A 56,982-nucleotide genomic window follows, 5' to 3' on the forward strand; every position below is an offset into this window, starting at 1 on the left:
AAAAGGTTCGCCATTTTATGAAAACAGCCAGTCCATTCCCGGGTGGCCGACATGGTCTCGCAAAAGTGTAGCGGTATTAGGAACAGCTATTTAGCAGTAATTTAATGCACGTAATGTTCGCATTGACGGTTTTAACAATTGCCGACTTCCACTTCTCGCTTCCCCAACAAACCGCCTCCCCTACCAAGGGAAGGCGGCCATGAAACCTAAAACATCAATGAACCAAATTCAAAGCCCCGCCGGGAATCATCGCCAACCCACCATCCAATGAGTGAACAAACCTTGGCGCTTTTAAATCTTCGGCCAGCACAACGATCAGCTCATACAGTAGCCCGGTAATCTGCTGCCTTTGCTCCGGGGATTCTTGTTGATTCAGCAGGACGATGGTTAGCGCCACGCAGTACTCGCGGAGCGGTTCGGAGTCTGTTGCCATCGGGTTGTAGCAGATGCTGGCTTCACTCTCTTTGAGCGTCAGCTTCTCTATCAGGTAGTCCGGCAGCGGGGCTTTGAGCACGCTTTTCAGAACTTCCAGCCCGGCGAGCTGGCGACCACAGAGCGCCATGCGTTCCGTTTGATTTTTGTTTTCAAGCAAATGCTCGGCGTATTGCTCACAGATATCGAGCACCTGGAAGAGATCCATCGCTGCGCCCTGCGGCTTTTCTAACAAGGTTGCGATATCGCCCGCAAATGCCGGGTCGTGGGGGGTGATTTCAGGGCGAGCCTGTGTGGTACTATCTTCGTTAGCCATGCTGTTACTCCTATTAACGGTTTTGGTCAGCCCCCGTCTGGTGTTCCACCACCCTTCGGGGGCGCTTCTTTCTCCGGCTTTGACCGGGTTTATCTCTTGCTCATCCCTCCGATCATACTGGATGGCTGCACAGTAACCCAGATGAAAAATCAGACAGATTGGCAAACTTCGAGGCGGCTCGCAGGAATAATGAAACGCTATAGAAAATTACAGCCTGGAGACTTATCAGGGAGAAAGCCGCCGGGAAATGAACCTCTCCAGCAGCTAAAAATCATGCTGGCCGAACAAACGCCCGGCCAGAAAGAAGGTTAATGCCTGTCACGCTTGTCCGCGCGTTTGGCGAGATAGTCGCCCAACATTTGCACGATTTGCACCAGCACAATCAGCGCCACAACCGTGACCACCATGACCTGGGTTTCGTAGCGGTAATAGCCGAAGCGGATCGCGAGGTCACCCACGCCGCCGCCGCCGACAATCCCCGCCATCGCCGAGTAGCCGATCAGGCTGACCAGGGTTATGGTTAACCCGCGCAGCAAACCGGCGCTGGCTTCCGGCAGCAGCACGGTGCAGATGATGCGCATCGGGCTGGCACCAAAGGCTTCTGCCGCTTCAATAATGCCTTTGTCCACTTCCCGCAGCGCGCCGTCCACCAGGCGGGCGTAAAACGCAATCGCCGCCACCGACAGCGGTACAGACGCCGCAATCGGCCCGATCGTGTTGCCGAGCAGGAACTGCGTCAGCGGCAACAAGAGCACCAGCAGAATGACGAACGGCACCGAGCGCACGATATTCACCAGCACCGAGCTGATGATGTTCAGCGAGCGGTTCTGCCAGAACAGGTTGCGGTCGGTCACGAAGATCAAAAAGCCCAGCGGCAGGCCGCCGATGATCGCCAGCAGCGTGGAAATGCCCAGCATCTGGAAGGTTTCGCCAAAGGCAATCGTCAGGTCCGCGACTAAATCATCCATTCAGCACCTCCACACAGGCCGTATGTTTCCGAATATGGTCGATGGCATCCCCCACCGCCGCCGGGTTGCCGGGCGCGGTGATCGCCACCACCAGAATGCCCAGCGCGCGGTCGCTGATGTACTCAATTTTGCCGTGCAGAATGTTCACCGCCACGCCGTATTTCACCGCCGCGAAGGAGAGCACCGGCTGTTCGGCCGAGTCGCCGACGAACATGATTTTCAGCAGCGCGCCGCGCATGTTGTCGAGCAGGCGCACCGGCAGCGTCAGGTTCAGCGTGTGGGACACCAGCTGGCGGGTAAATTCATGCTGCGGATGCGCGAAGATGTCGAACACCTCGCCGGACTCCACCACTTCCCCGCCGGACATCACCGCCACGCGGTCGCAAATCGTCTTGATCACGTTCATCTCGTGGGTGATCAGCACGATGGTGATCCCCAGTTGCTGGTTGACCTTCTTCAGCAGCGCCAGAATGGTGGCCGACGTTTCCAGATCCAGCGCGGAAGTCGGTTCATCACAGAGCAAAACATCCGGGTGGTTAGCGATGGCGCGCGCAATGCCCACCCGCTGTTTCTGCCCGCCGCTCAGCTGCACCGGGTAGCGGTTCGCTTTGTCGGCCAGGCCCACCAGCTCAAGAATTTCGGCCACACGCGGGCCGATTTTACTGCGTTCCCAGCCCGCGGCTTTGAGGCTGAACGCCACGTTCTGCCTGACCGTCCGGGTGTGCATCAAATTGAAGTGCTGGAAAATCATGCCGATGCGCTGGCGCGCTTTGCGCAGTTCGGCCCCCTGTAGCGCGGTGATCTCAGTCCCACCTATTTTTACGCTTCCCTCACTCGGGCGCTGGAGCGCGTTCAGGGTGCGCAATAAAGTGCTTTTCCCGGCTCCGCTGGTGCCGACAATGCCAAAAATCTCCCCCGCACCAATGTGCAGCGAAACATCGTTCACCGCCCGGCTGGTCTGGCTCCGGCCCGTGGGGAAGTCCACGCAGACCTTTTCAATCTCAATCATGACAACCTCAAATCAGCGACAAAAGGCAGGCATCCCGCCTGCCCGCTTTGCTCTATTACTTTTTATCTGCGGCAACCATCCAGTCCGGTTTCTGGAAGGCGTTGAAAATATTCTGCGGATCGTCGATCGCTTTTTCGTAGGCCGGGGATTTCACGGTCTCCACGATGTCTTTGGCGAACGGTTTATCCGCATCTTCGGCACGCACCGCAATGATATTTTTGAGGTTCTCGTCCAGGTGTTCCTGTTTGAGCGCGGAAGAGAGTTTTAGCCCGGCGGCAATGGCAAAGTTACCGTTGACCAGCGCGGCGCTGGCGCTGTCCAGCGTGCGCGGCAGCTGTGCGGCTTCCAGCGATTTAAACACCAGGCCTTTCGGGTTGGTGGCGATATCGCGCTCGGAGGCTTTGGTCGGGTCAATGTTCTCTTTGATGGTGATAAGCTCCATCGACTGCAGGAAGCGCAGCCCACGGGCGAGGTTGGTCGGGTCGTTAGACAGGGTGACAATATCGCCCTTCTTCAGCTCGTCCAGGCTTTTGACTTTATGGGAATAAATGCCCATCCCGGCGGTTGGCACGGTGATCAGTTTCGCCAGCTTGAGGTTTTTGTCGGCGGTGAATTTGTCGAAGTACAGCGAGTGCTGGAACAGATTGGCGTCGATGCTGCCGTTGGCCAGCGCCATGTTGGGCTGCACGTAGTCGCTGAACTCGCGCACCACGACTTTATAGCCTTTCTCTTTTAGCGACGGGGCGATGGCCTGTTTGACCATATCGCCGTATGGCCCCGGCGCTACGCCGAAGACGATGGTGTGCGGGTCGCTGTTGGCCTGCGCAAACTGCAGGCCGCTGGCCAGAAGTAAAGCGCCGGTCGCCACGCGCCAGCCGAAATGATTTCCCATGGGTATTCTCCCTTACAGAATGATGTGTGGTGTCCTGAGGCGAGCCTCTTTCACGGGCCGCTTACTAAGTCGTTGATCCAACTGGACAGAATAAGATGGCACATTCCGTTAACAGGGTTAATTGAAAATATTTCATCTTGCTCGCGGGAGAAGGCGCGGCGGGCATGAGCCAAGCTTTTGCGAATAACGACAATGCAAAGCGGAAAACCCGCTTTGCATTAGGATGAGCTTAATCAGCGCAGGATGCCGCCCGTTTGCGCTTAACGTTTGTTTTGACATTGAACAGCAAATAACTCGCCAGCGACAAACAGCCCACGCCCACAGCGCCGTAGGCCAGCACGCCGGAAAAACCGTTATTCAGCGCCTGAATAATCATGTCGCTGCTGAGCGTGGCTCTGGTGCCGCCAGCTATTTGTTCTGCCAGGGCATATCTTTCGCTCACGCTGTCGATATGGCTCTGTAAGCTTTCGGCTATCCCCGCCACCAGCAGGCTCCCCATTAACGCAATATTGATGGCAAGCGTAATTAAGCGCGAACTGATATCAATCCCGGAAGCCATGCCCACGCGGTTAGCGCCCACGGAGCCGGTGGTGGTGTTGGTAACCGGGGTATTGATTAACCCCAGCGCCATGCCTGAGAGTACTGCGCCGGGCAGCAAACTGACTTGATAGATGACGCCCAGCCTCATCAGCACAAATCCCAGGCCAATAGCAAACAGCCCCAGCGGGATGATGCGTGCGGCCCCATAGCGCAGCACGAGCTTTTCGCCGACCGGCGGCATTAATAGCGTGGGCAAGGTGTAGGCCAGCAGCGCCATGCCGGTCTCCATAATGCTGTAGCCCTTCCCTATCTGGTAATAAACCGGCAGATAAATCATCAGCGGCCAGAAGCTGAAATTCATCCCCATAGATCCCATCAGCGCGCCGGAGAAAGGCCTGATCCGAAAGACGGAGAAATCAAACATCGGATGCGGGTGGCGCAGCTCAATAATGACGAACAGCGCCAGGCTGATAAACGTGCCCAGCAGGATGAGCTGGGCTTCATGGCTGGTCCAGCCGATGTTCCCGCCCTGGGTGATGAGCCAGGTCGCCCCCACCACGCCCACGCTCAACGTCATCAGGCCAGCGACATCCAGCGGTTTCGTGGTGTTTTCCCGCGACTCGACGACGTTTTTCAGCGTCAGGGCGAGGGTGAGGAGCGCAATAACGCCGTGGATCAGAAATACCCATTGCCAGCTAAACCACGCCTCCAGCACGCCGCCGATGACGGGGCCAAAGCCCAGTCCAAAACCAAATGTGATCCCCCAGGCGGAAAACGCCCGGCTGCGCGCTTTTCCTGCCGGAAACTGAACCGACAGGATGGCAATCAGGCTGGTTAACATCGCCCCGCCGCTCAGTCCCTGCAAAAAGCGCCCCACAATAAGCCATTCCGGCGTCCGGGACAGACCACAGAGGATCGACGTCAGGCCAAACCCAACAATGCTGATAATAAAAATACGCTTGCGGCCATATTTATCCGCCAGCGTCCCCGTGGCCATCAGCACCGCCGTGCAGGAGAGCGTGTAAGCATTCATGATCCACTGCAGTTCACGGAAATTGGCCTGCATCTGCTTTTCCAGCACCGGCAGGATGACCGGGACGCTGGATATTTCCAGGCCCGACATCAACGCGGCTAAACAAACCGCCATCAGCGCTAAGAGATTTTTCATACTGATTTCCTGCAAAACGTTAAGAAGGTGCCAGCATGAAAGATTCCGGGTGGAGTAGAAATCGACGCTCCGGTCAGATATCGTCAAGATCGTGCCATTTTAGAGACTAGACGACCATGCCAGGCATCTCTCCAGATCAAGACCGTACTTTTAGACCGAAAAATCGACGGCTGGTTGTGCTGGCCTACCAGTGCCTCTGCACTTTTGAGTTCGGGATTGCCGTCGAAGCTTTTGGCCGCGTGGATGAAGTGCTCGGCCAGCCTCTCTATGACTTGCGCGTCGCATCGTTAGAAAAGGGCGTTTTTGACGCTCAGGGCGGCGTGCGTTTAGTGGTGGATGGCGGACTGGAGCTGCTGGAAGACGCCGGGACAATTGTCATCCCCGGCTGGCGAAATGTTTTTGAACCGGCCCCTGAGCCGCTGATTGCCGCCTTACAACGCGCCCATAAAACCGGTTCCCGCATAGTGTCGATTTGCGCCGGCAGTTTTATTCTCTGCGAAACAGGATTACTGGACGGCAAGCGAGCCACCGCCCACTGGAACAGCACCGAGATCCTCGCGAGCAGGTTCCCTGCGGTGCAGGTGGAGCACAGCATGATCTACGTCGATGAAGGCAGCCTGATCACTTCCGCAGGCGGCGCTGCTGGAGTCGATCTCTGCCTGCATCTTATTCGTCGTGATTACGGGATTGAAATCGCCAACCGGACTGCACAGCGCATGATTACGCCCCCTTTACGGGAAGGCAGCCAGGCACAGTGGGTCCAACAGCCCGTTCCTAAACGCAGCACCAAAAGTCTGGCGCCGTTGCTGGACGACTTGCGCCACCATCTCAATGCGCCCCTGGTGATTGAACAGTTAGCCAGGCAAGCGGGCATGAGTCGCCGCACCTTCATCCGCCGGTTCAAAGATGCCACCGGCACCACGCCGGGCGAGTGGATGCTCAGCCTCCGGCTGGAAAAGGCTTGTGCGCTGCTGGAAAGCGAGAAACTCAGCATTGACCAGGTGGCAGAACAGTCTGGATTCGGCTCTGCGGAAACACTCCGGCATCATTTCAGGCTGCGTTTTAAAACCACGCCCACACAGTGGCGCAAAGCCTTCAAGGCCCGAACATGCTTACCCGTTTCTGAATAGATAAAAAATAAGGCAGGAAACGCTGAATGAGGCGGGCAGCAAGGCTGCCACCCGCCAGAGGCACGATTAGAAATCGTAGCGCAGACGAACCAGGTTCATGTCGCCCAGGTTGTCGGTGCTGGAGGTGAAGACGTGCTCGTAGTCCACCTGGAAGCCGTAATCCAGCTTGAAGCTCACGCCCACACCGTTGTCGATGCGCTGGTAGCTGCGGCCGGTCACGTACTGCAGACGGTCACCCATGAAGTATGGCTGTACGGATTTCACCGCGTACTGGCCAACCGGGATGGTGTAACCCGCGAAGTACTCGATGCCCCACGCGTCGCCGGAGAAGTAGTTGTTCACGTCTTTCAGCTTGGTGGTCAGGAAGTTCTGATACCAGCCGCCGCCGAAGCTGAACGTCCAGTTGTCCGGTTTCCAGCTCAGCGCCGTACCGTAGATGTTCTGGTTGTAAGACTTGCTGTCGCCGTCGTTCGGGTTACGCATGTCGGCACGGGTGTAGTTCCATGCGGTACCCCAGGTCAGGTCTTTGGTGATGTGGTAATCCACGCCCAGAGAGCCGCCGCCTTTACGCTTGTAGCGCATGCCGTTGGTGGCACGGATGTCGTGATCTTCAAACAGGTAAGAAGCGTACACGTCCGCATCGCCGAAGGTGTTTTTGTACTTCAGCATGTTGCGGGAACGGTAAGAACCGTCGTAGTCGCCGTTCATGCCGTTACCTGGAGCCTGACCGATCATGTCGTAGTCCCAGATATCGGTTTTCGCGCCAACCACATCATAGTAGATGCTGTTTTGCTGGCCGTAGGTCAGCTGACCCCAGGTTTTGCTTTTCAGGCCGGTGTACAGCATACGGCGAGTGGTATTGTTCGCGCCTTCTGCATAGTGGTTATCCCACTCGAAGACTGCCGGAATATTCACGCCCAGCTCGTAATAGCTGATCCAGCTAATATCATCGAACAGATAATAATCAGCTGCGAAGCGGAAACGGGTGCCGCCATCAAAGCCATTACGTTTGTAAGAGCCTTTATCGCCGTCGCCGGACATCATATTAAACTGTGGACGAATACTGCCGCCCACGGTGAAATTGAGGCGGCTGAGCGGGTTACCGGCCTGCGGATCTTGCTTCAGGACGGTGATTTCTGCGTTAGCAGCGAAAGATGCCATACCTGCAAGCAGGCCAGCCCCAATCAGTAATGGTAAAGCGCGCAAATTTGCTTTCATGTGGATCCCTAGTAACCATATTTATTATAAGCGGGGGCATATTAACGCTTATTAAGTCCGATTTCTGAAGGATTTTTATTAATTCGTGCGGTTATCTATCAGTATTTTCTTAATAGATATTAAAAAAACATCAATAAATGCAGAAAATATGTCCTAACGCAATAAATAGCGAAATATAACAAAGTTTATAGCGATAGCCGGGCATCCCTGCCCGACCTCCTCAGACGACAAACTGGCGGAACAGCGCCTTCCCTTTCAGTAACCGAACGCCCAGCCAGCCGCCGCAAAGCGACAGCAATACCGCCCCGGTGACCGGCAGCACGATCCACAGGCGCAAATCCGGCTCCCACGGGAAATCGAACACGCGTGTTTGCAGTACGCCAAGCGCCGTTTCCGCGCCGATGGCCGCCACCAGGCCGGACACCAGCCCCAGCACGGCAAACTCGCACCACAGCGTGGTTCTGAGCAGCTTTTTACCTGCGCCCAGCGTGCGGTAAACCACCAGTTCCTGATGGCGCTGCCGCATACCCACCTGCACCTGAGCCAGCAACAGCAGCAGGCCACAGGCAGTCACCAGCACCACCATCACCTCAAGCGCGCGGCTGACCTGCTCCAGCACCTGGCCGATTTGTTTCAGGATGGCCCCAATATCCAGCAAGCTGACGGTCGGGAACTCACGGTTAAGCTGGGTCAGCAGGCCGTTATTCCCCTCCCAGCGGAAGCTGGTGAGCCAGCTCTGCGGCTGCCCGTCCAGCGCGCCCGGCGGGAAGATAAAGTAGAAGTTTGGCCGCAGGCTTTCCCAGTCCACTTTGCGCAGGCTGGTGACCTTCGCGGTAAAGTCCTGGGTATCGCCCATAAAGGTCACGCTGTCGCCGAGTTTAATGTTCAGGCGTTTCGCCACGCCGTCGTCCATCGACACTTCCCCGGCCTTCGGCGGCCAGCTTCCCGCCAGGATAGGGTTATGATCCGGCTTCTGGCTCTGCCAGGTCAGGTTCAGCTCGCGGTTCAACGCCTCATCCGGGTTGCCCTCGGTGGACTGGCCGTTAATCGCCGTCATGCGCGCCCGCACAATGGGATAGAACGACTCCGGGATCACCTGATGGTCGGCAAGGAAGGTTTTCACCGGCTGAACCTGCTCCGGCGCAATGTTCACCAGGAAGTAGTTCGGGCTTTCCGGCGGCAACTGCTGCTGCCATCTGTCCAGTAAATCGCCCCGCAGCACTAACAGCAATGCCAACAGCATAAACGACAGCGAGAACGCCGCCAGTTGGCTGAGCGTCGCCCACGGCTGGCGCAGCAGGCGGTTAACCGCCAGACGCAGGGCCAGGTTTTTCAGCGTCAGCTTTTTCAGCAGCTTCAGGACGCCCCAGCCGACAAGGCCACACAGCGCCGCGAGCACCAGCGTGCCCGCCAGCACCGCCCACAGCAGCGAACTACCCCCCATTAGCAACGCCAGCAGCAACACCACCACCACGCTGATAACTGGCAAATAAATTTTCAGCGGCCAGACGTTGGCCACGGCGTCACGGCGCAGGACGCGCAATGGCTGAGTGGCCAGCAGTAACCGATACGGACGCAGCCCCACCAGCACGGAGATTGTCACCATCGCGCCAATAGCCCACACCCACGGCCACAGGCTCGCTGGCGGCAGCGCGGCAGGCAGCACCGGCTTCAATAGTTGCATCAGCGCGGCTTCGAACAGCAGCCCAACGGCACCTCCGGCAATGGCCGAGAGCACCAGCACCATCAGCCACTGGCCGATAATCAGTTTACGCATCGCCGCCCTGCCCGCGCCCAGCGTTTTCAGGATCGCCACCAGGTCATAGCGGCTGCGGCAGTAATGGCTCATCGCCACGGCAATCGCGGCCACGGCCAGCAGCAATGTCAGCAGGGCGGAAAGCAGCAGGAACTGCTGAGAACGCTCCAGGGATTTGCCCAGCGCACCTTCGTCCTGCTCCATGCCGATCCAGCGCTGCTCCGGCTTCAGCTTCGGCAGCAGGTAGTTTTCATACTGCAGCAGTTGCTGAGGGTTGCCGCCAAACTTGTAGCGCCAGCTAATGCGGCTGCCCGGCTGCACCGCCCCGGTTTTCTCAACGTCAGCCAGGTTCATCATCAGACGCGGCGCAATCTGGAACGGGTTAAACCCGGCGTCCGGCTCCTGAATCACCTGCCCGACAATACGCAGCGTGGCGTCGCCCACGTCAATGTTGTCGCCCACTTTCAGGTTGAGCAACGCCAGCAGGCGCGGCGCAAGCAGCGCGGTGCCCGGCTCAGGCTTCAGGCCCGGCGGGTTGGTTTCCAGCTCGCCGTACATCGGGTACACGCCGTCGACCGCTTTCACATCAGCCAACTGAGGCGTATCCCCGGCAAAAGTCATGGTGGCGAAGCTCAGCTGTTTGCCGACCTTTAAGCCATCACTTTGGGCCTGAGTCAGCCATTCGTCCGGAACGGCGCGGGCGCTGCGCAACGTCCGGTCGCCCGCCATATACTCGCGGCTTTGCTGGCTGAGGCCTTTTTCCATTCTGTCGCTGATGCTGCCAAGCGCCAGCACGCAGGCCACCGCCAGGCTAAGCGCCAGCCAGACAATCAGCAGCGAGGGAGAGCGCCACTCGCGCCAGAACCAGCGGGCTATCATGCTTCCTCCCACAGTTTGCCTTCGCGCAGCCGCAGCCGACGGTCGCAGCGTGCCGCCAGCTGTTCATCGTGAGTGACGAGGATCAGCGTGGTGGCGAAATCACGGTTGAGGGAAAACAGCAGGTCGGCAATGCGGTCGCCGGTTTGCCTGTCGAGGTTACCGGTGGGTTCATCGGCAAACAGCACGCCCGGCTTACCGTTAAACGCGCGAGCCAGCGCCACGCGTTGCTGCTCGCCCCCGGAGAGTTGGGCTGGCAGGTGATCGAGGCGTTTACCTAAGCCCAGTTGTTCCAGCAGCGCTTTGGCCTGCACCCGGCTGGCCGAGCTGTTTTCACCTCGCAGCAGCGAAGGAAGCTCCACGTTTTCCAGAGCATTAAGGGTGGGCACCAGCATAAAGGACTGAAACACAAAGCCGACGTTCTTTGCACGCAGTGCCGCCCGGGCCTCTTCATCCATGCTGTGCAGCGGCTGCCCGCAAAGGTGGACCTCGCCGTCCGTGCCGTCATCAAGCCCGGCCAGAATCGCCAGCAACGTGGACTTGCCCGATCCTGACTCGCCAATCAGGGCGATGGTTTCGGCCGGTTTGACAACCAGCTCAACTCCGGTAAGGATGGAAAGCTCGTGTTCACCCTGACCCACGGACTTACTAAGATGATGAACTTCAACAATGTTTTCCGCTGGCATTTGCCCTTCCTGTTTCTGGCTTTGATGACTTTCCGCGCCGCTGCGGCGGACACGTTATTGATTTTAGGCGATAGCCTGAGCGCCGGTTACCGTATGGCGGCCACCAGCGCCTGGCCCGCTCTGCTGGATGCCAAATGGCAACCGCAGGGTACAAAAGTTGTGAATGCGAGCATCAGCGGCGATACCGCAGCGCAGGGTCTGGCTCGCCTGCCGGCGCTGTTAAAACAGCACCAGCCCCGCTGGGTTTTAGTGGAGCTTGGCGGTAACGACGGCCTGCGCGGATTCCAGCCTCAGGATGTTGAAAAAACCCTTAACCAGGTTATCACCGACGTGAAAGCCGCCAATGCCCAACCGCTGCTGATGCAAATTCGCCTGCCCGCCAACTACGGACGCCGCTATAATGAGGCGTTTAGCGCTATTTATCCGCAGCTTGCCAAAGCGTTTGATATCCCTTTGCTCCCGTTCTTTATGGAGGAGGTGTATCTGAAACCGCAATGGATGCAGGATGACGGCATTCACCCTAATCGGGATGCTCAGCCGTTTATCGCCGACTGGATGGCGACGCGGCTGACTCCGTTACTCTCTAAATAACCGGCGCTGCCGCGTCAGACATGACGAGATAGTTAAACACGACTGACCAATAATCGGGGCGCCCTTCGGGTAAAGTTATGCAAAAATCGGTTTTAATTACAGGTTGCTCCAGCGGGATTGGCTTAGCCAGCGCGCAGGAGTTACAGAAGCTTGGCTATAACATTCTCGCCGCCTGCCGCAAACCGGCCGATGTAGAGCGCATGAATCAGCTTGGGTTTACCGGCATTGAACTCGATCTTGATGATGCGGAAAGCGTCCAACGCGCCGCCGCCGAAGTGATTGCCATCACCGGCAACCGCCTGTACGGGCTGTTTAATAACGGAGGTTACGGCGTGTATGGCCCGCTGAACGCCATTTCCCGCGAACAGCTTGAACAGCAATTCTCCACCAACTTCTTCGGCACGCACCAGCTCACCATGCTGCTGCTGCCGGCCATGCAGCCTCATCAGGAAGGCCGCATCGTGATGACCAGCTCGGTGATGGGGCTGATTTCCACGCCGGGGCGCGGGGCTTATGCCGCCAGTAAATACGCGCTGGAAGCCTGGTCCGACGCGCTGCGCATGGAGCTTCGCCACAGCGGGATTAAAGTCAGCCTGATTGAACCGGGGCCAATCCGCACCCCTTTTACCGATAACGTCAATCAAACCCAAAGCGACAAGCCGGTAGAGAATCCGGGGATTGCCGCACGGTTTACCCTCGGCCCGGAAGCGGTGGTAGCGAAAGTACGCCATGCTTTTGAAAGCCCAAGGCCGAAGCTACGCTACCCGGTGACCGTGGTGACTCACGTGATTACCGTGCTGCGCCGCCTGCTGCCAGCGTGCGCAATGGACAAAATTTTACGGAGCTGAGTTGAAGTCCCGGCCTCAGCCCCCATGTAAAAAAACAAATGCTTAACAGAGAATCGCCCATGTCCGCAGAAAACATTATCAACATTACCGAAGCGAACCTGCACCAGACGCTGGAACAGTCCATGGCTAAACCCGTGCTGTTTTATTTCTGGTCTGCCCGCAGCCAGCATTGCGAGCAGCTCACGCCGGTGCTGGACAAGCTCGCAGCCCAATACAACGGCCAGTTTATTCTCGCTAAAGTTGACTGCGACGCCGAGCAAATGGTGGCTTCGCAGTTTGGCCTGCGCTCTATTCCTACCGTCTATCTGTTCCAGAATGGTCAGCCGGTGGACGGTTTCCAGGGGCCGCAGCCGGAAGAAGCGATTCGCGCCCTGCTCGACAAAGTGCTGCCGCGTGAAGAAGAGCTGAAAGCCCAGCAGGCCGTAGAGCTGATGCAGGAAGGCAAGCACGCCGAAGCCCTGCCGCTGCTGAAAGATGCGTGGCAGCTGTCCGGTCAGAACAGCGAAATTGGCCTGCTGCTGGCGGAAGTGCAGATTGCCCTGAACCGCAGCGAAGACGCCGAAGCGGTGTTGAAAACCGTGCCTCTGCAGGACCAGGACACCCGCTATCAGGCGCTGGTTTCCCAGATTGAACTACTGAAACAAGCCGCCGACACGCCGGAAATTCAACAGTTGCAGCAGCAGGTGCAAAACGAGCCGGACAACGCCCAGCTTGCCAGCCAGCTCGCGCTGCAGCTGCATCAGGTTGGCCGGAACGAAGAAGCACTGGAGCTGCTTTATACCCACCTGAAAAAAGACCTGGGTGCCGCCGACGGCCAGGCACGCAAAATGATGATGGAGATTCTGGCCGCACTGGGCACCGGCGACGCGCTGGCGTCTAAATACCGCCGTCAGATTTATGCATTGATGTATTAATCAGTGAGAACGAAAAAGGCCGGATATTCCGGCCTTTTGTTTATCGGTAAACGCGGATCCCGCCGTCCACTCCATTCGGGCTCAGCAGCACCTGCCAAAGCTGAATATTCCTCGCGCGAAATGCGCCCGCGCAGGCGTTCAAATAATAACTAAACATCCGCTTAAACCGCTCGTCATAATTACGCGAAATATTAGGCCAGCAGCGGAGGAAATTATCGTACCAGGCCATCAGCGTTCTGTCGTAATCCGCCCCGATATTGTGCCAGTCTTCCATAATGAAATGTTTTTCACTGGCGCTGGCAATGTGGCGCACCGAGGGCAAACAGCCGTTAGGGAAGATGTATTTGTTGATCCAAGGCTCGACGTTTAAATCCGTTTCATTCGAACCAATGGTATGCAGCAAAAACAGGCCATCAGGTTTTAAATTGCGGGCAGCAACTTCAAAATAGGTATTGTAGTTTTTAGGCCCAACGTGCTCGAACATACCCACGGAAACAATGCGATCAAATTTGCTGTTGAGGTCGCGATAATCCTGCAGCAGGATCTCCACGTCCAGGCCCCGGCAGCGATCCTGAGCCATTTTTTGCTGTTCGGCCGAAATAGTCACACCGACGACGGAAACCCCATATTCCTGCGCCGCATACTGTGCCAGCCCGCCCCAGCCGCAGCCGATATCCAGCAGCTTCATGCCCGCTTTGAGCTGCAGTTTTTCGCAGATCATATGCAGCTTGTTACGCTGAGCTTCTTCCAGATTGCCCGCGTCTTTCCAGTAGCCGCAGGAATATTGCATATACGGATCGAGCATCGCCGCAAACAGATCGTTACCGATATCGTAATGCTCTTTGCCAACTATCCAGGCGCGTTTGCGAGACTGCAAATTAAAAACTCTGGCCCCGGCAATACGCAGCAGGTCGGAAAAGTGTTTTGGCATTTTGCTGTCCAGGCCGTGGCGCAAAATATGGGTAAATAAAATGTCCAGCCGGTCGCAGTCCCACCAGCCGTCCATATAGCTTTCTCCAAGGCCGAGAGAACCTTCCTGTAATATTCGCTTGAAGAAGTCTGGATTGTTCACCCGAATATCTGCCGGGCCGTTGCCGTCAATATCAATCGCCATGGGTGAAATTAATTCTTCCACGATTTTCTGCCAGCGGTTGTTATTCGCCTGATGCTGCTCAGCTATTATTGTTCCCATTGCTTCCTCACCGGGATAAGTGTTCTTGCCGAATACCGCCCGCCCGATAGCGCGAGCTGCCGAAGCATCCGATACTACGCCTGCTGGCACCATGCGTGAAATGAACTTAATCCATGAAAATCATTCCATTAAGGAATAATAAAAGGGAAAGCAGCAATTAATTCTCATCGGGCACGGGGATGTTGCTGAATGTTTCAGGTTAAGCGGTTAGACTGAATGCAAAACAAACAGGAGGTTTTTTAATGCTTATCGTGATCCCCGTATTAATTCTCGTGGCGCTGGTGATTGTGGCGGCCGGGGTAAAAATCGTGCCCCAGGGCTTCCAATGGACCGTTGAACGCTTTGGCCGCTACACCAACACCCTGATGCCGGGCCTGAATCTTGTGGTGCCGTTTATGGATCGCGTGGGCCGCAAAATCAATATGATGGAACAGGTGCTCGACATCCCTTCTCAGGAAGTCATTTCCAAAGACAACGCCAACGTCGCCATTGACGCCGTGTGCTTTATTCAGGTGGTTGACGCCCCTCGCGCTGCCTATGAAGTCAGCAACCTTGAGCTGGCGATCATCAACCTGACGATGACCAACATCCGTACCGTGCTCGGCTCGATGGAGCTGGATGAAATGTTGTCCCAGCGCGACAACATCAATACCCGCCTGCTGCACATCGTCGACGAAGCCACCAACCCGTGGGGCATTAAAATCACCCGTATCGAAATCCGTGACGTGCGCCCACCGGCTGAGCTGATTGATGCGATGAACGCCCAGATGAAAGCCGAGCGTACCAAGCGCGCCTATATTCTTGAGGCCGAAGGGATCCGCCAGGCGGAAATCGTCAAAGCCGAAGGTGAGAAGCAGTCGAAGATCCTGAAAGCTGAGGGTGAGCGTCAGTCTGCGTTCCTTGAGGCGGAAGCCCGCGAGCGTAGCGCCGAAGCAGAAGCACGCGCCACGCAGATGGTGTCCGAAGCTATCGCCAAAGGGGATATTCAGGCGGTGAATTACTTCGTGGCCCAGAAATACACCGACGCGCTGCAGCAAATTGGGTCGGCCAACAACAGTAAAGTGGTGCTGATGCCGCTGGATGCCTCCAGCCTGATGGGCTCCATCGCCGGGATCAGCGAACTTATCGCCCAGAGCGGCACCGAGCGTAAAAAATGATCGACAGCATTCTCGCGCATCCACACGTCTTCTGGCTTGCGCTTGGCGGACTGCTGCTGGCGGCGGAGATGCTAGGTGCCAGCGGCTATCTGCTGTGGAGCGGCGTGGCGGCAGTGATCACCGGCCTGCTGGTCTGGCTGCTGCCGCTTGGCTGGGAAACACAGGGCGTTTGCTTTGCCCTGCTGACGCTGGTCGCCGCCTTTCTCTGGTGGCGCTGGCTGTCCAGCCGCAAGCAACAAATTCCGGGTGAAGTGCTGAATCAGCGCGGGCAGCAGCTGGTTGGCCGCCGCTTCCGCCTGGAAACCGCTCTGGTCAACGGCCGGGGGCATGTTCGCGTGGCCGACAGCAGCTGGCCTGTGACCGCCGATGAAGATCTCCCGGCGGGCTGTGAGGTAGTGGTACTGGCCGTGGAAGGCATTACGCTCAAAATTAAAGCGGTTTAGTTTATCTCGTGGCGATGGCAGCAGCCGGAAAGATTGTCGATGATCGGGCAATCGGCGCTGTCATCGCCCGGGCAAGCCTCTGCCAGCGTCAGCAAATGCTGGCGCATATTCTGCAGCTCAATAATGTGCCGCTCGATATCCGCGACCTTCTGCAAGGTGCGGGCTTTTACGTCCGCGCTGTGCCGGGCCGGATCGTTAAACAGGCTTACCAGCTCTTTGCACTCTTCCAGATTAAATCCGACCTGACGGGCCTGGCGCAGCAGCGTCAGCTCATCCAGATGCTTTTGCGTATAGCTGCGGTAGCCGTTGTCGGCGCGAAACGGCGGCGTGACCAGCCCTTTCTCTTCGTAAAAACGAATCGCCTTGCTGGTTAGCCCGGTTTTTTTCGCCACATCGCTAATATTCATTTTTGCTCCTTGACCTTCCCCTTGATGGAAGGTTTAACCTCTTTCATAGTTAACCGAATCATCCTTTCGGTCAATATTTCACCTCACCATCATACAGGAGTCTTGCGATGTCACACATTGTGGATCTGAATCTGGATGGCCTGACCTGCGGCCATTGTGTTAAACGCGTCAAAGAGAGCCTCGAACAGCGTGCGGACGTTGAGCAGGCTGAAGTCACCCAAACCCACGCCCGCGTCACCGGCAGCGCCACGCCGGAAGCGTTAGTGGAAACTGTCCAACAAGCGGGATACGGCGCAGAAGTCGCCAGCCACCCAAAGGCTGAACCGCTGGCAGAGTCATCAACTCCGTCGGAAGCACTGACAGCGGTCGCCCCTTCGCTTCCGGCAGCGTCTACCGACGATGACAGCCAGCAGCTGTTGATCAACGGTATGAGCTGCGCCAGCTGCGTCTCCCGGGTGCAAAATGCCTTACAAAATGTACCGGGCGTCAGCCAGGCACGGGTTAACCTTGCGGAGCGCAGTGCGCTGGTGATGGGCACCGCCTCCGCAGAATCGCTGGTCAAAGCCGTGGAAAGTGCCGGTTACGGTGCCGAAGCGATCGAAGACGATCAGAAACGCCGCGAGCGCCAGCAAGAAACGGCGAACGCCGCCATGAAGCGCTTCCGCTGGCAGGCGATTGTCGCCCTCGCCGTCGGGATCCCGGTGATGGTCTGGGGCATGATCGGCGACAACATGATGGTCACCGAGAGCAACCGCTCCCTGTGGCTCACCATCGGTATTATTACCCTTGCGGTGATGGTCTTTGCCGGCGGTCATTTTTACCGTAGCGCCTGGCGTAGCCTGATGAACCGTGCAGCTACCATGGACACGCTCGTCGCTCTCGGCACCGGCGCGGCCTGGCTCTATTCGATTACCGTGAATATCTGGCCACAGCACTTCCCGATGGAAGCCCGCCACCTCTACTACGAGGCCAGCGCGATGATCATCGGCCTGATAAACCTCGGCCATATGCTGGAACAACGCGCCCGTCAGCGCTCTTCTAAAGCCCTTGAACGCCTGCTGGACTTAACGCCGCCGACCGCGCGAGTGGTGACGGAAGAAGGCGAAAAAACGCTGCCGCTGGCGGAAGTCACCGCCGGAATGACGCTGCGCCTGACTACCGGCGACCGGGTGCCGGTTGACGGTGAAATTACCCAGGGTGAAGCCTGGTTCGACGAAGCGATGCTGACCGGCGAACCGGTGCCGATGCAAAAATCAAACGGCGATGGCATTCACGCCGGTACCGTAGTGCAGGACGGCAGCGTGCTGTTCACCGCCACCGCCACCGGCAGCCACACCACACTGTCGCGTATTATCCGCATGGTTCGCCAGGCGCAGAGCAGCAAGCCGGAAATCGGCCAGCTTGCCGATAAAATTTCTGCCGTATTTGTGCCGGTCGTCGTCGCTATCGCGCTGATCAGCGCCGCCATCTGGTACTTCGTCGGCCCTGCACCGCAAATTGTTTATACCCTGGTCATTGCCACCACGGTGCTGATTATTGCCTGCCCTTGCGCCCTGGGCCTTGCCACGCCGATGTCGATTATTTCAGGCGTGGGCCGTGCCGCCGAGTTTGGCGTTCTGGTTCGTGATGCCGATGCCCTGCAGCGCGCCAGCACGCTGGATACCGTGGTCTTTGACAAAACGGGCACGCTGACCGAAGGCAAACCGCAGGTGGTGGCCGTGGAAACCCGTTCCGGCGTGGATGAGGTACAAGCGATACGCCTTGCAGCCGCGCTTGAGCAGGGTTCAAGCCACCCGCTGGCTCGCGCCATTATTGAAAAAGCAGGCAGTTCATCGCTGCCGGAAGTGGCGTCGTTCCGTACTTTGCGCGGGCTTGGCGTCAGCGGTGATGTGGACGGGCACAAACTGCTGCTGGGCAACAAAGCGTTGCTCGACGAGCAGGGTGTGGACACTCAGCCGCTTGCCGACAGCATTGATGCTCAGGCTCGCCTGGGCGCAACCCCGGTGCTGCTGGCGGTAGACGGCCAGCTCATGGCGCTGTTAGCCATACGCGACCCGCTTCGCAGCGACAGCGTCAGTGCGCTCCAGCGCCTGCACCGCAACGGCTACCGCCTGGTTATGCTCACCGGCGATAACCCGGTGACCGCCAATGCGATTGCCAAAGAAGTTGGCATTGATGAGGTGATTGCGGGCGTGCTGCCGGACGGTAAGGCTGATGCTATCAAGCAGCTGCAGCAGCAGGGCCGCCAGGTGGCGATGGTAGGTGACGGCATTAACGATGCCCCGGCGCTGGCTCAGGCCGAGGTGGGGATTGCGATGGGCGGCGGCAGCGACGTCGCCATTGAAACCGCTGCCATAACCCTGATGCGCCACAGCCTGGTGGGCGTTGCCGATGCGCTGGCCATTTCCAAAGCCACGCTGCGGAACATGAAGCAAAACCTGATGGGAGCCTTCGTGTATAACTCGCTTGGCATTCCGATTGCCGCGGGCGTGCTCTACCCGCTGACCGGCACGCTGCTCAACCCGGTGGTTGCCGGTGCCGCAATGGCGCTGTCTTCCATCACCGTGGTCAGCAACGCCAACCGCCTGTTGCGCTTTAAACCGAAAGACTAGTCTCTCTGCGGCCTTCCCTTCTCCTTTTGAGCGGAAGGCCGACTTTTTCCTTTCCCCTTCCAGCCCAGGACGTTAGCATGGCTTTTTAGCCAGGGAATCGCGATATGGGTTTGTTCCAACGTCTTAGCGCACTGCTTTCCAGCCTGGCAGCCTCTACTTATCCCTGGCCTGCCCTTGATATCACGCTCCCCGGCAAGCGCTATTTGCACCTCGTGGGCAGCATTCATATGGGCACCCGGGACATGGCTCCGCTTTCCGCCCGCCTGGTGGACAAACTTCGCGCTGCAGATGCGCTGATCGTCGAGGCGGATATCCGCTCCGGCGATTCGCCGTTCAGCGAAATAGCGGAGGACATCGAACTGGAGGCGCGTCTGGCTCCCGACGATTACCAGCAGGTGCTGAGCCTGTGCAGCGAATTAGGTATTTCACTGAGCAGTATTGAGCGCCAGCCCGCCTGGCAGGTGGCGTTGATTTTACAGGCGCATCAGGCCCAGCGCCTTGGCCTTCGCCCTGACTACGGTATCGACTATCAGTTGCTGGAAGCCGCGCAGCGCTACGGCGTGCCAGTCACCGAGCTTGAAGGCGCACAAAGCCAGATAGAGTTATTGAAGGGGTTACCTGAGGGCGGGCTGCCGCTGCTGAACGACACGCTGGAACACTGGCACACCAACGCGCGGCTGCTACAGATCATGATTGGCTGGTGGCTGGAAACGCCGCCGCAGCAGGGCAATATTGCGCTGCCGAACACCTTTGGCGATGCGCTATATGACGTGTTGATGCATCAGCGAAACCGCCAGTGGCAGACGTTTCTACAACAGCTGCCCGCCGGGCGCTATGTGGTTGCGGTGGGGGCATTGCACCTTTACGGCGAAGGTAACCTGCCAGAAATGCTGAAAAAAGGGTAAAAAAATGGCCAATATTTCTATTGGCCCGTCAAAGAGGAATTTCATTTATTATTCTGTTTATCCCGGCTGCCGAAGCAACCGAAGCTGAATTGTCGCTCAATGTGATGGTTTACGCCATCACTATTGTGTAGCGCTATATTACTCGTCAAGTATATCACTATGATTACTATTTTGTGCGTTTTCAAAACAACGAATAAAGAAGGAAACCATGACTCCCGCGGTAAAACTCCTCGAAAAAAACAAAATCAGCTTTCAAATTCATGCCTATGAGCACGATCCGCTGGAAACCAACTTTGGCGACGAAGTGGTCCGTAAGCTGGGGCTGAATGCCGACCAGGTATATAAAACGCTGCTGGTGGCGCTGAATGGCGACATGAAACACCTGGCCGTGGCGGTGACGCCGGTTGCCGGGCAGCTTGACCTGAAAAAGGTCGCTAAGGCGCTGGGCGTGAAGAAAGTTGAAATGGCGGACCCGATGGTCGCCCAGCGGATCACCGGTTATCTGGTGGGCGGCATCAGCCCGCTGGGGCAGAAAAAACGCCTGCCGACGGTGATTGATGCCCCGGCACAAGAGTTTGCCAGCATCTACATTTCCGGCGGCAAGCGCGGGCTGGATATCGAGCTCGCGGCAAGCGATCTGGCGAAGCTGCTGGATGCCAGCTTCGCCGATATCGCCCGCCGCGATTAACGCTTAGTTCCAGCTTACCTCGCCCTTAGGTTGGTAAGCATTTACGTCGAGCGGGGAGTTCTGTTCGATGTACTGTTTCAGGACTTCCGCATCGACAAACCCGGTGTTGACGTAGCCCGGCTTTTTATCGATTTCCGGGTAACCGTCGCCGCCGGTGCCGTTGAAACTCAGCGTCGCCATGCGGTAGGTTTTGGCCGGATCAATCGGCTGGTCTTTGATTTTCAGGTTGCTCAGCTTGCCGCCGGTAGAGGTGAAGCTGACGTTAGAGAACTGCGGGTAAGCCCCGGAGTCCGGCGTTTTCTGCGCCACCGCCGTCAGGTATTCCTCAACGTCTTTACCGTTCATATCGATATAAACCACGGTGTTGCCGAACGGCTGCACCTTGAGCACATCTTTATAGGTAATATTCCCGGCTTCGATAGAATCACGCACGCCACCGCCGCTCATCACCGCAAAGTCCGCGCTGGTGCGCGCCATCTGTGCCGCCAGCAATACACGCGCCAGGTTGGTCTGCACAAAGCGCACTTTGCTGCGGTCCCCTTCCAGATGCCCGTTTACGCTGCCCACTTTCACCTTCAGCGCGGCCTGGCCTTTGTTCTGGAACGGCGTCAGCAGGGAAAGCATCTGCTGATTTTCGGCGATTTCTGGCGTGTAAAGTACGCGCTCACTTTGCCCGTTATCGTAGGTGATTTTCTTTTTCAGATTGATGGGGATCAGCTGATAGTGCACCAGCTTCATCTCGCCGTTACGGAACTCAAAATCTGCCCGCCCGACGTATTTCCCCCACTCATGCGCCTGCACAATCCAGGTGCCATTTTGTCTGTCCGGCGCGCACGGCGTACCCGGCACATAATCTTTCTGCTTCTGGTTTTCCTGCGCCATGCAGACCGGATCCTGTGAGTGACCACCCACAATCATCGTCAACGCGCCTTCCGGCAGACTTCTTGCCATTTCAACATCGCCCGGCGCATTTGAGCCGTGGTTGCCGTTATCGTAATGGCCCATGTGGGTCGCGGCGATAATCACGTCCGGTTTTTCGGTGCCCTGCAGCTCCTGGATCACCAGTTTGGCTTCCTCTGCAGGTTTGCGGAATTCGATGTCGGTGAAGTATTCCGGGTTGCCGATTTTAGCCGTATCGTCGGTGGTCAGGCCGATAACCGCCACTTTAATGCCCTGAGGTTTAAAAATCGCGTAGGGCTTAAACAGGCGCTCACCGGTGCTTTTTTGATAAATGTTGGCGGACAGCAGCGGGAACTTCGCCCACTTTTCCTGCTGGCGCAGCACGGACAGCGGATTGTCGAATTCGTGGTTGCCGACGGCCATGGCGTCATAGCCAATCAGGCTCATACCGCGAAAGTCTGGTTCAGCATCCTGCAGGTCTGATTCCGGCACGCCGGTGTTGATATCGCCGCCGGATAACAACAGCACGCTGCCGCCTTCTGCCGCGACTTCTTTACGCACGCTGTCTACCAGCGTTTTTTGCGCAGCCAGGCCGTACTCAGAGTACTCATTGCGCCAGAAATGACCGTGATGATCGTTAGTATGAAGAATGGTAATTTTATAGGTCTTGTCTTTTTCCCAGGCCAGCGCTGAAGCGCTGGTTAAACTCAATGCCACAAGCAGCGCCGTGGTTATTGTTTTAGCAGCAAACCGCATTGCAAATCTCCATGTCAAAATGTAACTGCGCAGAAATAACAGATAGCTATCAGGATAGACAGCTATCTTTTCCGAAATGCGACTTTCTTCAAATCCCCTGCGCGAGTATGTTAGCAGGGTAAGAATTTCTTCCGGGCGATTTCCTGCGTCGCCCGCTCTAAAAACAATAACCGTTCGTACAGGTAATTATGGCAAGCTCTCAAACCCTCACGCAGCCGGGTACGCCCCCGGAGCAAAAAAAAGCGCGCACCGCATTTGGGATCCTCGGCGCTATAAGCCTCTCCCATCTGCTTAACGACATGATTCAGTCGCTGATTCTGGCTATCTATCCGCTACTTCAGGCCGAATTCTCCCTCAGCTTTATGCAGATCGGGATGATCACCCTGACTTTCCAGCTCTCTTCATCGCTGCTGCAGCCGCTGGTGGGCTACTACACCGATAAATACCCGATGCCGTGGTCGCTGCCGATTGGCATGTGCTTTACCCTCTGCGGCCTGGTGCTGCTGGCGCTGGCGGGCAGTTTCCCGGCCGTTCTGGTCGCCGCCGCGCTGGTGGGAACCGGTTCGTCGGTATTCCACCCTGAGTCCTCACGCGTGGCGCGTATGGCATCCGGTGGCCGTCACGGGCTTGCGCAGTCGCTGTTCCAGGTGGGCGGTAACTTCGGCAGCTCTCTGGGGCCATTGCTGGCAGCTATTATTATCGCGCCTTACGGCAAAGGGAACGTGGCGTGGTTCGTGCTCGCCGCTCTGCTGGCTATCGTGGTTCTGCTGCAAATTAGCCGTTGGTACGCCGCTCAGCATAAAATCGCCAAAAGCCGCCCTGCCGTGCCGGTGGTCAACCCGCTGCCACGCAACAAAGTGATTCTGGCGGTCTCGATTTTATTACTGCTGATCTTCTCTAAGTACTTTTATATGGCGAGCATCAGCAGCTACTTCACCTTCTACCTGATGCAAAAATTCGGATTATCGGTACAAAACGCACAGATCCACCTGTTCGCTTTCCTGTTTGCCGTCGCGGCAGGCACGGTGATCGGTGGCCCCGTGGGGGATAAAATTGGCAGAAAATACGTGATTTGGGGCTCGATCCTCGGTGTCGCGCCATTTACCCTTGTTTTACCCTATGCATCACTTTACTGGACGGGCGTCCTGACGGTGATCATTGGTTTTATTTTAGCCTCCGCGTTCTCCGCCATTCTGGTGTATGCCCAGGAGCTACTCCCTGGCCGTATCGGTATGGTTTCCGGGCTGTTTTTCGGATTTGCCTTTGGGATGGGTGGCCTGGGTGCAGCCGTACTCGGATTAATTGCTGACCACACCAGCATCGAGTTGGTCTACAAAATATGTGCCTTCCTGCCGCTACTCGGCATTATGACAATATTCCTGCCCGATAATCGCCACAAAGCGTAGATTTTAGCGGCCAAAGTATTGCTTTGGCCACCTCCTGTCACCACACCCCTCTGGTAATCGCCCCACATAACTGAGTTAAATGCTACTCAGGGCCTTTTTTTTATCGAAATGCGCTTTTTATTCAAAATTCAACAATTATTCATAAACGCCGATAAAGAATTTGTCATAAACTGTGTAACAGAACGTTTTGGAACATCGGCCAACCAAAGGAGACGGAATGCATCACGCCACACCGCTTATCACCACCATTGTTGGTGGTCTCGTGCTCGCTTTTTTACTGGGTATGCTGGCTAACAAGCTGCGCATATCTCCGCTGGTGGGCTATTTATTAGCTGGCGTGCTGGCTGGACCTTTTACTCCAGGTTTTGTTGCTGATACCAAACTTGCCCCTGAATTGGCGGAATTAGGCGTGATTCTGCTGATGTTCGGCGTCGGGCTGCATTTTTCATTGAAGGATTTGATGGCGGTAAAGGCCATCGCCATCCCCGGCGCAATCGCGCAAATTGGCGTCGCGACGCTGCTGGGCATGGCGCTCTCCTGGCTGATGGGCTGGTCATTGATGACCGGTATCGTCTTCGGGCTGTGTTTGTCAACGGCAAGTACCGTCGTGCTGTTGCGTGCGCTTGAAGAGAGGCAGTTGATTGACACCCAGCGAGGGCAAATTGCCATCGGCTGGCTGATTGTTGAAGACCTCGTGATGGTGCTGACGCTGGTGCTGCTGCCAGCCGTCGCTGGCATGATGGAAAAAGGCAACGTTGGGCTGGTTTCTCTGAGCCTGGATATGGCGATCACCATTGGGAAGGTCGCTGCCTTTATTGCCCTGATGATGCTGGTAGGCCGCCGCCTTGTGCCGTGGATTCTGGCTCGCAGCGCAGCAACAGGCTCCCGCGAGCTGTTTACCCTTTCCGTACTGGCGCTGGCGCTGGGCATCGCATTCGGCGCGGTTGAGCTGTTTGATGTCTCCTTTGCGCTGGGTGCTTTCTTTGCCGGTATGGTGCTGAATGAGTCCGAGCTAAGTCACCGCGCGGCACACGACACCCTGCCGCTGCGCGATGCGTTTGCGGTGCTGTTCTTTGTTTCCGTCGGCATGCTGTTTGATCCACTGATTCTGATTCAGGAACCACTGGCGGTGCTGGGCACGCTGGCCATCATCATCTTCGGTAAATCCCTGGCCGCGTTCCTGCTGGTGCGCATGTTTGGCCACTCTCAACGAACCGCGCTGACCATCGCCACCAGCCTCGCGCAGATCGGTGAGTTTGCCTTTATCCTGGCCGGTCTCGGCATGGCGCTGAACCTGCTGCCACAAACGGGGCAGAATTTGGTGCTGGCGGGCGCAATTCTGTCGATCATGCTGAACCCGATTCTGTTCGCCATTCTTGAGCGCTACCTCGAGAAAACCGAAACGCTGGACGAGCAAACTCTGGAAGAGGCCATCGAGGAAGAAAAACAAATCCCGGTGGATATCTGCAACCACGCGCTGCTGGTCGGCTATGGCCGAGTCGGCAGCCTGCTGGGCGAGAAGCTGCTGGCCGAAGGCGTACCGCTGGTAGTGATTGAAACCTCCCGTAGCCGCGTGGATGAGCTTCGCGAGCGAGGCATCCGTGCCGTGCTGGGCAATGCCGCAAACGAAGAGATCATGAATCTGGCGCATCTGGACTGCGCCCGCTGGCTGCTGCTGACTATCCCTAACGGCTACGAAGCCGGTGAAATCGTCGCGACGGCCAGAGAAAAATGCCCGGATATCGAAATCATCGCCCGCGCGCATTACGACGACGAAGTGGATTACATCACCGAGCGTGGCGCTAATCAGGTGGTGATGGGAGAAAGGGAGATTGCCAATACCATGCTGGGGCTGCTGGTGCCGCCGGTGGCGCAAGAGGCGGTGACGGGTTAATGGTTTTTTGGGCAGGTCTTGCACCTGCCCGTTTCAACAAAAGCTGAGCGTTATGGCTCAGTGCTTCAACTTAACGTTCCCAGTAAGACTCTTCGAGGCTGTCTTCCCGCTCAGGCAGGCCGCGTGTCAGGCGTGGCGAATGCTGATTCAGGACCTGATAGCTCACGCGGTTGGCGTATTTGCATACCTGGGCCAGCGAGGAATATGTCAGCCAGGTAAGCTTATGTTTGCTGGAATTCGGCACGTTACTGCGGTGGTAATTGTTCGCGGTGATGTCGTGCAGTAGCGCCGCAAGCGCGCCGTCGCCTGCGCCATTGGTGTTCATGATCTTCTCCGGGCCGCCCATGTATGGCGCGATGTGGGAGTAGATTCGCAGCGGCTCAGCGCAGTCTTTCAGGCGCATCGCGCGGCTAAATTCAAACTGGTTAAATTCGGCAATCGCGCCAGGCAGAAGTGGATGCTGAGTTTTGCGCTTCGCAGTTTCTTCGGTGTAGCCAGCCATATAAAGGCCAACCGGCCCGGCGGTGCAAAGCACCAGATCCACCCAATCCAGCGCCTTGTCGGCGGCCAACAGCGGATCGCTTTCACCGGTTAGCGCTTCGCCTTCTTCTTCGTTCATTGCCAGGATCGAAACGTGCTCGCTCAGGAAGGCCTGCCACCAGGCCGGGTTCTCGGCAATCACGTATTTGGTGCCCAGGGTCAGCACCACCGGCACGTTGTGTTTCTTCGCCCAGGCAATGGCCTGCATGGTGGCGTCCGGCATCGGCTCGCCTGGCTTGCAGCGCACCAGATAAGAGGTCAGCACCAGCGCGGATGCCCCGGCAATCACCTCTTCCGGGATGCTTTCCGCGCGAAGCTGGTTCATATGGCCCGGGCTGATGGCAAAAGTACGCTCGCCCTGGTCGCCAATCAGCGTAAAGCAGCGGCCAATCGGGCCATCAACGCCCTGCAGATAGTTAAGGTCGGTCCGGCTGGAGGTATTGCAGAGGTAGCGATAGGCGTAGCTGCCAATCTCGACATTTCGGCACATCACGCCGAGCAACACCGAGCGGTCATCGGCCAACACCGAGTAGTTGTGCATGGTATTGCCGATGGTGCCCCCGGCAAACTGGTGGGTAATCAGGTTGCTATCCACCAGCTCTTTGTAGAGCGCGTCGGCCACATCATCCTCAATCACCAAAGAATGGCCAAAACTCAGCCCGTAGCGCTGCACAAATTCATCGTCTACTTTGGCTTCAATGTCGACCAGCGTCTGGTCGATACCGACCACCCAGGAAGAGCCGCTTTCGGCCTCAGGCTGAGTTTGCTGTAAGAGCGGGTCGCGGGCGCTGACGGGGAAGTAGTGTTTGGATTTGCGTTTACCGGGAAATTTCATGGTGTCGTTACGGGGCTGAATAATAAGGCGGAGAATAGTAACATTCCCCGCCTCAGGATTCTATTTGCGATACCGATCCACCAGATTCATCATCATCGCGATATGGGCCGGATCGTCGTTCAGCGCCGGAATGTACTCATATTTCGTGCCGCCTGCCTCGATAAACACTTCCCGGTTCTGGACCGCCATCTCTTCCAGCGTTTCCAGGCAGTCAGCGGAGAAGCCCGGGCACATTACCTGAATATGCTTCACGCCCTTTTCGGCCAGCATTTTCAATGTTTCATCGGTATACGGCATCAGCCATGGCTCGCGGCCAAAGCGGGACTGGTAGGTCATCATCACTTTTTCCGGCGGCAGCTCGAGGGCGCTTAGCAGTTCACGCGTGGTGTCGCGGCAGCGCTGCGGGTAGTCATCTCCTTCGTTGGCATAGCGCTGCGGAATACCGTGATAGGAAAGCAGCAGCACATCCGGCTCACCGTGTTCGGCAAAAGAGCGCTTGACCGAGGCCGTCAGTGCGTTGATGTACGCCGGCTCTGTCGCGTAGTCGCGAATCAGAGAAATAGAAGGCAGGCTGCGGTAATTGGCAAAGATTCGCCCCAACTCGTCCCATACCGCCGCCACGGTTGAGCAGGAAAACTGAGGATAAAGCGGCAGCACTACAATGTGCGTCACGTTCTGCGCCAGGAGGTCGTCCACGGCGCTTTTGAGCGACGGTTCGCCATAGCTCATCCCCAGCGCAACCGGCGTATCCGGCAGCTGTTGTGCCAGCGCTTTCTCCTGTCGACGGCTGTATACCATCAAAGGAGAGCCCTCTTCCATCCAGATGGACTGGTAGAGCTTAGCGACACGCGGTGAACGGATCGGCAGAATGACGCCGCGCAGCAGTGGCCACCAAAGCAGGCGGGGCGTATCCACCACGCGCTTATCGCTCAGGAACTGACGAAGATAGCGGTTGACCGCCGCCGGCGTCGGGGCGCTCGGCGTACCAAGGTTAGCCAGTAAGATGCCAATTTTTTCCTGATTCATTCCCACCCCTTATCTATAAATTGCCGTCAATTGTAACGTAAAAGAGCGAAACGAGAACCGATTACAGTGAAAGGGGAAAATAGGGGCAAAAAAATACCAGGGCATGCCCTGGTATCGATTGTCGCAACGGGAAATTATCCGAGGATTTTTTCCAGCTCAGCGCGCACGTCAGCCACGGCCTGGGTGCCGTCAACTTTAGCGTATTGGGTGTTACCCGCCTGCGCTTCTTTAGAGTAGTAGCCGATCAGCGGCGCGGTCATCTGATGGTATTCCACCAGGCGCTTACGCACGGTCTCTTCCTGATCGTCTTTACGGGTGGTCAGCTCTTCGCCGGTCACGTCGTCTTTACCTTCAACCTTAGGCGGGTTGAATTTGATGTGGTAAACGCGGCCGGAAGCAGCGTGCACGCGGCGACCCACGATGCGGTCAACGATCAACTCGTCCGGTACATCGAACTCCAGCACGAAATCAACCTTGATGCCCGCTTCTTTCATGGCGTCTGCCTGCGGGATAGTGCGTGGGAAACCGTCCAGCAGGAAACCGTTACGGCAGTCTTCCTGCGCAATGCGCTCTTTAACCAGGGCGATAACCAGCTCATCGGTCACCAGTTTGCCAGCATCCATGATGTCTTTGGCCTGTTTACCCAGTTCTGAACCAGATTTAACCGCAGCACGCAGCATATCACCGGTGGAGATTTGCGGAATACCGTATTTCTCCATGATGAACTGAGCCTGAGTCCCTTTACCTGCGCCCGGCGCGCCGAGCAGAATGATACGCATTGCGTAATTCCCCATACATTTAATTATTCAATCGAATTTGAGGCGAAAACCATACCACTAAAGGCGGTATCATCACAAGGAAGGGAGGCGGCTGGAGCGGCTTTAACGGAAATTTCCCGGGCTGAATCGAGCCATTTATCCGGCCCTTGTCCAAAGAAAAACCGATCGTCCCCTCCCCGTTTTCAGCGGAGGGAAGCGATCGGTAAAAGGCTTAAGAAACCAGCAGCTGGTTCATGCGGCGGATGAACTGGTTAGGATCTTCCAGCTGACCACGCTCGGCTAACAGCGCCTGGTCAAGCAGCAGCTCAACCCACTCGCCGAACTGCGCGTCATCCTGCGTATCCGCAGCGCGTTTGACCAGCGCATGCTCCGGGTTAAGCTCGAAGATGTACTTCACTTCCGGCACTTCCTGGCCCGCAGCGGCAAACAGTTTCGCCATCTGGGTGCTCATGTCGTTGCTGTCGGTGGTCACGATCGCCGGAGTATCGGTCAGACGATGAGTCAGACGCACTTCCTTGACGCGCTCGCCCAGCAGGGTTTTCACGCGGTCCACGAACGGCTCCAGCGCCTTCTCGGCTTCTTTCGCTTCTTCGGTCTCTTCGTCCGTCAGCTTATCCAGCGATTCGTCGGTCTTGCTGACTGACTGGAATGCCTTCCCGTCGAATTCGGTCAGGTAACTCATCATCCACTCGTCGATGCGATCGGAAAGCAGCAGAACTTCGATGCCTTTCTTACGCAGCAGTTCCAGATGCGGGCTGCTCTTCGCCGCCGCGTAGCTGTCTGCGGTGATGTAGTAAATCTTCTCCTGACCTTCTTTCATGCGGGAGACATACTCTTCCAGCGACACGGTCTGTGCGGAGGAGTCGTTGTGCGTAGTCGCGAAACGCAGCAGTTTAGCGATAGCTTCCTGGTTCGCGTTATCTTCCGCCGGGCCTTCTTTCAGCACGAGGCCAAAGTTTTTCCAGAAGGTCTGGTATTTCTCGGCATCGTCTTTCGCCAGTTTGTCCAACATCTGCAGCACACGCTTGGTCAGCGCGCTGCGCAGGTTCTGGGTTACGCGGCTGTCCTGCAGGATTTCACGGGAAACGTTCAGCGGCAGATCGTTAGAATCTATCAGGCCACGCACGAAGCGCAGGTAGTTCGGCATGAACTGCTCGGCATCGTCCATGATAAACACGCGCTGTACGTAGAGTTTCAACCCGTGTTTGTGGTCACGGTTCCACATATCCCACGGCGCCTGCGCAGGGATGTACAGCAGGCTGGTGTACTCCTGCTTACCTTCCACGCGGTTGTGGCTCCAGGCGAGCGGGTCGGTAAAGTCGTGGGCGATGTGCTTGTAGAACTCTTTGTATTCGTCATCGCTGACTTCGGACTTGCTACGGGTCCACAGCGCCTGAGCTTTGTTGATTTTTTCCCAGCTAACGATGGTTTCACCGTCTTTTTCTTCCTGCTGTTCAATCTCAACCGGCAGAGCGATATGGTCGGAATATTTGCTGATGATGGAGCGAACGCGCCAGTCGTCCAGGAACTCATCTTCGCCTTCACGCAGATGCAGCGTGATTTCGGTCCCGCGATCGGCTTTCTCAATGTCGGCCACGGTGTATTCACCCGCGCCTTCAGACTCCCAGAACACGCCCTGCTCCGCGCTGGCGCCGGCGGCGCGAGTGCGAACGGTGACTTTGTCCGCCACGATAAACGCAGAATAGAAGCCTACCCCGAACTGGCCGATAAGCTGGCTGTCTTTCGCCTGGTCAGAGCCCATAGACTCGAGGAAAGCTTTGGTGCCGGATTTAGCAATGGTACCCAGATGATCAATGACTTCATCGCGGGTCATACCGATGCCGTTATCAGCGATGGTCAGGGTGCGGTTGTCTTTGTTAAAAGAGACACGAACGCGCAGTTCACCGTCACCTTCGTAGAGGTTGGCGTCAGACAGAGCGCGGAAGCGCAGCTTGTCTGCCGCATCGGAGGCGTTGGAGATCAGCTCACGCAGGAAGATTTCTTTGTTTGAATAGAGAGAGTGGATCATCAGGTGCAGAAGCTGTTTTACCTCTGACTGAAAACCGCGGGTCTCTTGTCCTTTCATGGTCATTGATACCTCAACAAAATCATACGGGATGAAGAAAACGTTGAGAGGGATATGGTAGCGATTTGTGCCTTTTCAAGCGGGAGGAGGCAAAAACCTCCCCCAACCGATTAAAAATTAATCTTATGACGACCAATCAGCGAGTGCGAGAGCGTGGTGCCGTCTACCATTTCCAGCTCGCCGCCCACCGGCACACCGTGGGCGATCCGGCTGGCTTCAACGCCGTACTGCGCACACAGCTCGGCAATGTAGTTTGCCGTCGCCTCGCCTTCCACCGTCGGGTTGGTGGCAAGAATAACTTCTTTCATCGGCTCGCTGGCAAGGCGCTGCTCAAGGCGATCCAGCCCAATGTCGTTCGGGCCAATGCCGTCCAGCGGCGAGAGATGCCCCATTAAGACAAAATAGCGGCCTGAAAACTGGCCGGTTTGCTCGATGGCGTGAATATCCGCCGGGCTTTCCACCACGCAAATCTGGCCGTTTTCCTGGCGGCGCGGGTTGGAGCAAATGGAGCAAACTTCCTGCTCGGTAAAGGTACGGCAATCCGCACAGTGGCCAATCTCGGACATCGCACGGGTCAGCGCCTGAGCCAGACGCATGCCGCCGCTGCGGTCGCGCTGTAACAGGGCAAACGCCATACGCTGGGCGGATTTCGGGCCAACGCCGGGCAGGCAGCGCAGGGATTCCATAAGGGCTGAGAGTAAAGGACTGGTTTGCATCGCTCGGGCTTGTGAGAAAAAAGTGGGCTATAGCCTAACATTAGCCCCGCAGATGGGTATAGGAAAAGATATCCCCCGTACGATGGCTCGCCGGGGGAAAAATTTACGCGATGTCTTTGCCGAAACGGCCCTGATTAAAATCATCGATGGCCTGATGAATTTCCTCTTTGGTGTTCATCACGAACGGGCCATAACCCACCACCGGCTCATTCAGAGGCTCACCGCTGAGCAGCAGAACCACCGCGTCATTATTGGCTTCAAGGGTCACGCTTTCGCCTTTGGCATCCAGCACCACCAGCTGCGCTTCGCGCGCCACCTCTTCGCCGTTGACCAGCACCGTGCCTTTCAGCACCACCAGCGCCGTGTTCCAGCCGTCTTTCACCGCCAACTGCGTGACGCCTTGCGGGTTAAGACGCAAATCCCAAATGCTGATCGGCGAGAAGGTTCTGGCCGGGCCTTTGGTTCCGTCAAACTCACCGGCAATCACGCGAACCTTACCGGCATTGTCCGGCAAATCGACCACCGGAATATCGCCGTCGGTAATCGGCTGATAGCCAGGCGCGGTCATTTTGTCTTTTGCAGGCAGGTTAACCCACAGCTGCACCATTTCCAGGCTGCCGCCCGCTTCGCTAAATGCCGGAGAATGATATTCCTCGTGCAGGATCCCACTCCCGGCGGTCATCCACTGCACGTCACCCGGGCCAATCACGCCGCCGTTACCCGCGTTATCGCGGTGCGCCACTTCGCCTTTGTAGACGATAGTCACGGTTTCAAAGCCGCGATGCGGGTGCTGATCCACGCCGCGCTGGCCTTTATTGCTCGGCTTAAATTCCGCCGGGCCAGCGTAGTCCAGCAGCAGGAACGGGCTAAGCTGCTCGGCAAATTTTGAGTACGAAAACAGCGAACGAACCGGGAAACCGTCCCCCACCCAGTGGGAAGCTGGTGCGGTATAAACGCCAAGAATTGATTTCATGATTCTCTCCACAAGGGTTGTTTCTGATGGGATAAAGCTTACCCGTCAGACGCTCAGCTCGGTAGAGTGCTAAAATGGACTCAGTGTTCCATTAACAGGACAATAGAAATGCAGGACTTAAACGACCTGTGGTACTTCGTGCAGGTGGTGGACAATGGCGGTTTTTCCCCCGCCAGCCGGGTTATCGGCATTCCGAAATCCCGCCTCAGCCGACGCATTGCGCTGCTGGAAGAGCGGCTTGAAACCCGCCTGCTGCAGCGCTCGACGCGTAGTTTCACCGTCACGGAAGCCGGGCAGACCTTCTACCGCCACTGCAAGGCGATGATGATCGAAGCCGAAGCGGCGCAGGAGGCCATCGACACGCTAAAGTCAGAGCCGAGAGGGTTAATCCGTCTCACCTGTCCGATAGCACTGCTGCATGTCCATGTCGGCGAAATGCTGGCGCGCTTTATGCGCCTGTATCCGCAGGTTGTGATTCAGCTTGAGGAAACCAACCGCCGCGTGGACGTACTGAACGAAAACGTTGATTTAGCGATTCGCGTGCGCCCTTTACCGCTGGAAGACAGTGATCTGGTGATGCGCAAGCTGGCCACCCGCAGCATGTGCCTGGTGGCCAGCCCGGAGCTGGTTACTCGCCTGGGTATGCCTGCGGCACCTACAGATCTCGCGCACTGGCCAAGCCTGGCGCTGGACAGGCCGCAGCAGACTTATCGCTGGTGCCTGTTTGGGCCCGAACAGCAGGAGGTGATTGTTCACCACAAGCCCCGCTTTGTGACGACAGATATGATCGCGCTACGTACCGCAGCACTGAACGGGATTGGCGTCGTGCAGCTCCCGAAGCTGATGCTTAACGATGCGCTGGCGCAGGGCAAGCTGGTTCACGTGTTGCCAGAATGGCGCGCAAGAATGGAGATCGTGCATGCGGTCTTCCCTTCCCGTCGAGGGCAGTTACCAGCGGTGCGGGCATTGATTGATTTTCTGGCAGAGAGCTATCAGGTGCTGAACGAGGAGTAAGAAAACAGCCTTCTCCCGGGCGGGAGAAGGCGGAAAAGCATCAGAATGGCATTTTGAAGCCCGGTGGCAACTGCATGCCGTTGGAAACCCCAGCCATTTTTTCTTTCTGCGCTTCGCCGATACGACGAGCGGCATCGTTGAAGGCTGCGGCAACCAGGTCTTCAACCATCTCTTTGTCATCTTCCATCAGGCTTGGGTCGATTTCGACACGGCGGCAGTTGTGCGCCCCGTTGATGGTCACTTTCACCAGGCCCGCGCCGGACTCGCCGGTGACTTCCATGTTGGCGATTTCTTCCTGAGCCTGGGCCATTTTTTCCTGCATCTGCTGGGCCTGCTTCATCAGGTTACCCAGACCGCCTTTTCCAAACATAATCTTCTCTCTTTCATCGGGCCAGCCCTCGCAGAATGCGAGAGTGGCTATCAGGGTTTCACACTATGCCGCGTCAAACGAGGCATATCAAACAGGGCGAATACTATCTTCATCCAGCTCTGCATCAAAGAACCTTTGCAGAGTCTGAATATTGCTGTCGTTACTCATCGCCTCGCGCGCCTGCGCCAGCTTCTCTTCGTAGATAGCCTGACGCCACTCCAGCGGCGTGCGGCGAGCCAGATTCTCATCTTCAATAATAGTCAGTTCTATCGCTTCGCCATGGTGCGAACTCAGGGCATCTGAGAGCGTTTTTTGCGCCGATGGCGAATTCAAATGCCGCTGGCCAGGACGCAAATGCAGGCAAACCCGGTTGCCGTCCACCTCTTTCCAGGCGTTAAGCGCCAGCTGCTGCACCAGCTTTGGCAGCACCAGCTGATTGATTTCCGCCGCCCATTCGTCCCGCTCGATAGCCTCTTCGGCCAGTTTCTGCGAAAGCTCAGGCGTTTTTTCATGCTCAAGCGCTTTTTTCAGCGCCTTGGGCGTAGCGACCGGCTCAGGGGCAACTTCTATCGGGTTTTGTGCCTTCCAGCGATAGGCTTCTGGCTTCGCTGGTTTTTCCAGCGCCGTCGGCGCAGGGCGCGCCTGAACGCGTTCGGTCACCGAAGCCAAACGTTCCAGCGCGGAGCTTTTTGCCGGCCGCGCTAGTCGTTGCGCTGCCGGCTCATTCTTTTTTGCTTTATCAGCCTCCTGCTGGCGCATCAGTTGGCTGCGCGCCTGGAGGATCTGGCTGGTGGCATCCGGCAGCGGAGGGGCATCCCTGTCTGGCGGCGGCGCCGCCTGCTGCTGTCTTGCCGCTGGCTGATGCGACACCGGATTCACTACCGGAATGCTTGCCGCCTGGCGCGGTACTTCCGGCTCAGGCAGCGGCTTGCGCGGATGGAAAGCCAGCGCGCGCAGCAGCGTCATTTCTACGCCCATGCGGCGATCCGGCGCCCAAGGCAGCTCTTTGCGGCCAATCAGCAATGTCTGGTAATAAAGCTGCACGTCGGCAGGTGGAACAACACGGGCAAGCTCGCGCATACGCTGTTCGATGGCCGCCATATCGCTGCCAAGAGCAGACGGAGAAAGCTGAACCATGGCCACGCGGTGCAGCAACGCGGACATTTCTACCAGCAGCGCTTCCCACTCCACGCCGCGCGCGGCAGCGTCGTTCAGCAACGCCATTACGCGCTGCCCGTCAGCCTGGACGACAGCTTCAATCAGCGACAGCGCCTGGTCATCATCAAGGGTGCCGAGCATGGCACTGACGGCGGCAGTGGTAACCTGCCCGTCGCCGCTGGCAATCGCCTGGTCGGTGAGGCTCAGTGCATCACGCAGGCTGCCGTCCGCCGCACGGGCTAACAGCTGCAGCGCACGGGGTTCACTCACCACCTTCTCTTCACCAAGAATGTGCTCCAACTGATGGCGGATTTGTTCGACGTCCAGCGCTTTCAGGTGGAATTGCAGACAGCGGGAAAGAATGGTCACCGGCAGCTTTTGCGGATCGGTAGTGGCCAGCAGGAATTTTACGTGCGGAGGCGGCTCTTCCAGCGTCTTAAGCAGCGCGTTAAAGCTGTGGCGCGAGAGCATGTGCACTTCGTCAATAAGGTAGACTTTAAAGCGGCCACGCGCGGGGGCGTACTGCACGTTATCCAGCAGATCGCGGGTGTCTTCTACTTTGGTGCGCGAGGCGGCGTCTATCTCAATCAGGTCGACAAAGCGGCCCTGTTCTATTTCACGGCAGTTATCGCAGACGCCACAAGGGGTCGCGGTAATACCGGTTTCACAATTCAACCCTTTCGCCAGCAGACGGGCGATTGAGGTTTTCCCCACCCCACGAGTGCCGGAAAAAAGATACGCATGATGGATGCGGCCCAGCGACAAACCATTAGCCAGCGCGGTCAGTACGTGTTGCTGGCCGACAACATCAGCAAAAGTTTGGGGGCGCCATTTGCGGGCTAAGACCTGGTAGCTCATCTGGAGTTAGGCTCTGGTTCGCGGGAAAGGTGAATCGAGGGGGTAATGCTAACATAAGCCCCGCCCGATGGGCGAGCGAGGCTTGTCACTGTATGGCAATACGGTGAACTTAGTGACCAGGGAAAGGCACCAGGCAGAAGCTTTTCACGCCCATGTTTTCCAGACGCTGCTCGCCGCCGAGGTCAAACAGGTTGATAACGAAAGCAGCGTCGGTCACTTCCCCGCCGAGGCGACGAATCAGTTTTACGGTCGCTTCAATGGTGCCGCCGGTGGCCAGCAGATCGTCCACCACCAGCACTTTATCGCCTGGTTTGATGGCATCTACGTGGATTTCAAGGCTGTCGGTGCCGTATTCCAGCTCGTAGCTTTCGGCGATGGTTTCACGCGGCAGCTTACGAGGCTTGCGCACAGGAATGAACCCCACGCCCAGCTCCAGCGCAACTGGAGCACCAAACAGGAAGCCACGCGCTTCAGTACCGACCACTTTGGTGATACCGGCGTCTTTAAAACGAGAAACTAACAGCGCAATGCTGGTGGCATATGCTTTCGGATCTTCCAGCAAGCTGGTCACGTCACGGAACAGAATTCCTGGTTTTGGGTAATCAGGAACGCTTTTAATGCTGTTTTTGAGATATTCAAGCTGCTGCGCAGTCGCGGTCATCGGTTTATGCCTGCTAAAAACATGATACTAAACAGAGTACCTGTGGGTTCAAATGTGAACCACTGGTTAACGGTTAACCAGCTGTACCCGTGCTCGAAAACGCTCGAATTTACTGGCTGGGCGCGACAATTGCAACAGCTTCTGCTGCGGTTTATCGCTTTTGTTGTGCTTCATCAACCACCGGAATGCGCCACATAAAAGCAAGCAGCGCACAAAGTATCACCAACAGCAAAATTCTAACCCACACTATCTTCACCAGCCATAACGAAAGCGCGAAGGTAACGAGAATAAACAAAATAGCTTTTGGCTTAGAACCGCGGGGCATTGCGCGGTGCGTTTGCCAGTGCCGCAGATAGCTACCAAACCACGAACGGTATAGCAGCCAGTGGTGAAAACGCGGCGACGAGCGGGCAAAACACCAAGCGGCCAGCAGCAAAAATGGCGTGGTCGGCAACAGCGGTAATATCACGCCCAGCGTCGCAAGCACTACCGCCAGCCAGCCGATGATGAGTAGAATAAGACGCTTCATGCTGTAACCTCTGACAATCCCTGGAGAGCCATTCTGTGAAAACCGCTTCGCTGTTACAAGCCCTGGAAACCCGGGTCGCCGAGCTGGCCGCCGCCGTTGAGCCGGTCGCCCTGCTTCGGGCAAGCCAGGCGCGCTTCGACCGCAAGCTGTTCCATACCCACAGCACGCAGTTGAAAGATTATCTCCAGGAAGCTCAGGCTAATCTCGCCCAGCTTCAGCTCAGCGTCAGCCACGGTAAAACGGACCAGGTGGCGTTTATCGCCGAAAAGCTGGTAGCGCAGATTGCCGCGCTGCAGCGGGAATTGGCCACCGCGCATTTGCGAAAAAGTGAACCGCCGCAGAAGGTGCAGGAAAATCTGTACGAAAAACTGGCCACCCATCAGGATTACGAACGCAGGCTGCTGGCGATGGTGAGCGATAGAGAAAGCCAGCTTACCCTTCAAACCACGCTTGCTGGCCAGCAAAAGCTTCAGCGAGAACTGGCCGCGCTGGAAGGCCGCCTGCAGCGCTGCCGTCAGGCGCTAAGCCGCATAGAAAAAGCCATTGAAAGACGCGAGCGCGGACTAAGTTAACCCCCAATAAGGAGCAAGAATGTCGCTGGATAACGCCCCGGACGAGGTCAAACTGGCCGTCGATTTAATCATGCTGCTGGAGCAGCACCAGATCCCAACGGACACCGCCCTCGCGGCGCTGGAGATCGTTCGTGAAGATTTTCTCCGTAAGCAGCGGGAAGAAAAAGCTTCCCGCTGATTTTCACGCTTAGAGAGACGGCGGCAGCAGACCGCCGTTTTTGCCCAAATCTCGCTTCACTTCCGTCAGTTCATCGCCCTTTTCATTGTGCAGATGCACTTCAAGCTGGTTGAAGGCGATGTTGATATTGTTTTCACGGCACAGTCTGTCAATGGCGCGGTTCAGCTCATCCACAGTGATACTACGGTCGCGCAATTCACGAACATACAGGCGCAGTTCATGGTCAAGCGTGCTGGCACCAAATGTCGTGAAATACACCGCCGGTTCCGGGTCGTGCATCACCCGTGGGTGTTCCATCGCGGCTTTCAGCAGGATCTCTTTCACTTTATCGAGATCGGATCCATACGCCACGCCGAGCTTGATCACTACGCGGGTGATCGTGTCGGTCAGCGACCAGTTGATCAGTCGTTCGGTCACAAACGCCTTGTTCGGGATGATCACTTCTTTACGGTCAAAGTCGGTGATTGTCGTCGCACGGATACGGATCTTGCTGACGCTGCCTGAGAATGTCCCGATGGTGACGGTATCGCCGATGCGCACCGGGCGTTCGAACAGAATGATCAGGCCGGAAACGAAGTTACCGAAGATCTCCTGCAAACCAAAGCCCAGGCCCACCGACAGCGCCGCCGCCAGCCACTGCAGTTTGTCCCACGACACGCCCAGAGAACCAAACACCGTCATCGCCCCAATCACGATAATGGCGTAGTTAAGGATGGTGGTAATGGCGTAGGACGCCCCCTGACGCATCTTCAACCGCGACAAAACCAGCACTTCCAGCAGGCCCGGCAAGTTTCGAATCAGCGCCCAGGCGACCATCGTCGCCACTATCGCGAACAAGATGCTGCCCATCGTAACGTTTTTCATCACCGTGGCGCCGGCTTCGCTGCCGGTGTAGTGCCACAGCACGATGCTGTCGAGATAGGCAAAGACGGTAATTAAATCCGACCAGATGGCGTAAAACACCACGCCGAACAGGGCGAACATCAGCAGCATGGTTAAACGCATGGTCTGCTGGTTGATCTGATCCAGCGCCAGCGGCGGCTCTTCGACCGGCTCTGCGCCCTCCGCCCCCTCTTTAACCATATTCTGGCGGCGAGCCAGCGCGCGGCGGTAAGCAATACGGCGTGCCGCAACGCTCAGGCCACGGATCACCGTCTGGTGAATCAGGTTCCAGATAATTACCAGATAAACAGTGTCTATCCAGCGGTTAGCAAGGCGCAGCGTAGTATAGAAATAGCCGGTCGCGGTCAGCACCAGCAGCGCGACCGGGACAATAGAGAGCACGGTGATGGTCAATAGACGCATCGGATGAGATTCTTTGTCCCGCCAGTTGTCGCGGCACATCGGGATAACCAGCGCGGTAATCAGCAGCAGGTTAAGGAAGATCATAAACTGCCCGAGCACATCGTCCATCAGGTTCAGCGGTGACAGCTCACCGACCACCGACCAGAACAGCAGTGGCAACAAGGCAAAGCTGATACGTACAATCTGACGGCGATAATGGCGTGTCAGGTGCTCCGGCATGTTAAACCAGATCACGGCCAGCCCGCGGCTGCTTAGAATGCGCCAGGCCATGCCAAACACCAGCCAGAACAGCGCCAGCTCTTTGGCAAACGCCCACAGTAGTCCGCTGATGTTGAGCTGCATAAACAGCAATACCAGCCCCACCGAGAGAATGGCCATCGTCAGCGGCAGCACTTTCAGGAAGTTAAGCAAAATCGCTTTCGGGGTGTTGAGCTGGGTGTCCGTGCGCAACTGCCCGACTTCCGACGCCAGCTTAGCCAACTGCTTGTCGATCCACTTGTAGCGCCAGCGAAGCAGCCCAGCCAGCAGCATCAACGGCAGCGCGGTGAACAACGACATAAACAGCCCGTCCAGCACTTTATTCCAGCTGATATCCAGCTTCATGCCTTTGATTTGGTCATGCAGCGCGCGTGGGAAGGATTTGATCCACTCCCAGTTCATCGGCTTGTTACTGTTCACCCAAAAGATTTGCTGGGTCAGCATTTTCTGCAGGCTGGTGCTGACACTCATCAGCTGCTGTTGGTTAATTTGCAGGTTAATCGCCATCATCAGCTGATTACCCAACTGCTTGTTGAGCTGATCCAGCAGCTCGCGGCGCATGTCCACGACCTGCATCAGCGCATCATGAACTTCGTCATTAACCTCGTTTTTATGCCCTTCGACAATCTTGTCGACGTAGCTGTCACTTTGGAACAGCGCATCGCGCTGCTGGTTGATGTCAAACTGCTCCAGGCGCAGGTCAGCAATGCGGTTGGTGAGGTCTTCCAGATCGTCGGCAGACGGCAGCGTTTGCTGCTGCTGATAAAGAATGCGCGACAGCAAAAGGCTGCCCTTCAGTACCGAGATTTGTTCTTTCAGATTACGCTCGGACTGCAACGCGCGATCCAGCCAGTTTTTGACGCGGATATTCCGCTGAACCAGCTCATTCCCGCTTTGAGTGGCGTTGATCAGCCTCTGGCTGAGCTGGTGGTTCACATCCAGCTCCTGGCGCACCAGTGGGTTATTCTGCACCGCGCTGGCGTCAGCGTCGTCCGGCGTAACGGCTTCCTGAGCGGTCTTTTCCGTCAGCGTTAAGCGTTTGCTGTTCACCGCTTCCTGCAGCAGCTGAAGCGTATGCTCAAGCTGCCCGATATTGGCGTTGGTGTAATCACGCTGTTTTTGCAGCGCATCTTGCAAGACGGTGTTGCCTTCCAGACTTTTCCGCTGCTGCTCAATTTGGGTATTCAACAGCGCCTGCTGCACCAGCAGCAAGTTTTGTTGGCTTGGACGTAAAGCGGCTTCCCCTGGCGTGGTGCCGTTCAGCCTGTTACGCACCTGCAGAAGCTGCTGGGAGGCACTGTACATAGCGTTCTGCACGCGCTCGGGTTGCGTTTGCAGAGAAACCAACTGACTGTTCAGGGTTGATAAATCGTTGTTGGCCGACTGCAGTTGATCCAGCACGCTGGTCAGCCGGGTTTCTAACTGTCGAAGGGAAAGCGAGCCGAGCGTTTTACGCGTCGCTTCGTCATCGGCAGGCGTACTCAGCGAATTCAACGCGTCAGTCGCCTGCTTCAGTTTGTCCGGGGCCTGGGCAACCGTGGTTTTAAGCTGCGCCGTCTCCTGCTTCACGCGGTCGAGTTTGTCCAGCATCTCAAGCGTTTCGGTGAGATCTTTCTGGGTAAGCTTATCGTCAGGGGTCAGCGTTTTTTGCTTGTTCAGCGTGTCCAGCTGCGACTGCACCTCCGCTCTGGTCGGCAGATCGCCATTACTTTGCGCCGCCTGAGCCGCGGAAAAAGGCAGCAGGATGGAAACAAACAAAAACAGGAATAAAATGAATGCGGAACGGGAAGTCCGCGACAGAGCGTTGTGCTGCGTAGTCATGGTTGAGTCATTACGGTGCTGCGCATGTGGGTGCCAGCTAAAAGTAAAAGGCCACGGAAGATGCGCAGAATAGCACGGCTTCAGGGCGCAGAATAGCAATCGCCCTCGGAGGAATCTCAAATCATTTTCAGGGTGAAAGTAAGCCGAAAATTACGCCGGTTTGTTCAGCGTTGGGCTCAGTTGGAACATTTCCAGCAGAACGGCGATAAAGTCTGGCGCTTTAGCATGGAGATCAAAGGTTTCCGGCGCAACCAGCCAGTTTTCAATCAGCCCGGTAATGTAGCTGCGCATCAGCGTGACGGCAAGGGAAAGACGCAGACCCGCAGGCAATTTTCCGGCGTCGATGCAGCGTTGCAAAGCAGCCTCAATGCGTTCGTTGCCTTCCATATATAGCGTGCGCCGGGCCTGCTGCAAAACTTCAAGCTCACCGACAAACTCACACTTGTGGAAAATGATTTCCGTCATTAAGCGTCGGCGCTCTTCTGTCACCGTTGCCTGTAGGATATAAATGAGTAATTCTCTTATCACAGACAGTGGATCGTCTGGATATTTTGCCCGATACTCAATCTCTAAGTCACCAATACTGGATTCGGTTAGCTCCCAGATCTCACTAAACAATTCCGACTTATTTTTGAAATGCCAGTAAATCGCACCACGTGTTACCCCGGCCGCCTGCGCGATATCCGCGAGCGAAGTCGCAGAGACGCCCTGCTGTGAAAACAGGCGAATCGCAACGTCGAGGATGTGCTGGCGGGTTTCAAGCGCCTGAGCTTTGGTTTTTCGTGCCATAAGTGGGTGAATTTACTTTAGTCAGATTTACATACATTTGTGAACGTATGTACCATAGCACGACGATAATATAAACGCAGCAATGGGTTTGTGGACATTTGATCCATTGAACAACTTTGAAATCGGACACTCGAGGTTTACATATGAACAAAAACAGAGGGTTTACGCCTCTGGCGGCCGTTCTGATGCTCTCAGGCAGCTTAGCGCTTACAGGATGTAACGAGAAAGAGACCCAGCAGAGTGCGCCGCACGCCCCGGAAGTGGGTGTAGTGACTCTGAAAAGCGCGCCATTACAGATTACTACTGAGCTTCCAGGACGCACCAACGCCTTCCGCATCGCAGAAGTTCGTCCTCAGGTTAGCGGCATTATTCTGAAGCGTAACTTTACCGAAGGGAGCGACATTCAGGCCGGTGTTTCGCTGTATCAGATCGATCCTGCAACCTATCAGGCTGCGTACGACAGCGCAAAGGGCGACCTGGCAAAGGCACAGTCCAGCGCTAATCTCGCACAGCTGACCGTTAAACGTTATCAGAAACTGCTGGGTACCAAGTACATCAGCCAGTCTGACTACGATACTGCGGCGGCAACCGCGCAGCAGGCAAACGCTGACGTCGTCGCTGCAAAAGCTGCGGTTGAAACTGCACGTATCAACCTGGCGTACACCAAAGTGACCTCGCCTATCAGCGGCCGCATCGGGAAATCCGCGGTCACCGAAGGTGCGCTGGTTACCAGCGGGCAAACCACCGCCCTCGCCACTGTTCAGCAGCTTGACCCTATCTACGTGGATGTGACCCAGTCCAGCGATGACTTCCTGCGTCTTAAGCAGGAGCTGGCCGACGGCAAACTGAAACAGGAAAACGGCAAAGCCAAAGTCCAACTGATGATGAACAACGGTGTCGCCTACCCACAGGAAGGCTCACTGGAATTCTCTGAAGTGACCGTTGACCAGACCACCGGGTCTATCACCCTGCGCGCTATCTTCCCTAACCCGGACAAAACCCTGCTGCCAGGGATGTTTGTTCGCGCCAAGCTGGAAGAAGGCGTTAACCCAAATGCCATCCTGGTTCCGCAGCAGGGGGTCACTCGTACTCCACGCGGCGATGCCTCCGCGATGGTCGTAGGGAAGGATGACAAAGTTGAAGTTCGCCAGCTGCAAACCAGCCAGGCGATCGGCGACAAATGGCTGGTTACCGATGGGTTACAAACAGGCGATCGCGTGATTGTTACCGGCCTACAGAAAGTAAAACCGGGTGTTCAGGTAAAAGCGCAGGAAGTTGCGGAAGACAATAAAGGCCAACAGCAACCCGCCGCAGGCGCGCAGTCAGAACAACCGAAGTCTTAACTCAAACAGGAGCCGTTAAGACATGTCTAAGTTTTTTATCGATCGCCCCATCTTTGCCTGGGTAATCGCCATCATTATTATGTTGGCGGGTGCGCTTGCGATCATGAAATTGCCTATCGCGCAGTATCCAACGATCGCGCCACCGGCAATTCAGATCTCGGCCAACTACCCGGGTGCAGATGCGAAAACGGTACAGGATTCAGTAACCCAGGTTATCGAACAGAATATGAACGGTATCGATGGCCTGTTATACATGTCCTCTACCAGTGATTCCTCTGGTACCGTTCAAATCACCATTACCTTCGATTCCGGCACCGATGCCGATATCGCACAGGTTCAGGTGCAGAACAAACTTCAGCTGGCCATGCCGCTGCTGCCGCAGGAGGTACAGCAGCAAGGGGTTAGCGTCGAGAAGTCCTCAAGCAGCTTCCTGATGGTGCTCGGTATGATCAGCACCGATGGTTCTATGAACCAGCAGGATATTGCGGACTACGTTGGTGCCACCATTAAAGACCCGGTCAGCCGTACTCACGGCGTAGGTGACGTTCAGCTGTTTGGTGCTCAGTACGCGATGCGTATCTGGATGGATCCGAACAAACTGAACAACTACCAGTTGACGCCGGTGGATGTGATCAACGCTATCAAGGCACAAAACGCCCAGGTAGCCGCAGGCCAGCTCGGTGGGACACCGCCGGTCAAAGGCCAGCAGTTGAACGCCTCCATCATTGCGCAAACCCGTCTGAAATCAGCAGAAGAGTTCAGCAAAATCCTGATGAAAGTGAATCAGGATGGCTCTCGCGTTCTGCTGAAAGACGTGGCAAAAGTTGAGCTGGGCGGCGAAAGCTATGACGTTATCGCTCGCTATAACGGCCAGCCTGCTGCCGGTCTGGGTGTAAAACTGGCTACCGGTGCTAACGCCCTGGATACCGCCGAAGCGGTACGCGCCACGGTAGAAAAACTTCAGCCTTACTTCCCGGCGGGCCTGAAGGTTGTGTATCCGTACGACACCACGCCGTTCGTTAAAATCTCCATTAACGAAGTGGTGAAAACGCTGGTCGAAGCTATCGTGCTGGTGTTCCTGGTAATGTATCTGTTCCTGCAGAACTTCCGGGCAACGCTGATTCCAACCATTGCGGTACCGGTGGTACTGCTGGGCACGTTCGCTATCCTTGCCGCCTTTGGCTACTCGATAAACACCCTGACGATGTTCGGCATGGTGCTGGCGATAGGCCTGTTGGTGGATGACGCCATCGTTGTGGTTGAGAACGTCGAGCGCGTGATGGTAGAAGATGGCCTGCCACCGAAGGAAGCCACGCGCAAATCCATGGGTCAGATTCAGGGCGCGCTGGTCGGTATCGCGATGGTACTGTCTGCGGTATTCGTCCCAATGGCGTTCTTCGGCGGTTCTACCGGTGCCATCTACCGTCAGTTCTCGATTACTATCGTTTCGGCGATGGTGCTGTCAGTACTGGTCGCGATGATCCTGACTCCCGCACTCTGTGCAACCATGCTTAAGCCAATTCCGAAAGGTCATCACGATGACAAGAAAGGGTTCTTCGGCTGGTTCAACAGAATGTTCGACAAGAGCACGCACCACTACACAGACAGCGTCGGTAACATTCTGCGTAGCACAGGTCGTTACCTGCTGCTGTATCTGATGATTGTGGTGGGCATGGCGGTTCTGTTTGTTCGTCTGCCTAGCTCGTTCCTGCCGGATGAGGACCAGGGCGTTCTGTTAGCCATGGCGCAATTGCCAGCGGGGGCAACCCAGGAACGTACGCAGAAAGTGCTGGATGAAGTCACGGATTACTTCCTGACCAAAGAGAAAGCGAACGTTAACTCGGTCTTTACCGTTAACGGCTTCGGCTTCTCTGGTCGTGGTCAGAACACCGGCCTGGCGTTCGTTTCGCTGAAAGACTGGAGTGAACGTTCAGGGGAACAGAACAAGGTTCCGGCTATTGCTGGCCGCGCCATGGGCACCTTCTCGCAGATTAAAGATGCAATGGTGTTTGCCTTTAACCTGCCGGCGATTGTTGAGCTGGGTACCGCAACCGGCTTTGACTTCCAGCTGATTGACCAGGCAAACCTTGGCCACGAGCAGCTCACTCAGGCTCGTAACCAGCTGTTCGGCATGATTGCCCAGCACCCTGACCTGCTGGTTGGCGTGCGTCCGAACGGTCTGGAAGATACACCGCAGTTCAAAATCGATATCGATCAGGAAAAAGCACAGGCGCTGGGGGTATCCATTAGCGATATCAATACCACGCTGGGGGCAGCCTGGGGCGGGAGCTACGTCAATGACTTCATCGACCGCGGCCGCGTGAAGAAAGTGTACGTCATGGCCGAAGCGCCATACCGTATGCTGCCAAGCGATATCGGCAACTGGTACGTGCGTGGCTCTTCCGGCCAGATGGTACCGTTCTCCGCGTTCTCTACCTCACGCTGGGAATACGGTTCGCCGCGTCTGGAACGTTACAATGGCTTGCCGTCCATGGAAATTCTTGGCCAGGCAGCACCGGGTAAAAGTACCGGTGAGGCAATGGACATGATGGAGCAGCTTGCATCGAAACTGCCAACCGGCATTGGCTTTGACTGGACGGGCATGTCCTACCAGGAACGTCTGTCCGGTAACCAGGCCCCTGCCCTGTACGCCATCTCGCTGATTGTGGTGTTCCTGTGTCTGGCGGCGTTGTATGAGAGCTGGTCAATTCCGTTCTCGGTCATGCTGGTTGTTCCGCTTGGCGTATTCGGTGCCCTGCTGGCCGCAACAATGCGCGGCCTCACCAACGACGTTTACTTCCAGGTTGGCCTGCTAACAACCATTGGCCTGTCGGCGAAGAACGCGATACTTATCGTTGAATTCGCCAAAGATCTGATGGAGAAAGAAGGCAAAGGCCTGATTGAAGCAACGCTGGAAGCCGTGCGTATGCGTCTGCGTCCGATTCTGATGACTTCTCTGGCATTTATCCTCGGGGTAATGCCGCTGGTTATCAGTACCGGTGCGGGCAGTGGCGCGCAAAACGCCGTAGGTACCGGTGTAATGGGCGGCATGGTGACCGCGACCGTGCTGGCTATCTTCTTCGTTCCGGTGTTCTTCGTGGTGGTACGCCGCCGCTTCAGCCGCAAGAGTGAAGATATTGAACATGCGCATGCGGTAGAGCATCACCAGTAAGCCGTTCAATCACATAACAAAAGGCCGCGTAATGCGGCCTTTTTTATTAATACAGAAACCGGTTTCAGCATTGTTATTTTGGATTTCTTATTTCCACATTCACTTCTCTCTCCCGCATTATCTTCAACATAAATGCCACCTCATTTCGGAGAAAATAACGCTTAAATGCTCGTTAATCCATGATTAACGAAACAACAAAAACCGAAGTGTTACATTTATTTGGGAATATTCTTACAAATTAACGCCTGGTTTTTAGCCGGATACAGAATAGTCTTATAGATTGATTAACCAGCTGAAAGTTATAAATATTACCCATTATGGGTTAATGTATCCCTGAGAATTTAAGTTAAAATTCATACGAAAGTTTTAATTCACATTTAGTAACGTATTCTCTTTTTTTAACTTAATTGTAATTTTTCGTTAGAGCCGCATGAAATCCAGGCAATATTGATTTATAGTTACAGCACATGTAATAATCGTGGCAACAGTTCTTCACCTCATCAGGTGTGTCCACCCCAACCCGTTGTGTTTATCATTTGGTTTACCGATAAAAGGGGCAGCACTATGGACGAATACTCACCAAAGCGGCACGACATCGCGCAGCTTAAGTTCCTCTGTGAGAGTCTGTATCACGATTGTCTGACCAATCTTGGTGAGAGCAATCATGGGTGGGTTAATGATCCTACATCGGCCATTAATCTACAGTTGAATGAATTGATTGAGCACATTGCTGCATCGGCGCTTAATTATAAGATTAAGTATCCAGATGAGAGCAAATTGATTGAACAGATTGATGAATACCTGGACGATACTTTCATGTTATTTAGCAATTACGGCATTAACGCACAGGACTTGCAGCGGTGGCGTAAATCAGGGAATCGCTTGTTCAGGTGTTTCATCAGTGAGAGTCGCGCTAACCCAGTAAGCCACTCGTTCTAAAAATATTAAAATACTTAAGGCGAATTTATGACTACCAAGCTCACTAAGACCGATTATTTGATGCGCCTGCGGCGTTGTCAGACAATTGATACGCTGGAACGCGTAATAGAAAAAAATAAATATGAATTATCAGATAATGAACTGGCGGTATTTTATTCAGCAGCCGACCACCGTCTTGCAGAACTGACGATGAATAAACTGTATGATAAAATCCCACCTTCAGTGTGGAAATTTATTCGTTAATAGTTGTCTTATTAAATAATATTTAAAATCACATTTTATCTCCTGTTATTGTCTGGTTTGTCTCAGTCGATGTTGCACAGGTTTGGATTAACAGCCGTTAACCAGCCAGCGAAATACCGCAAGCACTCCTCAACGCTAACCTTGCCGCACCGCACTCTGCGACGTGAGGTTCATCACGCTCAGGGAACGATACCCACTCTTTTCTTTCGAAATTCAGGTAGCCTTGCAGGCCACTGAAGAGGGAACCCGTGATGAGTGAAGAAAAGCGTAAAATGATTGCCGGAGAGCTATACCGGCCTGGAGACGAAACCCTGCAGCGAGAAAGCCACAAAGCGCGTCAGCTGCTGCATCGCTACAACCAAAGCTCGCCGGACGAGCAGGCATACCGCGATGAGATCCTCTCCGAGCTGCTTGGCCAGAGCGAAGGGGCTTACATCGAACCCACTTTCCGCTGCGATTACGGCTACAACATCTACCTGGGTAAAAACTTCTACGCCAATTTCGAATGCGTCATGCTGGACCCTTGCCCTATTCGCATTGGTGACAACTGTATGCTGGCGCCCGGCGTACATATTTATACCGCGACCCATCCCCTGGATGCCGAAACAAGAAATAGCGGCGTCGAACTGGGCAAGCCGGTGACAATTGGCAATAACGTCTGGATTGGTGGACGCGCGGTTATTAATCCGGGCGTCACCATTGGCGATAATGTCGTGGTAGGTTCAGGTTCTGTCGTCACCAAAGACATTCCGGCCAACTGCGTTGTCGCGGGCAATCCAGCCCGTATTATTAAGATGCTTTAAGACGGGCAGACCAGTTAACTGTTATGGTTATTTTTGGCTTATCTGTTACTTTTTTGCCTGGCCTGTGGTTCTTAAAATAGTCTGGTCATGCGTACAACCGATAACAGAGAATTTAGAAGGCACACCATGTCAGAAATTCAGCGCCTGCTTACCAATACCATCGAACATCTGAATGAAACTGAAAAGCGCGATAATCGCCCGCGCTTCAGTATCAGTTTTATCCGCAAGCATCCCGGATTGTTTATCGGCATGTATATCGGCTGGTTTGCCACAATGTGGGTAATGCTGGAATCAGAAACCCTGGCGGGCTCAGTATGGCTGCTGGTCGTGCTGTTCGCGCTGATGAACGCGTTTTTCTTCTTTGACGTCAACCCTCGCTACCGCTACAGCGATATTGACGTGCTCGATCTGCGCGTTTGCTATAACGGCGAGTGGTACAACACCCGCAATGTACCCACGGCGCTAATCGATGAAATTCTCAGTTCTCCTGGCGTGGATGAAGAGCAAAAATCGTTGTTACACAAAATGCTCAGCCGAAAAGGGGAACTGTCGTTTTATGACGTTTTTTCACTCACCCGCCAGCAGCCTGCGGGTGAGCGATAACCACTAGCGACGTTTTTTACGTCCCTGCACCGCTTTAAAGCGCGGATTAGATTTGCAAATCACATACAGCCGCCCCTTACGCTTCACAATCTGGCAGTCGGGGTGGCGCTGTTTTGCACTGCGAAGTGAATTCAATACCTGCATCTCTTAAGACTCCTTCCCGCCAAAGAACTTGCCGAAACGCTGCTGGAAGCGCGCCGGGCCGCCTTCATTGACGAAGACTTTCTGTTTGCCGGTGTAATGAGGATGCGAAGCAGAAGAAACTTCGATCGTCACGTAGGGGTAAGTCACCCCATCCAGCTCAATCTCGCGGTCGGTTTTGATCGTCGAGCCCACTTTAAAATATTCATTTACGCTGGTGTCGTGAAACACCACGGTCCGGTAAAACGGATGGATATCGCGCTGCATAAAAATTATTCCGGTATGTTATAACGTAACAATAAAATAAAAGATGATTGGGTAAATTGCAAGCGGGGTTTAAGCGGGAGAAAGGATCAGAAAGAAACGGGCACCGCCTGGGTGCCCGCTGTGGTTAGAGTTTAAATCCAGCGACGACTCGTTCAAGCTGGGTGGATTGTTCCGCCATCGAATGCGAGGCGGAAGAAACTTCCTGGACCAGCGCGGCGTTCTGCTGCGTGGTGCTATCCAGCTGATTAATCGCCAGATTCACCTGCTCAATGCCCGTGCTCTGCTCGCGGCTGGAAGACATAATTTCGGCCATCAGCGTCGTCACGTTACGTACGCCCTGAGTCAGCTCTTCCATCGTGCTGCCAGCCTGAGTAACCAGCTCAGTCCCCAGATTCACATTGCTCACCGAATTTTCGATCAGCGCTTTAATTTCCCGTGCCGATTGCGCGGAGCGTTGAGCCAGGCTGCGAACTTCAGAGGCCACAACCGCAAAACCGCGGCCCTGTTCACCGGCTCGGGCAGCCTCAACGGCGGCGTTGAGTGCCAGGATATTGGTCTGGAAAGCGATGCTGTCAATCACGCTGATAATATCCACCACTTTGCCTGAAGAAGTCTGAATAGCATTCATCGTGCTGACGACCTGCTTCACCACTTCTCCCCCTTTCACCGCCACGCTGGACGCTTCACGCGCCAGCTCGTTGGCATGGGCGGCGTTGTCGGCATTCTGGCGAACGGTGCTGGTCAGCTCCTCCATCGAGGCCGCCGTTTGCTCAATCGAACTGGCCTGATCTTCGGTGCGGGCGGACAGATCCTGGTTGCCCGTCGCAATCTGATGAGAGGCCGAAGAAATGGCTCGGGCGCTGTCCCCCACCTGTCGCAGCATGGTTTGCAGATAACTAATCACGCCGTTAAAACTGTCGATAATGGCGTTAAATTCCGGGCTGCTGGTTGGCTCCAGGCGCTGCGTCAGGTCGGCCCCACCGGCGGAAAGGCGGCTGATGTTGTGGTTAAGATCGCCCAGGCGGCGCATCATATTGCGAACAAACAGCACCAGGATCCCGAGTAAAACGATCGCCATCGGGATCTGCACCATGCCAAGGCGCAGCAGAATCGCGTCCGTTTGTTTGGTCAACAGCGCGGTTGGCAGGTCAACCGCCAGAATCCACGGGCTGCCTTTTACCGTCTGCAAAATAACGGTGTGCGACGTGCCATCGTTATCGTATTCATTCTCACTGCTCTGGCTGGCATTAAAACCGGGCAACATTCCCTGAACCGCTTTCGCCATTGGCAGCGAGCCGCTCAGCTCAGAAAGATTTTTTAAGCCCGCCGTTTTGCCAATCTGATCCGCGTTACCGACGACTTTACCGTCGGCTTCGATGATCAGCACCTGGCCTTTCACCGCCTCGCTCATCTGTTTGGCCAGTTGGTTAAAGAAGCCCAGCGTGACATCGATAGTCGCCACGCCCCACGGCTGCCCCTCTTTGGTAATCGCCATGGCGCAGTTAGTCCTCGGCTGCGGGCTGGCGTCATCCTGGTAGGCGTTTGCCCAGGCACATTGCCCGGCCGGAGAAGCAAGCCCGGCTTTGTACCATACCTGCTCGTAGTAGTTAGGCGCGGCATCCGAGTTCCAGTAGGTGTTTTCTTCCAGTTTATTGCTGCCGTTGCGGGCAAAGAAAGTGCTGAATTTATTGCGCCCCGCCTCGCGTTTTTCAGGCAGAGGCCAGATGCCGCCGCCAAACACGTTCACATCCTGGTACTGATCCACCAGCGTCGGTAATAACTTATTAATATCATCGCTTTGCATCGCAGCCACGGACTGGGTAATGCTGCGCATCTGCGCCTGCACGCGGTTCATCTGCTCGGTGATATTGACCGCCACGTTATCCACTTCGAAGCGAATCAGCTGGGTTTCATTGCGCTTAAGCTGCGGCGTCACAAAAAAGTGAATCACTAGTGAAGTAACCGCAATTAACAACATGAAAAACAAACATAAAGAGGTAATAAATCGGGATTGTGTAGTTTTTAGCATGATGAAGACACCTGGTGGTAGAAAGCGAAACGCTTAGCAACCTCTTCGGCATAAAACCCACAAACTTAACTGCCGTCATAACTTAACTGCCCGTTAACTATTTCTAAATGTAATTAAGCCTCAGTGAAATCCATAAGTTACCGCTATGCGTTGAAATATTTTGCAATGATTAGACTTTTCTCGTTTCCGCAAATGCTTAGAACCCCACCGGGTCATACCTTAGAAGATAACAATATTGGGCGAGGATTTTTGATTACGGCAAGGTAAGCGCTAACGCTACCCGACCGTATTCAGAAGGACATTGCCATGATGCTGTGCCGCTGTTGTGCCGAACTCAACCCGACCGCCTTTTCTAAGACTTTTTTGACCGGAGTAAACTATGAGCACCAATCCTGGCCTGGCACTGCCGATTCTTGACCTGTCCCAGCTTAACGGCAGCGAAACTGACCGTTCTGCCTTCCTCAGCCAGCTGCGCTACGCCGCACGAGAAATTGGCTTTTTCTACCTGATCAACCACGGCATCAGCCCTGACCTGCAGCAGGCGGTCCAGGACGAAGCCCGCAGCTTCTTTGCCCTCCCCGACGATGAAAAACAGCAGGTGGCGATGATCCACTCGCCGCATTTCCGTGGCTACAACCGCGCCGCTAGCGAACTTACCCGCGGCCAGCCCGACTGGCGCGAACAGTTTGACCTCGGCGCAGAACGCCACGCATTGCCACTGGATGAATACGCTCCGGCGTGGCGTCGCCTGCAGGGGCCAAACCTCTGGCCGACCGCCAGACCTGAACTCAAACCCACGCTTTTACAGTGGCAAAGCGAAATGACCGCCGTGGCGTTAAAACTGCTGCGCACCTTTGCCGAAGCCCTGAGCCTGCCGGCCGATGCCTTTGACGACCTGTACGGCAACCTGCCCAACGAGCACATCAAGCTGATTCGCTATCCGGGGCAGTCTGCCACGCAGAGCAGCCAGGGTGTCGGCGCTCACAAAGACTCCGGCTTCCTGAGTTTCCTGCTGCAGGACGATAAAAAAGGCCTGCAGGTAGAAGTCTCACCGGACAACTGGGTCGATGCCCAGCCGCTGCCGGGCAGCTTTGTGGTCAACATTGGCGAGCTGCTGGAGCTGGCCACCAACGGTTACCTGCGAGCCACCATCCACCGCGTGGTCTCTCCGCCTCAGGATGAAGAACGTCTGTCCATCGCGTTCTTCCTGGGCGCACAGCTCAACGCCGTGGTGCCGGTTTATCAGCTCCCGGAAGCGCTGGCCCGCGAAGCTCAGGGGCCAGAAAGCGACCCGCAAAACCCGCTGCTGCGCGACGTGGGCTGGAACTACCTGAAAGGCCGCCTGCGCTCACATCCCGACGTAGCGGAACGTTATTACCCGGATGTCCTTCGTAACAGCAGTGAACTGATCGCTTAATAACACATTAAAATAAAAGGAAAATAACGATGAAAAAGACCGTTTTTAAATTGGCTGGCGTTGCTCTGTCACTGTCTCTGGCTTTTGCGGCACAGGCCGCAGATGTGCTGCGCGTCGCGGCAGACCCGGTTCCGCATGCGGAAATCCTCGCCTTTGTGCAGAAACTCGATCCTAACCTCAAGCTGAAGGTCGTCGAACTGAGCAACGGCGTTAACGCCAACGAACTGCTGGCGAACGGCGACGTCGACGCCAACTACTTCCAGCATGTGCCTTATCTGCGTGACCAGGAGAAAGCGCTCGGCAAGAAATTTGTTGTTGCCGCCACGGTACATATCGAACCGCTGGGCATCTACTCGCACAAATACAACGACCTGAAATCCGTTCCGGAAGGCGCAACCATCGCGGTGCCGAACAACGTCACCAACCTCAGCCGCGCCCTTTACCTGCTCCAGGACAAAGGCCTGATTACCCTCAAACCAGAATTTAAAGACGCCGCCACCAACCAGGCAACGCCCAAAGACATCGCCAGCAACCCGAAGAAGCTGAAGATCCTGGAAGTTGAATCCCCGCAGATCCCCCGCTCGCTGGATGACGTAGGCCTGGGCGTGATCAACGGCAACTATGCGCTCGAAGCTGGACTCAGCCCGGCCAAAGACTCCCTTGGCCTGGAAAGCGCGACCCATAACCCCTACGCCAATATTCTGGTCACCAACCCGAATCTGGAAAACGACCCGCGCATCAAACAGCTGGCGAAAGACCTCGAATCCCCTCAGGTGGCCGAGTTCATTCGCAAGCAGTACAACGGCTCAGTGATCCCGGTAGAGACTAAGTCATGATCGCCCTTGAGCGGCTGAGCAAAGTGTACGCCGGAGAAGGCCGACCGGCGCTGGATGACATTAACCTTGCGATCCCGGATGGTGCCATTTACGGCATTCTGGGCCGCAGCGGTGCCGGGAAAAGTACGCTTATTCGCTGTCTCAACCTGCTGGAGCGGCCTACCTCGGGCCGCATTATCATGAATGACCGGGACATCACCACGTTTAATCAACGCGAGCTTCGCCAGCACCGCCAGCGCACCGGCATGGTGTTCCAGCATTTCAACCTGATTCACGCCCGCAGCGTGGAAGACAACGTTGCCGTGCCGCTGGAAATCTCCGGCACGCCGCGTGAGGCTCGCCAAAAGCGCGTTGCCGAATTGCTCAACCTTGTGGGTCTGAGCGACAAAGCCAAAGCCTTTCCGTCCCAGCTTTCCGGCGGGCAAAAACAGCGCGTAGGCATCGCACGGGCGCTGGCCGCCCACCCGGAAATCCTGCTCTGCGATGAGGCCACCAGCGCGCTGGATCCTGACACGACCGCCTCAATCCTGGCCCTGCTGGCGGACATTAACCGCCAGCTTGGGCTGACGATCGTGCTGATCACCCATCAACTGGAAGTCGTCAAAGCCATTTGCGATCACGCGGCGCTGCTGGAGCACGGCAGGTTAATCGAAAGCGGCCCGCTGTCTGAACGATTAGTGGACCCGTTCTCCAAATTACGCACTTCGCTGCTGCACGATGCAGAAGCCGAACGTGAGTTCTTACGTCGTCACGGCGTGGAAGGGAGAGTTTTATGCGAAGTAGCATGAGTTGGGAAGATCTGTGGCCGCTGCTGCTGGACGGCACCCTCGATACGCTTTACATGGTGGGCCTGGCCGGGCTGTTTACCGTACTGATTGGATTGCCGCTCGGCGTCCTGCTGTTCCTGACTCGCCGGGATGCGGTATTGCCCGCGCCCCGCCTGAATCAGGTACTCGGCAGCATCATTAACGTGGGGCGCTCGTTACCATTTATTGTCCTGCTAATCGCCCTTATTCCGCTGACCCGCATTATCGTCGGTACCACGCTCGGCAGCACCGCCGCGGTGGTGCCCATCACCATCGGCGCCTTCCCCTTCTTCGCCCGCGTGGTCGAAAGCGCGCTGGATGAGGTAGACAAAGGCCGGATTGAAGCCATTCTGTCGATGGGCGGCAACGCCTGGCATGTGGTGAGTAAAGTGCTGCTGCCCGAAGCGCTCCCTGCCATCCTGGCGGGCATCACGCTGACGATAGTCATGCTGATCGGCTTCTCTTCAATGGCCGGTGTTATCGGCGGCGGTGGTCTGGGCGACCTGGCCATTCGTTACGGCTACCAGCGCTTTAACAACCAGGTCATGGTCGGAACCGTCATCATCCTGATTGTAATGGTGCATTTGGTGCAAAGCTTCGGTGACCATTTAGTTCGCCGCCTGGCCCACCGCCGTTAACAGGCATTCAGAACACAATCGGGGCGCGTATTGCAGCCCCGTTTGCGTTTAAGCATTACGCTTTCTCACGCACCAGCACGGTGGTCAGCAGGAAAGAAAGTCCCAGCGCCAGCGCCACGCCCAGCAGGGCAAAGATAAAGTACGGGCCAATATAAGCGGGCAGACTAAAAATGCTCGACAGAATATAGCCGTACAGCCGCACGCCGAAGAATGCGATGAAGGCCGAAGCGACCGAACTGGCAATCGTGGCGGCAATAAACGCTTTCTTGTAGCGGGTTAACACGCCAAACAGCGCCGGTTCGGTAATCCCCAGCAGCGCGGAGATCCCGGCAGAAAGCACGACCGAGCGATCCGCCCTGGACTTGCTCTGCCGCCAGATGGCAAACGTCGCTCCGGCGATAGCCATGTTGGCCATAAACATCATCGGCATCAGCATGTCATAGCCGCGATCGGTAAAGTTCTGCAGCGCGATTGGCGTCATGGCGTGGTGCATCCCGGTCAAAATGGCTATCGGGCGGATCGCGCCTACCACCAGTCCGGCAAAGCTCGCGGAAATCCCGAACAGCCCTTCAATAAACCAGGCCAGCCCTTTCCCCAGATAAATCCCCAACGGGCCAATCACCACCAGCGCCACCAGCGCGGAGATGAATAACGTCAGCGTCGGGGTGAACACCGTTTTCAGCACGTCAGGCATGATGCTGTCCACCCAGCGGTGGATATAGCTCAGCGCCAGCACCGAGAAAATAACCGGGATCACGCTGGAGGCGTAGTTAAACACCGAAACCGGGATCGCATTCAGAAAATAGAAAGCATCCACCGCACCAGCCTGATGCGCAGCCAGCGCTTTCGCCGCTTCAATCAGCGACGGATACATGAAGCAGGCCGCCACCGCCGCCGCGAGGTATTCGTTAGTTTTGAATATTCTGGCTGCCGAGATCGCGAGGAAAAACGGCAGGAAATAAAACACGCCGCTGGCGATGAGATCGATAACGATCACCGTATCGCTTTTGGCCGAGATAAGCTTGAGCGCCACCAGCCCGGCCAGCAGGCCTTTGATCATCCCTGCCCCTGCAATCGCCGGTACAATCGGGCCAAAAACGCCGGAAACCGTGTCCATAAACAGCGACACCAGGCTCTTACGCTCTTTTTTGCCAGCAGAGGCGGCAGGTGCCTCTTTTGCGCCGCCAAGCAGCGCGGTCAGTTGCTCGTACCAGCTGTTCACCTGCGGGCCGATGATTATCTGAAACTGATCGCTTTGCGTCTGCGCGCCCAGCACGCCGGGCAGCTTTTTGATCTCCGGCTGGTTCACTTTATTATCATCAATTAAATCGAAACGCAGACGCGTCATGCAGTGCCAGACTTTATTAATATTATCCGTCCCGCCGACCAGACGAATAATAGAAGCAATGACGTCACGACTCCCCATGAATAACTCCCCGGTGTTGGTTTATTGTTATGTGTTGCTGCCGCCGATGGTAGAGAATCAAAAAATTAAAAACAAACCAATGAAACATGACAAGCGTCACAGATAGCCAAAACAAAAGAACAATAACAACAATTGGTACGGTTTTAT

At 55.9% G+C, this 56,982-nt stretch carries 51 protein-coding genes and 1 other annotated feature; of the genes, 24 read left to right on the forward strand and 27 right to left on the reverse strand.

Annotation, left to right across the window (positions count from 1 at the left end; all coding sequences use genetic code 11):
• Positions 1-214: 214 nt before the first annotated feature.
• The 5 genes from B9Y90_RS18245 to B9Y90_RS18265 all read right to left on the reverse strand — a co-directional run bounded on the left by B9Y90_RS18245 (position 215) and on the right by B9Y90_RS18265 (position 5,325).
• Entirely contained in the window at positions 215-748 is a 534-nt protein-coding gene (locus tag B9Y90_RS18245) for a hypothetical protein (RefSeq protein ID WP_085542113.1), read from the reverse strand.
• Positions 749-1,056: 308 nt separating this feature from the next.
• Positions 1,057-1,716 carry a methionine ABC transporter permease gene (locus B9Y90_RS18250; protein ID WP_085542114.1) on the reverse strand — a complete coding sequence of 220 codons (660 nt, stop codon included), beginning with the start codon at positions 1,714-1,716 and terminating at the stop codon, positions 1,057-1,059.
• Positions 1,709-2,725 (reverse strand): virulence-associated ABC transporter ATP-binding protein SfbB, encoded by a 1,017-nt coding sequence (sfbB, locus tag B9Y90_RS18255; RefSeq protein ID WP_085542115.1) that lies wholly within the window; start codon positions 2,723-2,725, stop codon positions 1,709-1,711. The genes B9Y90_RS18250 and sfbB overlap by 8 nt, the downstream gene beginning before the upstream one ends.
• 55 nt (positions 2,726-2,780) lie before the next feature.
• A complete protein-coding gene (locus B9Y90_RS18260; RefSeq protein ID WP_039305463.1) occupies positions 2,781-3,617 on the reverse strand; it encodes a MetQ/NlpA family ABC transporter substrate-binding protein in 837 nt (278 codons plus the stop codon).
• Between the two features lie 229 nt (positions 3,618-3,846).
• On the reverse strand, positions 3,847-5,325 hold the full coding sequence (locus tag B9Y90_RS18265) for an MFS transporter (protein WP_085542116.1): 1,479 nt from the start codon (positions 5,323-5,325) through the stop codon (positions 3,847-3,849).
• 116 nt (positions 5,326-5,441) lie between these two features.
• Here B9Y90_RS18265 and B9Y90_RS18270 point away from each other — a divergent pair, with 116 nt between their 5' ends.
• Positions 5,442-6,455: a helix-turn-helix domain-containing protein gene (locus tag B9Y90_RS18270; RefSeq protein WP_085542117.1), complete on the forward strand. Its 1,014-nt coding sequence runs from the start codon at positions 5,442-5,444 to the stop codon at positions 6,453-6,455.
• Between the two features lie 66 nt (positions 6,456-6,521).
• Here B9Y90_RS18270 and B9Y90_RS18275 read toward each other — a convergent pair whose 3' ends face one another.
• The 3 genes from B9Y90_RS18275 to ybbA all read right to left on the reverse strand — a co-directional run bounded on the left by B9Y90_RS18275 (position 6,522) and on the right by ybbA (position 10,991).
• Entirely contained in the window at positions 6,522-7,673 is a 1,152-nt protein-coding gene (locus tag B9Y90_RS18275; RefSeq protein ID WP_039295931.1) for a porin, read from the reverse strand.
• A gap of 220 nt (positions 7,674-7,893) precedes the next feature.
• On the reverse strand, positions 7,894-10,308 hold the full coding sequence (gene ybbP / locus B9Y90_RS18280; RefSeq protein WP_085542118.1) for a putative ABC transporter permease subunit YbbP: 2,415 nt from the start codon (positions 10,306-10,308) through the stop codon (positions 7,894-7,896).
• On the reverse strand, positions 10,305-10,991 hold the full coding sequence (ybbA, locus tag B9Y90_RS18285) for a putative ABC transporter ATP-binding protein YbbA (protein ID WP_085542119.1): 687 nt from the start codon (positions 10,989-10,991) through the stop codon (positions 10,305-10,307). Before ybbA ends, ybbP begins: the two co-directional genes overlap by 4 nt.
• On the opposite strand from ybbA, the gene tesA reads away from it, so the two are divergent.
• The 3 genes from tesA to B9Y90_RS18300 all read left to right on the forward strand — a co-directional run bounded on the left by tesA (position 10,959) and on the right by B9Y90_RS18300 (position 13,344).
• Positions 10,959-11,582, forward strand: a complete 624-nt coding sequence (gene tesA / locus B9Y90_RS18290; RefSeq protein ID WP_085542150.1) for a multifunctional acyl-CoA thioesterase I/protease I/lysophospholipase L1 — start codon at positions 10,959-10,961, stop codon at positions 11,580-11,582. The two genes, ybbA and tesA, sit on opposite strands and share 33 nt — an antisense overlap.
• A gap of 77 nt (positions 11,583-11,659) precedes the next feature.
• Positions 11,660-12,430: an SDR family oxidoreductase gene (locus tag B9Y90_RS18295; protein WP_085542120.1), complete on the forward strand. Its 771-nt coding sequence runs from the start codon at positions 11,660-11,662 to the stop codon at positions 12,428-12,430.
• A 59-nt stretch (positions 12,431-12,489) separates the two neighbouring features.
• On the forward strand, positions 12,490-13,344 hold the full coding sequence (locus tag B9Y90_RS18300; protein ID WP_039295942.1) for a co-chaperone YbbN: 855 nt from the start codon (positions 12,490-12,492) through the stop codon (positions 13,342-13,344).
• 40 nt (positions 13,345-13,384) lie between these two features.
• Here the strand turns inward: B9Y90_RS18300 and cfa are convergent, their stop codons facing one another.
• Entirely contained in the window at positions 13,385-14,536 is a 1,152-nt protein-coding gene (cfa, locus tag B9Y90_RS18305) for a cyclopropane fatty acyl phospholipid synthase (protein WP_085542121.1), read from the reverse strand.
• Between the two features lie 242 nt (positions 14,537-14,778).
• Between cfa and B9Y90_RS18310 the strand changes: the two genes are divergently transcribed.
• Both B9Y90_RS18310 and B9Y90_RS18315 read left to right on the forward strand, forming a co-directional pair.
• Complete coding sequence (locus B9Y90_RS18310; protein WP_039297096.1) at positions 14,779-15,693, forward strand: SPFH domain-containing protein; 915 nt, start codon at positions 14,779-14,781, stop codon at positions 15,691-15,693.
• Positions 15,690-16,136, forward strand: a complete 447-nt coding sequence (locus tag B9Y90_RS18315) for an NfeD family protein (RefSeq protein ID WP_085542122.1) — start codon at positions 15,690-15,692, stop codon at positions 16,134-16,136. The genes B9Y90_RS18310 and B9Y90_RS18315 overlap by 4 nt, the downstream gene beginning before the upstream one ends.
• Here the strand turns inward: B9Y90_RS18315 and cueR are convergent.
• Positions 16,133-16,543 carry a Cu(I)-responsive transcriptional regulator gene (gene cueR / locus B9Y90_RS18320; RefSeq protein WP_008460239.1) on the reverse strand — a complete coding sequence of 137 codons (411 nt, stop codon included), beginning with the start codon at positions 16,541-16,543 and terminating at the stop codon, positions 16,133-16,135. The two genes, B9Y90_RS18315 and cueR, sit on opposite strands and share 4 nt — an antisense overlap.
• A 107-nt stretch (positions 16,544-16,650) precedes the next feature.
• Between cueR and copA the strand changes: the two genes are divergently transcribed.
• The 3 genes from copA to ybaK all read left to right on the forward strand — a co-directional run bounded on the left by copA (position 16,651) and on the right by ybaK (position 20,748).
• Positions 16,651-19,155, forward strand: coding sequence for a copper-exporting P-type ATPase CopA (gene copA, locus B9Y90_RS18325; protein WP_085542123.1), 2,505 nt, complete (start codon positions 16,651-16,653; stop codon positions 19,153-19,155).
• A 104-nt stretch (positions 19,156-19,259) separates the two neighbouring features.
• The gene (locus B9Y90_RS18330) at positions 19,260-20,060 is read left to right on the forward strand and encodes a TraB/GumN family protein (protein ID WP_085542124.1); all 801 of its coding nucleotides are present in this window, start codon (positions 19,260-19,262) and stop codon (positions 20,058-20,060) included.
• A gap of 208 nt (positions 20,061-20,268) precedes the next feature.
• A complete protein-coding gene (gene ybaK, locus B9Y90_RS18335) occupies positions 20,269-20,748 on the forward strand; it encodes a Cys-tRNA(Pro)/Cys-tRNA(Cys) deacylase YbaK (RefSeq protein ID WP_008460244.1) in 480 nt (159 codons plus the stop codon).
• A 3-nt stretch (positions 20,749-20,751) separates the two neighbouring features.
• Here ybaK and ushA read toward each other — a convergent pair whose 3' ends face one another.
• Positions 20,752-22,404, reverse strand: a complete 1,653-nt coding sequence (gene ushA, locus B9Y90_RS18340; protein WP_039295954.1) for a bifunctional UDP-sugar hydrolase/5'-nucleotidase UshA — start codon at positions 22,402-22,404, stop codon at positions 20,752-20,754.
• A 188-nt stretch (positions 22,405-22,592) separates the two neighbouring features.
• Between ushA and B9Y90_RS18345 the strand changes: the two genes are divergently transcribed.
• On the forward strand, positions 22,593-23,810 hold the full coding sequence (locus B9Y90_RS18345) for an MFS transporter (RefSeq protein WP_008460246.1): 1,218 nt from the start codon (positions 22,593-22,595) through the stop codon (positions 23,808-23,810).
• A gap of 217 nt (positions 23,811-24,027) precedes the next feature.
• Complete coding sequence (ybaL, locus tag B9Y90_RS18350; protein WP_085542125.1) at positions 24,028-25,704, forward strand: YbaL family putative K(+) efflux transporter; 1,677 nt, start codon at positions 24,028-24,030, stop codon at positions 25,702-25,704.
• Positions 25,705-25,774: 70 nt separating this feature from the next.
• On the opposite strand, the gene B9Y90_RS18355 is transcribed toward ybaL, so the two are convergent.
• From B9Y90_RS18355 to B9Y90_RS18380, 6 genes are all read right to left on the reverse strand, one after another.
• Positions 25,775-27,079: an inosine/guanosine kinase gene (locus B9Y90_RS18355; protein WP_039295969.1), complete on the reverse strand. Its 1,305-nt coding sequence runs from the start codon at positions 27,077-27,079 to the stop codon at positions 25,775-25,777.
• Between the two features lie 60 nt (positions 27,080-27,139).
• Positions 27,140-28,105 carry a ferrochelatase gene (hemH, locus tag B9Y90_RS18360; protein ID WP_085542126.1) on the reverse strand — a complete coding sequence of 322 codons (966 nt, stop codon included), beginning with the start codon at positions 28,103-28,105 and terminating at the stop codon, positions 27,140-27,142.
• A 134-nt stretch (positions 28,106-28,239) separates the two neighbouring features.
• Positions 28,240-28,884 carry an adenylate kinase gene (gene adk, locus B9Y90_RS18365; protein ID WP_008460251.1) on the reverse strand — a complete coding sequence of 215 codons (645 nt, stop codon included), beginning with the start codon at positions 28,882-28,884 and terminating at the stop codon, positions 28,240-28,242.
• Between the two features lie 211 nt (positions 28,885-29,095).
• Positions 29,096-30,970, reverse strand: a complete 1,875-nt coding sequence (gene htpG, locus B9Y90_RS18370) for a molecular chaperone HtpG (protein ID WP_039297098.1) — start codon at positions 30,968-30,970, stop codon at positions 29,096-29,098.
• A gap of 110 nt (positions 30,971-31,080) precedes the next feature.
• Positions 31,081-31,686, reverse strand: coding sequence for a recombination mediator RecR (recR, locus tag B9Y90_RS18375; RefSeq protein ID WP_039295974.1), 606 nt, complete (start codon positions 31,684-31,686; stop codon positions 31,081-31,083).
• A 103-nt stretch (positions 31,687-31,789) separates the two neighbouring features.
• Positions 31,790-32,659, reverse strand: coding sequence for a pirin family protein (locus B9Y90_RS18380; protein ID WP_008460257.1), 870 nt, complete (start codon positions 32,657-32,659; stop codon positions 31,790-31,792).
• A gap of 108 nt (positions 32,660-32,767) precedes the next feature.
• Between B9Y90_RS18380 and B9Y90_RS18385 the strand changes: the two genes are divergently transcribed.
• Positions 32,768-33,673, forward strand: coding sequence for a LysR family transcriptional regulator (locus B9Y90_RS18385; RefSeq protein WP_085542127.1), 906 nt, complete (start codon positions 32,768-32,770; stop codon positions 33,671-33,673).
• Positions 33,674-33,713: 40 nt separating this feature from the next.
• On the opposite strand, the gene B9Y90_RS18390 is transcribed toward B9Y90_RS18385, so the two are convergent.
• The 4 genes from B9Y90_RS18390 to B9Y90_RS18405 form a co-directional block, all read right to left on the reverse strand.
• Positions 33,714-34,043 carry a YbaB/EbfC family nucleoid-associated protein gene (locus B9Y90_RS18390; RefSeq protein ID WP_008460260.1) on the reverse strand — a complete coding sequence of 110 codons (330 nt, stop codon included), beginning with the start codon at positions 34,041-34,043 and terminating at the stop codon, positions 33,714-33,716.
• Positions 34,044-34,130: 87 nt separating this feature from the next.
• Positions 34,131-36,059, reverse strand: a complete 1,929-nt coding sequence (gene dnaX / locus B9Y90_RS18395) for a DNA polymerase III subunit gamma/tau (RefSeq protein WP_085542128.1) — start codon at positions 36,057-36,059, stop codon at positions 34,131-34,133.
• Positions 34,731-34,795, reverse strand: a sequence feature (DnaX frameshifting element). It overlaps the preceding gene by 65 nt.
• 109 nt (positions 36,060-36,168) lie before the next feature.
• On the reverse strand, positions 36,169-36,720 hold the full coding sequence (apt, locus tag B9Y90_RS18400) for an adenine phosphoribosyltransferase (RefSeq protein ID WP_008460281.1): 552 nt from the start codon (positions 36,718-36,720) through the stop codon (positions 36,169-36,171).
• A 151-nt stretch (positions 36,721-36,871) separates the two neighbouring features.
• A complete protein-coding gene (locus tag B9Y90_RS18405; RefSeq protein WP_039295986.1) occupies positions 36,872-37,249 on the reverse strand; it encodes a DUF454 family protein in 378 nt (125 codons plus the stop codon).
• Positions 37,250-37,284: 35 nt separating this feature from the next.
• On the opposite strand from B9Y90_RS18405, the gene priC reads away from it, so the two are divergent.
• Positions 37,285-37,821 (forward strand): primosomal replication protein PriC, encoded by a 537-nt coding sequence (priC, locus tag B9Y90_RS18410; RefSeq protein ID WP_085542129.1) that lies wholly within the window; start codon positions 37,285-37,287, stop codon positions 37,819-37,821.
• Positions 37,822-37,840: 19 nt separating this feature from the next.
• Entirely contained in the window at positions 37,841-37,999 is a 159-nt protein-coding gene (gene rsmS, locus B9Y90_RS18415; RefSeq protein WP_071842760.1) for a pleiotropic regulatory protein RsmS, read from the forward strand.
• A 9-nt stretch (positions 38,000-38,008) separates the two neighbouring features.
• Here the strand turns inward: rsmS and mscK are convergent, their stop codons facing one another.
• Together mscK and acrR are read right to left on the reverse strand one after the other, a co-directional pair.
• Positions 38,009-41,383 (reverse strand): mechanosensitive channel MscK, encoded by a 3,375-nt coding sequence (gene mscK, locus B9Y90_RS18420; RefSeq protein ID WP_085542130.1) that lies wholly within the window; start codon positions 41,381-41,383, stop codon positions 38,009-38,011.
• A 150-nt stretch (positions 41,384-41,533) separates the two neighbouring features.
• Complete coding sequence (gene acrR, locus B9Y90_RS18425) at positions 41,534-42,172, reverse strand: multidrug efflux transporter transcriptional repressor AcrR (protein WP_039295995.1); 639 nt, start codon at positions 42,170-42,172, stop codon at positions 41,534-41,536.
• 143 nt (positions 42,173-42,315) lie between these two features.
• Between acrR and B9Y90_RS18430 the strand changes: the two genes are divergently transcribed.
• The 6 genes from B9Y90_RS18430 to B9Y90_RS18455 all read left to right on the forward strand — a co-directional run bounded on the left by B9Y90_RS18430 (position 42,316) and on the right by B9Y90_RS18455 (position 49,275).
• Positions 42,316-43,515, forward strand: a complete 1,200-nt coding sequence (locus tag B9Y90_RS18430) for an efflux RND transporter periplasmic adaptor subunit (protein WP_039295998.1) — start codon at positions 42,316-42,318, stop codon at positions 43,513-43,515.
• A gap of 22 nt (positions 43,516-43,537) precedes the next feature.
• Positions 43,538-46,687: a multidrug efflux RND transporter permease subunit AcrB gene (gene acrB, locus B9Y90_RS18435; RefSeq protein ID WP_085542131.1), complete on the forward strand. Its 3,150-nt coding sequence runs from the start codon at positions 43,538-43,540 to the stop codon at positions 46,685-46,687.
• Between the two features lie 564 nt (positions 46,688-47,251).
• Positions 47,252-47,626 carry an Hha toxicity modulator TomB gene (tomB, locus tag B9Y90_RS18440; RefSeq protein ID WP_008460297.1) on the forward strand — a complete coding sequence of 125 codons (375 nt, stop codon included), beginning with the start codon at positions 47,252-47,254 and terminating at the stop codon, positions 47,624-47,626.
• 27 nt (positions 47,627-47,653) lie between these two features.
• Positions 47,654-47,869, forward strand: a complete 216-nt coding sequence (locus B9Y90_RS18445; RefSeq protein WP_008460299.1) for an HHA domain-containing protein — start codon at positions 47,654-47,656, stop codon at positions 47,867-47,869.
• Between the two features lie 251 nt (positions 47,870-48,120).
• Positions 48,121-48,672: a maltose O-acetyltransferase gene (maa, locus tag B9Y90_RS18450; RefSeq protein ID WP_039296002.1), complete on the forward strand. Its 552-nt coding sequence runs from the start codon at positions 48,121-48,123 to the stop codon at positions 48,670-48,672.
• 126 nt (positions 48,673-48,798) lie between these two features.
• Complete coding sequence (locus B9Y90_RS18455) at positions 48,799-49,275, forward strand: YlaC family protein (RefSeq protein ID WP_085542132.1); 477 nt, start codon at positions 48,799-48,801, stop codon at positions 49,273-49,275.
• 3 nt (positions 49,276-49,278) lie between these two features.
• Here B9Y90_RS18455 and ykgO read toward each other — a convergent pair whose 3' ends face one another.
• The 3 genes from ykgO to B9Y90_RS18470 all read right to left on the reverse strand — a co-directional run bounded on the left by ykgO (position 49,279) and on the right by B9Y90_RS18470 (position 51,712).
• Positions 49,279-49,419, reverse strand: a complete 141-nt coding sequence (ykgO, locus tag B9Y90_RS18460) for a type B 50S ribosomal protein L36 (protein ID WP_003859006.1) — start codon at positions 49,417-49,419, stop codon at positions 49,279-49,281.
• 3 nt (positions 49,420-49,422) lie between these two features.
• On the reverse strand, positions 49,423-49,683 hold the full coding sequence (locus B9Y90_RS18465) for a type B 50S ribosomal protein L31 (RefSeq protein ID WP_008460319.1): 261 nt from the start codon (positions 49,681-49,683) through the stop codon (positions 49,423-49,425).
• 124 nt (positions 49,684-49,807) lie between these two features.
• On the reverse strand, positions 49,808-51,712 hold the full coding sequence (locus tag B9Y90_RS18470) for a methyl-accepting chemotaxis protein (protein ID WP_085542133.1): 1,905 nt from the start codon (positions 51,710-51,712) through the stop codon (positions 49,808-49,810).
• Between the two features lie 379 nt (positions 51,713-52,091).
• On the opposite strand from B9Y90_RS18470, the gene B9Y90_RS18475 reads away from it, so the two are divergent.
• From B9Y90_RS18475 to B9Y90_RS18490, 4 genes are read left to right on the forward strand one after another with little or no spacing between them, the layout of a single operon-like run.
• Positions 52,092-53,129: an isopenicillin N synthase family dioxygenase gene (locus B9Y90_RS18475; protein WP_085542134.1), complete on the forward strand. Its 1,038-nt coding sequence runs from the start codon at positions 52,092-52,094 to the stop codon at positions 53,127-53,129.
• A 29-nt stretch (positions 53,130-53,158) separates the two neighbouring features.
• Complete coding sequence (locus B9Y90_RS18480) at positions 53,159-53,965, forward strand: MetQ/NlpA family ABC transporter substrate-binding protein (protein ID WP_085542135.1); 807 nt, start codon at positions 53,159-53,161, stop codon at positions 53,963-53,965.
• The gene (locus B9Y90_RS18485) at positions 53,962-54,753 is read left to right on the forward strand and encodes a methionine ABC transporter ATP-binding protein (protein ID WP_081946150.1); all 792 of its coding nucleotides are present in this window, start codon (positions 53,962-53,964) and stop codon (positions 54,751-54,753) included. Before B9Y90_RS18480 ends, B9Y90_RS18485 begins: the two co-directional genes overlap by 4 nt.
• Positions 54,750-55,409: a methionine ABC transporter permease gene (locus B9Y90_RS18490; RefSeq protein WP_176227883.1), complete on the forward strand. Its 660-nt coding sequence runs from the start codon at positions 54,750-54,752 to the stop codon at positions 55,407-55,409. The genes B9Y90_RS18485 and B9Y90_RS18490 overlap by 4 nt, the downstream gene beginning before the upstream one ends.
• Before the next feature lie 55 nt (positions 55,410-55,464).
• Here B9Y90_RS18490 and B9Y90_RS18495 read toward each other — a convergent pair whose 3' ends face one another.
• Entirely contained in the window at positions 55,465-56,835 is a 1,371-nt protein-coding gene (locus tag B9Y90_RS18495; protein ID WP_039296012.1) for a PTS transporter subunit EIIC, read from the reverse strand.
• Between the last annotated feature and the right edge of the window lie 147 nt (positions 56,836-56,982).

Source organism: Cedecea sp. NFIX57 (assembly GCF_900177785.1).
Taxonomy (GTDB): Bacteria; Pseudomonadota; Gammaproteobacteria; order Enterobacterales; family Enterobacteriaceae; genus Cedecea; species Cedecea neteri_C.

Bases quoted from the DNA above. Each gene is read 5' to 3' on its own strand.
- B9Y90_RS18495 (WP_039296012.1), bottom strand. From the start codon at position 56,835: ATGGGGAGTCGTGACGTCATTGCTTCTATTATTCGTCTGGTCGGCGGG.
- tesA (WP_085542150.1), top strand. From the start codon at position 10,959: ATGATGAACTTCAACAATGTTTTCCGCTGGCATTTGCCCTTCCTGTTT.
- B9Y90_RS18380 (WP_008460257.1), bottom strand. From the start codon at position 32,659: ATGAAATCAATTCTTGGCGTTTATACCGCACCAGCTTCCCACTGGGTG.
- hemH (WP_085542126.1), bottom strand. From the start codon at position 28,105: ATGAATCAGGAAAAAATTGGCATCTTACTGGCTAACCTTGGTACGCCG.
- ushA (WP_039295954.1), bottom strand. From the start codon at position 22,404: ATGCGGTTTGCTGCTAAAACAATAACCACGGCGCTGCTTGTGGCATTG.
- B9Y90_RS18265 (WP_085542116.1), bottom strand. From the start codon at position 5,325: ATGAAAAATCTCTTAGCGCTGATGGCGGTTTGTTTAGCCGCGTTGATG.
- B9Y90_RS18330 (WP_085542124.1), top strand. From the start codon at position 19,260: ATGGGTTTGTTCCAACGTCTTAGCGCACTGCTTTCCAGCCTGGCAGCC.
- B9Y90_RS18445 (WP_008460299.1), top strand. From the start codon at position 47,654: ATGACTACCAAGCTCACTAAGACCGATTATTTGATGCGCCTGCGGCGT.
- mscK (WP_085542130.1), bottom strand. From the start codon at position 41,383: ATGACTACGCAGCACAACGCTCTGTCGCGGACTTCCCGTTCCGCATTC.
- B9Y90_RS18270 (WP_085542117.1), top strand. From the start codon at position 5,442: ATGCCAGGCATCTCTCCAGATCAAGACCGTACTTTTAGACCGAAAAAT.
- B9Y90_RS18480 (WP_085542135.1), top strand. From the start codon at position 53,159: ATGAAAAAGACCGTTTTTAAATTGGCTGGCGTTGCTCTGTCACTGTCT.
- rsmS (WP_071842760.1), top strand. From the start codon at position 37,841: ATGTCGCTGGATAACGCCCCGGACGAGGTCAAACTGGCCGTCGATTTA.
- ybaK (WP_008460244.1), top strand. From the start codon at position 20,269: ATGACTCCCGCGGTAAAACTCCTCGAAAAAAACAAAATCAGCTTTCAA.
- B9Y90_RS18475 (WP_085542134.1), top strand. From the start codon at position 52,092: ATGAGCACCAATCCTGGCCTGGCACTGCCGATTCTTGACCTGTCCCAG.
- B9Y90_RS18245 (WP_085542113.1), bottom strand. From the start codon at position 748: ATGGCTAACGAAGATAGTACCACACAGGCTCGCCCTGAAATCACCCCC.
- B9Y90_RS18275 (WP_039295931.1), bottom strand. From the start codon at position 7,673: ATGAAAGCAAATTTGCGCGCTTTACCATTACTGATTGGGGCTGGCCTG.
- B9Y90_RS18490 (WP_176227883.1), top strand. From the start codon at position 54,750: ATGAGTTGGGAAGATCTGTGGCCGCTGCTGCTGGACGGCACCCTCGAT.
- B9Y90_RS18390 (WP_008460260.1), bottom strand. From the start codon at position 34,043: ATGTTTGGAAAAGGCGGTCTGGGTAACCTGATGAAGCAGGCCCAGCAG.
- cueR (WP_008460239.1), bottom strand. From the start codon at position 16,543: ATGAATATTAGCGATGTGGCGAAAAAAACCGGGCTAACCAGCAAGGCG.
- B9Y90_RS18430 (WP_039295998.1), top strand. From the start codon at position 42,316: ATGAACAAAAACAGAGGGTTTACGCCTCTGGCGGCCGTTCTGATGCTC.
- ybbA (WP_085542119.1), bottom strand. From the start codon at position 10,991: ATGCCAGCGGAAAACATTGTTGAAGTTCATCATCTTAGTAAGTCCGTG.
- acrB (WP_085542131.1), top strand. From the start codon at position 43,538: ATGTCTAAGTTTTTTATCGATCGCCCCATCTTTGCCTGGGTAATCGCC.
- B9Y90_RS18485 (WP_081946150.1), top strand. From the start codon at position 53,962: ATGATCGCCCTTGAGCGGCTGAGCAAAGTGTACGCCGGAGAAGGCCGA.
- B9Y90_RS18310 (WP_039297096.1), top strand. From the start codon at position 14,779: ATGCTTATCGTGATCCCCGTATTAATTCTCGTGGCGCTGGTGATTGTG.
- B9Y90_RS18455 (WP_085542132.1), top strand. From the start codon at position 48,799: ATGTCAGAAATTCAGCGCCTGCTTACCAATACCATCGAACATCTGAAT.
- recR (WP_039295974.1), bottom strand. From the start codon at position 31,686: ATGCAAACCAGTCCTTTACTCTCAGCCCTTATGGAATCCCTGCGCTGC.
- dnaX (WP_085542128.1), bottom strand. From the start codon at position 36,059: ATGAGCTACCAGGTCTTAGCCCGCAAATGGCGCCCCCAAACTTTTGCT.
- B9Y90_RS18355 (WP_039295969.1), bottom strand. From the start codon at position 27,079: ATGAAATTTCCCGGTAAACGCAAATCCAAACACTACTTCCCCGTCAGC.
- B9Y90_RS18250 (WP_085542114.1), bottom strand. From the start codon at position 1,716: ATGGATGATTTAGTCGCGGACCTGACGATTGCCTTTGGCGAAACCTTC.
- maa (WP_039296002.1), top strand. From the start codon at position 48,121: ATGAGTGAAGAAAAGCGTAAAATGATTGCCGGAGAGCTATACCGGCCT.
- copA (WP_085542123.1), top strand. From the start codon at position 16,651: ATGTCACACATTGTGGATCTGAATCTGGATGGCCTGACCTGCGGCCAT.
- ykgO (WP_003859006.1), bottom strand. From the start codon at position 49,419: ATGCAGGTATTGAATTCACTTCGCAGTGCAAAACAGCGCCACCCCGAC.
- B9Y90_RS18405 (WP_039295986.1), bottom strand. From the start codon at position 37,249: ATGAAGCGTCTTATTCTACTCATCATCGGCTGGCTGGCGGTAGTGCTT.
- B9Y90_RS18315 (WP_085542122.1), top strand. From the start codon at position 15,690: ATGATCGACAGCATTCTCGCGCATCCACACGTCTTCTGGCTTGCGCTT.
- B9Y90_RS18470 (WP_085542133.1), bottom strand. From the start codon at position 51,712: ATGCTAAAAACTACACAATCCCGATTTATTACCTCTTTATGTTTGTTT.
- sfbB (WP_085542115.1), bottom strand. From the start codon at position 2,725: ATGATTGAGATTGAAAAGGTCTGCGTGGACTTCCCCACGGGCCGGAGC.
- acrR (WP_039295995.1), bottom strand. From the start codon at position 42,172: ATGGCACGAAAAACCAAAGCTCAGGCGCTTGAAACCCGCCAGCACATC.
- B9Y90_RS18295 (WP_085542120.1), top strand. From the start codon at position 11,660: ATGCAAAAATCGGTTTTAATTACAGGTTGCTCCAGCGGGATTGGCTTA.
- adk (WP_008460251.1), bottom strand. From the start codon at position 28,884: ATGCGTATCATTCTGCTCGGCGCGCCGGGCGCAGGTAAAGGGACTCAG.
- B9Y90_RS18300 (WP_039295942.1), top strand. From the start codon at position 12,490: ATGTCCGCAGAAAACATTATCAACATTACCGAAGCGAACCTGCACCAG.
- htpG (WP_039297098.1), bottom strand. From the start codon at position 30,970: ATGAAAGGACAAGAGACCCGCGGTTTTCAGTCAGAGGTAAAACAGCTT.
- B9Y90_RS18260 (WP_039305463.1), bottom strand. From the start codon at position 3,617: ATGGGAAATCATTTCGGCTGGCGCGTGGCGACCGGCGCTTTACTTCTG.
- apt (WP_008460281.1), bottom strand. From the start codon at position 36,720: ATGACCGCGACTGCGCAGCAGCTTGAATATCTCAAAAACAGCATTAAA.
- B9Y90_RS18345 (WP_008460246.1), top strand. From the start codon at position 22,593: ATGGCAAGCTCTCAAACCCTCACGCAGCCGGGTACGCCCCCGGAGCAA.
- ybbP (WP_085542118.1), bottom strand. From the start codon at position 10,308: ATGATAGCCCGCTGGTTCTGGCGCGAGTGGCGCTCTCCCTCGCTGCTG.
- tomB (WP_008460297.1), top strand. From the start codon at position 47,252: ATGGACGAATACTCACCAAAGCGGCACGACATCGCGCAGCTTAAGTTC.
- B9Y90_RS18385 (WP_085542127.1), top strand. From the start codon at position 32,768: ATGCAGGACTTAAACGACCTGTGGTACTTCGTGCAGGTGGTGGACAAT.
- cfa (WP_085542121.1), bottom strand. From the start codon at position 14,536: ATGGGAACAATAATAGCTGAGCAGCATCAGGCGAATAACAACCGCTGG.
- ybaL (WP_085542125.1), top strand. From the start codon at position 24,028: ATGCATCACGCCACACCGCTTATCACCACCATTGTTGGTGGTCTCGTG.
- B9Y90_RS18465 (WP_008460319.1), bottom strand. From the start codon at position 49,683: ATGCAGCGCGATATCCATCCGTTTTACCGGACCGTGGTGTTTCACGAC.